The sequence below is a fragment of the Priestia sp. YIM B13490 genome (assembly GCF_042787735.1).
GTDB lineage: Bacteria > Bacillota > Bacilli > Bacillales > Bacillaceae_H > Priestia > Priestia megaterium.
In genome coordinates this window covers 56986-114656 of record NZ_JBHZOT010000005.1, presented here as the reverse complement: position 1 = coordinate 114656, position 57671 = coordinate 56986, and the positions used below count along the sequence as shown (strand labels likewise).

Here is a 57671-nt window from a genome sequence, read left to right as displayed (position 1 = left end):
AGTCCGCGCCGTTCTCTAACAAATGAGTAGCAAACGAATGCCGTAACGTATGTGGAGTTAATTCTTTTTCAATTTTTGCTTCAGAAGCTAACTTTTTTAATATTTTCCAAAACCCCTGCCTTGTTAAACGCCTTCCGTGATGATTAACAAAGAGTGCTTTGTCCTGTTCCTTTTGCTTTGTTAAAACACTCCGGCTATGCTGTAAATACTCTTCGATAGCCTCCGTTGCCAACCTTCCGATGGGGACAATTCTTTCTTTATTTCCTTTTCCGATACAACGAATAAATCCCATCGTCAAATGTGCATCATCAATATTTAAGTTAACGAGTTCAGACACACGAATTCCAGTAGCATAAAGCAACTCAAGCATCGCTTTGTCTCGTATGCCAAAAGGCGTCGAAGTATCAAACACATTTAACAGCGCCTCTACTTCTTCTGCATTTAGCACTTTTGGCAGCTTGCGCTCAAGCTGCGGGGTATCAATATGAACAGATGGATCTGTATCCGCTGCTTTTTCTCTTAGTAAGAATTGATGAAAAGATCTAGTTGAAGCCACATGTCTCGCAATCGTTTTAGATGACTTTTGCTGATCACTTAAATATTTCAGAAAATTAACGATGTGGAGTCTTGTTACTTCATTAAATGATTTGAGCTGCTCTACATGTTCTAAATATTGAGCATACTTTTTTAAATCTCGTTCATACGAATCAATTGTATTTTTCGCTAGTCCCCGCTCTACTACTAAATAATGAATAAAATCTTGAATTTGATCATTCAATAGCCTCTACTCCCCGTTTTGATAAAACATAAATAAACGCTCTAGCCACGTCTGATCTTTGTTCACACTTGCTTGCATGACCTTAACTGCTGAACCCGACGGCTCATCATAACGTTTATAATTTTGATACTCTTGAGATACCCATATCATTCCAAAATAAAACAAAAGAGTAAACCCGGTAAATAAGATAAATACTTTACATGTATTATATACCATTTCAGCCCATGATTTCATGAAACAATTCCTCCAATTTTTGATTCTATTAGAAGATATGCCAATTGGGACAGGTTTTATACATGTTTCTTGCCTTTATACACTGAGTTCTCTCCTGCTCATTTCCTTTCTTTCTATAAAACCATGTAGCTTATAAACTCGTTATTTTTTTATTTATGTACAACAAAAAACCTTCTCCATTAGGGAAAAGGCTTTTACTGCTTGTCTTCTTTATCCTGACAGCGATGGCAAATGCCATGAAATGTCAAGCGGTGATCTTTAATTTTAAAATTCCATTGCTTTTCCACAATTTCTTCAACGTCTTCAAGCAAATCTTCTTGAATTTCGTCCACAGATCCACATTCCATACACACAAGGTGATGATGAAAGTGTGCGGCTCCTTCTTGTCTTAAATCGTAGCGAGAAACGCCATCGCCAAAGTTTATTTTATCAACAATTTTAAGTTCAGTTAACAATTCTAACGTACGATAAACAGTTGCCAATCCAATTTCCGGAGACTTTTCCTTGACGAGGAGATATACATCTTCGGCACTTAAATGATCCTCTTCATGTTCAAGAAGTACTCTTACAGTCGCCTCACGTTGAGGTGTCAATTTATAGCTAGCTGAGTGCAACTGCTGCTTAATTCGCTCAATTCGACTTTCCATAATTATTCCCTCCCTCGCCATTCACTAATCCATTATATCAGATGTGTCGAGGGTGTCAAAATAAAGTTATTATTAATAAGAAAAAAGAATTCTTTTTACTTAATACTTATTCTTATTTATTTAATAGAGCCATTACACTTTTCATTAAAGTAGGTGATACGTAAGCTTCAATTGTAGCTGCACAGGCAACCAAACATATCATAGCAATCATGGTTCCGCTGTAGCGTAAAAATGAGGCGGAAATAGGCTCCGCTGCTTTTTTAAAAAACTGCTGCCGCACAAGCTTCAAAGAAAAGGCAACTGAAGCTGCAGACAAGATCAGAAATGCCGGTATGAGAAAGATATTTTGCGGCATAACAGATACAAAAGATAGCGCAAACCCAGAGAGTCCCATTTGATTGACTAAAAAGCCTACGGTAAAACCAATCACCATTCCTTTTAAAAACAGCAAAATTAACACTACAGGCAAACCAATAATGGCGATTCCTAATATCCAAATGAGCCCCAAGTATTTAACATTATGAAAAAAACTTTGCTGAAACATTTCAACGCTGCTTGCTACTTCTCCGCTCTTTACCTGTCCGAAAAACCGGTTTAAATAGAAGTACAGGTCTTCTTTTTGATCAAGCGTTAAACTATTTACAACAATAGCCCCAAAAATGATTCCCATTAAAAACAGCACGGTCACAAACAAATAAATAGAACTGTTTTCTTGAAAATGTCTTGCATACGATAATGGCAATTGTTTTTTTCTCATCGTCTTCCTCCTATTAATCGCTTAATAGAGTGTATGATAGAGTACAAAAACTATGCCAAGAATCTTTTGAATCTATCAAATAAAAAAAGAGAATGAAACATAATGAAATCTACATTCACCATCACCTTAAAAAAATCCGAACGAATTTGATTCCCTATCAAGAATCTCTATTCATCGTTCGGATGTTCCTTTAACTAAAATATGGTTGTCACACATTTTTTTTAGTTAGAGATACACGCATGCCTGTTTTTTCTCACACCAAATGACGTTTCAATGTAAACCTCTAATTGCTAGATTGCCGTTCGTATGTAAAAGAAAAAACTCTCTTACTCTCCTAACCCGCTTTTTAACTGTAAGTACTGCACAGCATAGGCTGTTTTTGCATCATAAATTTCCTTGTTTTGAATAAGAGTAAGGGCCTCATCTACCGTAACTTCCATCACTTCAACAAATTCATCTTCGTCTAATTCCGCTTTGGTGGTCATCACTTTTAAATCTTCCGCTAAATAAAGGTGCACCAACTCATCCGCAAAACCTGGTGATGTATAAAAAGAAATAATATGGCTAAGCGAATCTGTCGTATAGCCCGTTTCTTCTTCTAACTCACGTTTTGCCGTCACAATCGGCTCTTCTCCTTTTTCTAGCTTGCCGGCTGGAATTTCGACTAAAATACGATCCATCGGCCTGCGATACTGTTTGACCATAACCATTTTGTGGTCGCTTGTTAACGCAATGACAGCTACGGCTCCAGGGTGCTTAACTACTTCTCTTGTACTCGTTTTTCCGTTTGGAAGCTCTACTTCTTCTAAGTACAAATCAATCACTCTGCCTCCAAATAGCTTTTCAGAAGACAGCATTTTTTCTGTTAAATGATCCATTTTCTACACCTCGTTCTATTTTTTTGACTCTTACATATATTCTATCATACGAACCTTGGGAGGTAGAAAAAATGAAAGTTTATGTTCACGAGAAGCAAATCATTTTGGTCGGTAAAGCATGGGAAATCAAGCAAAAGTTAAAAGAATACGGCGAACAATTTCAGTATGTAGATGAATGGACGAACGCTATCTCTCAAAATTTTAATTCTTACAAACAAGCAGACTGCAGACACTAATTGTGCTGCAGTTTTCTAATCTTCTTATTTGAGTTTCCCTCTATCATAGCGCTACAATAGATAGAAACAAGTAAAAAATAAGGAGTGACATATATGGAAAAAAGACGCTTAGGTACTTCAGACTTGCTTGTCAGTACATTAGGTTTAGGATGCATGTCTCTTGGAACGGAACAAAAACACGCTGTCAATATGATTGATGAAGCTCTCGAATATGGCATTAATTATTTCGATACAGCAGATTTATATGATTTTGGCTTAAACGAGGAGTTTGTGGGACAAGCCCTAAAAAAACGCAGAAATGATATTATTTTAGCCACAAAAGTGGGGAATCGCTGGAATGATGCAAAAGACAGCTGGACATGGGATCCGTCTAAAGCTTACATAAAAGAAGAAGTAAAAGAAAGCCTGCGCCGTCTTCAAACAGATCACATCGATTTATATCAACTGCACGGAGGAACCATTGAAGACAATATTGAGGAAACGATTGAAGCATTTGAAGAATTAAAACAAGAAGGCGTCATTCGCTACTATGGCATTTCATCTATCCGCCCAAATGTGATTCGAGAGTATGTGCAAAATTCTTCTATTGTTAGCGTCATGATGCAATACAGCTTGTTAGACAGACGCCCTGAAGAAAGTACACTTCCTCTTTTACATGACAACGGCATTAGCGTTGTAGCGAGAGGTCCAGTAGCCAAAGGGCTGCTAACCGAAAAAGGGGAGCAAAAACTTGCTGCATTCGAGGGCAAGGGCTACTTAGATTATAGCGGTACGGAATTAGCAAAAACGATAGAAGAATTTCGTCACGTACGACCAACTCACTCTCTAAACTCAACGGCACTTCAATACTGTTTAGCTAATCCTACGGTAGCCTCGGTTGTAGCAGGAGCAAGCTCTTCTTCACAGCTTCGTGAAAACGTCAAAGCTGTCGAGGCTTCCCCGCTTCAGCCTACTGAAATTAGCAAGCTGCAATCAATCTTTAAAGCAAATCAATACGAAGCTCACCGTTAAAAAATAAAAGCGCCTTTACCGGCGCTTTTATTTTTTAAATTCAGACCAGTTCAAATCACTTTCATTTAACAGTTCTTCAAACGACTTATTTTTTTCTTTTTCTTTTCGAATTCGAGCAGCTTCTTTACGCTCTGTTTCTTTCTGCTCTTCTTCTTTTAAAGAAAGCGCCTGTTTTTTAGCTTGAAGCTGTTTTAATAAGCTATCATTTAGCTGATCTTTGATACTGAGCTGATCATTTTGTTTTTGTGCTGATTGTTTTTGCTTTTTTTTAGCCATCACAATTCCCCCGCTACTTTAATTGAGAGATATTGTATCATATTCTTGCTTTTGTTACCAAAAATCAAAATGCATCTAGTTTTACATGTTCATCAATAATTAAAGTTGGCTCTGTAGATTGTTGTATATCTTCTATCGTATAGCCTTTCGCTACTTCAACAAGCTTTAGACCTTCTGCCGTAATATCAATGACCGCTCGATCTGTAATAATGCGATCCACTACCTCTTTTCCTGTCAGAGGGAGGCTGCACTCATTTAAGATTTTAGGCTCATCTTTTCTCGTCACGTGTTCCATAATAACAATGATGCGCTGTGCTCCGTGAACTAAATCCATTGCACCGCCCATTCCTTTAATCATTTTTCCAGGAATCATCCAGTTTGCCAAGTCACCAGTTTTTGAGACTTCCATTCCTCCTAAAATCGCAATATTAATGTGCCCTCCGCGAATCATTCCAAACGATTCAGCACTATCGAAATAAGAAGCGCCTGTTGTCGCCGTGACGGTTTCTTTACCTGCATTAATTAAATCAGGATCTACTTCTCCTTCTTTCGGATATGGTCCAATGCCTAACAGACCGTTTTCGGACTGAAGCACCACCGTTTTATTATCTGAGATATGATTAGCCACAAGCGTTGGAATACCAATTCCAAGGTTTACATAAAATCCGTCCAAAATTTCTTTTTCAGCACGTTTTGCAATTCGCTCTCTCACGTTCACGCCGTTTTCAATCATGAAAAATCTCTCCCCTTTTGTTATTTTTGAACGGTTAAACGCTCAATACGTTTTTCTTGTTCACCAATAATTAACGATTGAACATATACACTAGGTGTGTGAATAATATTTGGATCAAGTGAGCCTGTTGGATGAAGTTCCTCCACTTCTGCTATCGTCACTTTTCCTGCTGCTGCAATCATTGGGCTGAAATTGCGCGCTGTCTTGTTATACACTAAGTTACCCATATGATCGGCTTTCCAAGCTCTAACCAAACTAAAATCAGCTTTTAACGCCTCTTCTAGTAAATATTCTTTTCCTTCAAACACGCGAACTTCTTTTCCTTCAGCAATGGGTGTTCCCACTCCCGCTGGTGTATAAAATGCAGGTATGCCCGCTCCGCCGGCGCGAATCTTTTCAGCTAGCGTGCCTTGAGGTAGCAATTCTACCTCAATTTCTCCTGACAATACTTGTCTTTCAAACTCTTTATTTTCTCCCACGTAAGAACCAATCATCTTTTTAATTTGTTTGTTTTTCAGAAGCAGTCCAAGTCCCCAGTCGTCTACGCCGCAGTTATTTGAAATTACGGTTAAATCTTTTACCCCTGTTTCAACTAACGCTAAAATCAAATTCTCCGGAATTCCACATAAACCAAAACCACCGACCATAATCGTAGCACCGTCGTGAATATCTTTCACCGCTTCTTTAAACGACGTATGTACTTGTTTCATACATAACCACCCCTTCGTTATTTTTGAAAACGCTTTCTAATCTATTATAAAAGATTTTTATTTCTTTTTAAATATATATATAACTGAAAATTATAATTTAATCATTTTTTTGTCAAAAAAGTTATATTACTAGACAAATTAAAGGAAAAACAAAAACGCCACGAGTTCCAAAGCTGTATGTTTGGAATCTGTGGCGTTGTGATATAGCTTTAATGTTTGTTAAAACTATATCAAATTAAGGACGTTCAACGATTGTTGCAACGCCTTGGCCTCCGCCAATACATAACGTTGCTAACCCAAGTTTTGCGTCGCGTTTTTGCATTTCATGAATAAGTGAAACTAGGACACGTGCACCACTTGCACCAATAGGATGTCCAAGCGCAATTGCTCCACCGTTTACATTTAAAATATCATGATTAAATTGAAGTTCACGATCCACAGCGATTGACTGTGCAGCGAATGCTTCGTTTGCTTCTACTAATTGAACATCTTCTAATGAAACAGCAGCTTTTTCCAGCGCCTTTTTCACTGCGCTTACAGGACCGATTCCCATAATGCTTGGGTCTACTCCCGCAGTTGCATTACCTTTAATTGACACTAATGGTGTTAGGCCTAACTCGTCTGCTTTTTTACGGCTCATTACCACTACTGCCGCTGCACCGTCATTGATACCAGATGCATTACCAGCTGTTACAGAACCGTCTTTTTTGAAGGCTGGACGTAGTTTCCCTAAGCTTTCAGCCGTTGTGCCTGCACGTGGGAACTCATCTTGTTCAAAAATAGTTACTTGACCTTTTCTTCCAGGCACTTCTACTGGCACGATTTCATCTTTGAAACGACCAGATTGAATAGCTGCTTCTGCTTTTTGCTGACTTGAAGCTGCAAACGCATCTTGTTCGTCACGAGTAATTTCATATTTATCACACAGATTTTCAGCTGTAACGCCCATATGGTAGTCGTTAAATGCACACCATAATCCATCTTGAATCATGCTGTCAACTACTTTTTGGTCGCCCATTTTAAACCCGTTGCGTGCATTTTTTAATAAGTATGGTGCTTGGCTCATGTTTTCCATTCCACCAGCAACAATCACATCAGCATCCCCAGCAAGAATCGCTTGTGTAGCGAGATGTACTGCTTTTAGTCCTGATCCGCATACTTTATTGATGGTTAATGCTGAAACAGTTTCAGGTAAACCTGCTGCTAAAGTTGCTTGTCGTGCTGGATTTTGTCCTAAACCTGCTTGTAGGACATTTCCCATAATAACTTCATCTACTTCGTTTGCTGATACCCCTACTTTGTTTAAAGCTTCTTTAATTACAGTACCACCTAAAGTTGTTGCGGATACATTTTGTAAGCTTCCCCCAAAGCTGCCGATTGCTGTACGTACAGCGCTTACAATGACTACTTCTGTTTGACCCATGTCGAAAACCTCTCCTTACTGTTTGATTACTGTGATTAACTGTCACCTGTATTAATTTCGACATCGCTTGCGAAATTCCTCTTTTTTTGTAAAAATTTATAATTTTTATTGAATTTTAATTTTTTAGAATTAAAATAAATATTAGTAAGCGTTTACAATGTAGGAGGAGAGCGGTTTATGGGATTTCCTGAAAAAGTAACAATTATAGAAGTTGGTCCACGAGATGGCCTTCAAAATGAAAAAAATTTTGTTCCAACTGAAAAAAAAATTAATTTTATCAAAAAATTAAAAGAAGCTGGACTATCCGAAATCGAAATTACATCCTTTGTTTCTCCAAAATGGGTTCCTCAAATGAAAGATGCTTCTACTGTTGCAGATACATTTCAGCCTGATACATGCCGAAACATTGTGCTTGTGCCGAACCAAAAAGGCTTGGAAAAAGCACTGCAAGCTAATTGCCGCTCCGTTGCGCTGTTTATTGGCGTAAGCAATACCTTTAATCAAAAAAATATTAACAAAAACACCAAAGAAGCTGTACAAACGCTGCTTCCTCTCATTCAGCAGCTCAAGCAGCAAGAATGTTTTATTCGAACTTGCATTTCCACCGCCTTTTATTGCCCGTATGAAGGAAAAATACACGAACGCGACGTGCTGGCCCTTTGCGAAAGCTTTGTGGAGGCTGGAGTGAATGAGCTAAGCGTTGCTGATACAATTGGTATGGCAAACCCTAAAGATGTATTTTCACTTTTCTCGAAATTAAAACAAAACTTTCCCCACACGCTACTTGCTGCGCACTTTCACGATACGAGAGGATTAGCCATTGCAAATATCTATGCAGCTCTGCAAGCCGGTATTAACAGGTTCGATTCATCCGCTGGGGGGTTAGGTGGATGTCCATTCGCTAAGGGAGCAACGGGAAACGTAGCTACGGAAGATCTCGTCTTTATGCTTCATGAAATGGGTATTTCCACTTCTATTAATGAAGAAAAGCTGCTCGAAGCGGTCGCTTTTATCGCTCCTCACATTTCAAGACCGATTGAAAGCAAGCAATACTCTTTATTTGCACAGCGTTAAAAATTAGGTTTTTATGAGAGCGATGCTATAATAAATAATAGCTATATTAACAAAAGGAGCCGCTAATCATGAAAAAATGGCTATTATTAATAGGAAGTGTTTTTGGAGCATTTGCCGCTCTTGGCATCTTTTTTACAAATCAAATGATGTACATCCGTAAAAAGACCGACAAAGTTATTATTGACCGCGATACGGAAGATGGCTTTTATGATGAGAAAGTCTATAGCACTCTTCCTAAAGAAGCATTTGTGCTTCCTTCTTCTTTAGGCTATAACATAGCTGGGACCGTTATTAAACAACACGAACACAACCGATTTATGATTCTTTCGCACGGAGTTACAGTGCATTCATTGAACTCTATGAAATATGCTCGGCTTTTTCTAAAGCTTGGATGGAACGTCGTTCTTTATGATCATCGCCGACACGGCAAGTCTGAAGGGAAAACAACGAGCTACGGCTATTATGAAAAACTGGACCTTCAATCCGTTGTTCATTGGGTAAAAGAACAATTCGGTTCAACTATTTCCCTTGGGATTCACGGGGAGTCTATGGGAGCTGCGACCACTCTTTTGTATGCTGGAATGGAAGACGGAGCTGATTTTTATATTGTCGACTGCCCTTTTTCTGACTTGGAAGAACTTCTTGCCTATCGCTTAAAACAAGATTTCCACCTGCCCAAACAGCTTGTCATGCCAGCAGCTAATATTATTTTAAAATGGCGAGAAGGTTACTCATTTAAAGACGTATCACCTATTTCAGTCGTAGATCAAATCAAACATCCTGTTCTGTTTATCCATAGTAAAGAAGATGACTATATTCTTCCTAAAATGACGGAGCAGCTGCATGCCAAAAAAATGGGAGCAAAACGGATGTATTTAGCACCTGTAGGCACTCATGCCCGCTCGTATGCTGATAATCCAGAGGAATATGAACAAGTTATTGAATCATTTTTAGAAAAAATACAAAAAGAAGCGCTTTAAAGCGCTTCTTTTGTTTTATCGATAAATGACATGCGCGGATTTAAAATTTGAGAAGGACATTTTAGCATAAACGCATAGGCACTTTCATTGTAGTCAATCGTCATATTATCATCTAAAAATACTTGCTTTGTTTTTTCGACAAGAACAGGAACAAAATTCGTCTCAATGGTTACATCATCGCTCTCTTTTTCATCAACAATCCATAGCGTCGTTACACCGCTCACAACACAGCCGCATCCATCCGTATCGTATTTTAATTTTAAATATAGTGAAGAATCTTTCCCGTACTTTTCTTGTACTTTTGCTATTGCTTTATCAGTAAAGGTAATATTCATTTTCCTTTAACTCCTTTTAAACTAATTGTATAAACAAACGAAAATTGCTTATATAATGAGTATAATACACATCTCGCTTTCATTAAACTCTGGCGCTTCATATAGATGTGTACAAAAAGGAGGTTTTTTTATGTCAAAAGTACAAATTAAAGTAATGGATAACGGCTCTTTCCGTGTCACTGGAGACGTTGAATTAATTGATGCAGACGGCAACAAATTTGAAACAAAGCCGACATTTTCACTATGCCGATGTGGCCAGTCGCAAAAGATGCCCTTTTGCGACGGAAATCATAAAGGAAAATTTGACTCTTGTGTGCGCGCTGCAAAAATTTTAGACGAGCAGTAGATTCATAGATATACAGCCTTACTGAACGAAACCATTAACGAAAAACATTGATAACCTGTGGTTAAAGCACAGGTTATTTTCTATTAAACGCATCCCCTGCCAATTTTTCTACGAGCCCCGGGGCAAGCTGATACATCTTCGAGCCTATATTCATCCACTTAGGCAAGTTGACTTCTCGTTTTGGTTTCCCAATAATATTGACCGTTTTTTCAGCTACGTATTGAGGGGTTAACATAAACTTTTCTACACTTTTTTCATAGTTTCCTGATTGGTCTGCTATTGAAAAGAAGTTGGTTTGAATAGGACCTGGATTCACTGCCGTTACATAGACATCTGTTTTCGCTAATTCCATTCGCAGGCTGTTGGTAAACCCTAGCACGGCATGTTTAGAAGCTGAATAGCCACTGGATTTAGGCGTCGCAAGTTTGCCTGCTTGAGAAGCAATGTTAATAATATGTCCTTTGTTTTCTTTTAGCATATAAGCTAAAATTTCTTGTGTACATGCAATTAATCCAATAACATTGACTTGAAACATTGAGGCAATTGTCTTAATCGATGCTTCTTTCACTTCTTCAAATACACCAAAGCCTGCATTATTAATCAGGACATCAACACGCTTAATTTCACTCATCATTTTCTGAACGACTCTTTTGACTTCCTCTACGTTCGCTACGTCAGCTTTGTATATGTAAGAGGTAATCCCATATTTTTGACTAATTTGCTCGGCTACTCGGTGCAGCTTTTCTTCTGTACGTGCAAGTAAAACGGGGACGCCCCCTCTTTTGGCCACTTCATAAGCTAAATGCTCTCCAAGACCTCCCGAAGCGCCTGTAATCACGACATGTTGGTTCTTTAACGAGGATTTCAAATATAACACACCTTTTTTATAAGTTAAGAGCACACAGAATAAATAAGCGTACTTTCTTTTTCATGTGTACTGATTTTATTTGCATCTTCTAAAAAATCGAGCTGACCAATTGTTTCAGAAAGAGTTAGCCCTAGTTCTTTTTCATAAATAGTAGGAAATAGCTGTTTGCAAATATCAAATGCTGTTTGAGGACGTTCTTTTATCATGCTAAGCACTTTATCCGCTCGGTCGCTCTGCTTTTGTAACCGCTCTTGTACAAGTTCGCGAACATGTAACACTTCATCTCCATGACCTGTATAGATACAGTTTATCTCTAAATCAAGCAGACGTCTTAATGAATGATTATATTGAAGAAGCGTTTTAGGTCGCTCGCCGCTTGGTTTCATAGGAGGTTCAATGAGCGGATTAGATGAAATATGCTTTAACAGTAAATCTCCTCCAATCATAACCGCTGTTCTTTCATTGTATAATGCAATATGGCTTTGAGCATGACCTGGTACTTCAAGTACTTTCCAACTCTCTAGGCCCGGAATGTAATCTCCTTCCTGCACAGAAGTTGTAAGAGAACGATGACATGAATACTTCATTGATGCTTTTAAACGTTTTAAATAAGAGCGAAACCTTTCATCTACGCCGGCTTTCATAAAGTGGTCTTCAAAAAACGCATCGTACCACTCAAAAAAATCTGGATTTTGGGAGATCCAAGGCTGATTTTTCGCATGACCGACTATGGCGATATCTTTATCAAAAAAATCAAGCATTCCTACGTGATCAGGATGGTGATGAGTTAGGACAACTTGCTTAATATCATCTGGTTTTAATCCTATTTCATTAAGCTTTTCTTTAAATACAGACCACGCCGCCTCCGTTTTAATACCAGCATCAATTAGCGTAACGGTCTGACCTTTTATAACAAAAACATTCACATCTCCTACCGCAAAAGGAGTAGGCAGCACAATTTTATATAATTGCTCATTCATCTGTATTTTTGCTCCTTTACCATCGCATTTTCTTTTAAGTTTACACGATTTTTCCTGTTATTTATACAATTGCATTCGTTTTCTGAAAATTACATTGACATCCTTCTCTTTTTCATTGCATAATGACAGAAATATAGTGAAGTTTTATTCATATCTTTAGATAACTATGCATTTTATAAAGAAGAGATACACAAACACAAACCTTTAACAGATACTGAAATCTCAGTATCTGTTTTCATTGGATAGCAAATGACTGGAGGAACTTTTAATGAAAACGGATTTAAACATCGCCTTTATTGGAGCTGGATCAATGGCTGAAGCTATGATCTCAGGGCTGCTGTCAGATAAAAAGCTTCGCCCCAATCAAATCACCGTAACAAATCATAGCAACGATAAAAGACTTCACGAACTTCGAAACGCATATGAAATTAACATTACGCGTAATCATGCCTTGTTAATCGAAAAAAGCGATATCGTCGTGCTTGCTATTAAACCAAAAGACGTAGCGGAAAGCATCGATACGATTAAGTCTTATATTCGTCCGCACCACCTCGTTCTCTCTGTTTTAGCAGGGGTATCGACTGCCACAATTGTAAACTTGTTTGACCAAGAAGTAGCGGTTGTAAGAGCTATGCCAAATACATCGGCCTCTATTGGATTATCGGCTACAGCCATTGCACCCGGCAAGTTTGCTACAGCAGAGCATATGAACGTTACTACTGCTTTATTTGAAACGATTGGTACGGTTACAACTGTAGAGGAAGAGCAGCTTCACGCTGTAACAGGACTATCTGGAAGCGGCCCAGCGTATGTCTACTATCTAGTAGAAGCAATGGAAAAAGCAGCTGAAAAACAAGGCTTGGATACGTCAGTGTCAAATGAACTAATTCTTCAAACTCTTATCGGTGCTGCAGAAATGCTGAAACAGTCACCTAAAACGCCAGCCGTACTTCGAAAAGAAGTGATGAGTCCGGGCGGCACAACGGAAGCAGGAATCGAACAGCTTATTTCTCATAACTTCCAAGAAGCCATGATGCAGTGTATTGAACAAGCTACAATTCGCTCCAAATATTTAGGAGATACGATTGACGAAAAAATCTCGAGTAAACGTTCGTAAAGGTTCACCTCTTTCTAAAAAAAGAAAGAGGTTTTTTTATGATTAAAAATGGATAAGCAGATTATGTGAAAGAAAATTCAATGCGGTGATATAATAACTTTTGTTTAGAGTATCGAAATAATTGGAGGTTAAACCGAATGACAACAAAACTATTTTCACCTTATACAGTGAAAGATGTAACATTAAAAAACCGAATTGTAATGTCACCAATGTGTATGTATTCATGCGAAAAGGAAGACGGCGTAATAACCGACTTTCATATGGTTCACTACACAACTCGTGCGGTTGGACAAGTAGGTCTCATTATGGTTGAAGCCTCAGCTGTCGTGCCACAGGGTCGTATTTCAGCTCAAGACTTGGGAATTTGGAATGATGAACAAAAAGATGGATTAACGAAACTTGTGACACAGCTAAAAGAAAACGGTGCAAAAACAGCTATTCAACTTGCACACGCAGGACGTAAAGCAACTGTTGAAGGCGATATTTATGCTCCTTCCGCTATTGCTTTTGATGATAAAAGTAAAAAACCTGTGGAAATGACCACAGAACAAATTCATGAAACGATTTCTGCCTTTAAAGAAAGCGCTCGACGCTCAAAAGAAGCTGGATTTGATATTATCGAACTTCACGCTGCACACGGTTATTTAGTACATCAATTTCTATCGCCGCTAAGCAATAAACGCAGCGACGAATATGGCGGCAGCGCAGAAAATCGCTATCGTTTCTTAAAGGAAATTATTGAAGCTGTGAAAACAGAGTGGGACGGCCCTTTATTTGTCCGTGTTTCTGCTTCTGACTATACAGAAGGCGGATTAACAGTCGATGATCACGTTGCATTTGCAAAATGGATGAAAGAACAAGGCGTCAACTTAATCGATGTTAGTTCCGGTGCTCTTGTACACGCTCCAATCAACGTATACCCTGGCTATCAAGTGCCGTTTGCAGATAAGATTAAGCAGCAGGCAAATATTGATACAGGCGCAGTTGGATTAATTACAACAGGACGACAAGCAGAAGAGATTCTGCAAAGCGAACGCGCTGATTTAATTTTTGTTGCGCGCGAACTTCTGCGCGATCCGTACTTCCCGCGCACGGCGGCAAAAGAACTAAATGAAACAATTTCAGCACCCGTTCAGTACGAACGCGGATGGTAAAAAAAAGACGAGGATATCCTCGTCTTTTTTTATGAAATCGTAAACCGTTTCAAATCTTCTGCTATGTCGGTATTTGGAAAAATTTCTTTTGCTCCTTCTGCTAGCCGGCTGACTGCGTCTCCTTGGTAACGCGAACTAATATGAGATAAAATAAGACGCTCGGCCGATGCTGTTTTAGCGATTTCAGCGGCTTCTTTTGCAGTAGAATGAAAATAGTTGTAAGCAAGCTCCTCGTCTCCCGCTGAAAAAGTAGCTTCATGGACTAAAACATTTACATGCATAGCAAGCTGAACACTTTGCATGCACTTTCTTGTATCTCCTAAAACCGTGATGACCTTCCCTTTTTTAGGCTCTCCTACAAATTCTTGACCATTGATTATACGCCCATCTTTTAATACTACTTCTTTCCCTTCCTTTAACTGCTGATAATGAGGCCCCGGGGGAATATTCATCTCTTTTAAACGCTGAACGTCCAGTGATCCTGGTAAATCTTTTTCGACAATTCGATATCCATAAGATAAAATGCCATGTTCAAGTTTGCCAAACTCCACTGAAAAAGTTTCATCTTCAAAAATCGTTCCACTTTCACTTTCCTCTTCTATTTCAACAATCTCTAGAGGATATTGCAGATGAGTTTGACTTACAGCCAGCGTGACTTCAATAAATTCTTTAATTCCTTTTGGCCCGTATACAGTAAGCAGCGATTCTCCGCCTTGAAACGAACGGCTTCCAAGGAGTCCAGGCAATCCGTAAATATGATCACCGTGAAGGTGCGTAATAAAAATTTTCTCAATTCGCCTCGGTTTAACGGTTGTATGTAAAATTTGATGCTGAGTTGCTTCTCCACAATCAAAAAGCCACACCGCCCCTCTTTCTTGCAAAAGTTCGAGCGCAAGAGATGAAACATTCCGCTGTTTCGCCGGTACTCCTGCACCCGTTCCTAAAAATAACAATTCCATTTTCTACTTCCTCCTTCACACGCACAAAAAGCCTGTAAGTATATTATACAGGCTTTTTGCAAACTTACCTATTTGATGCTGTCAAGCGCATACGTAATAGTAGCTAATAACAGCTCAATATCACTTTCCTCAATGTTGAGAGGCGGCGAGAGGGTGAGAACATTATTATAGCCGGCCACCGTTGCTCCATTTTTCCCAATAATGACTCCTTTGCTTTTGCATTTAGCAATCACTTCATTTACAAGATTAACGTCTAACGGTGCCTTCGTTTGTTTATCAGCTACAAGTTCAATTCCAATTAAAAGCCCTTTACCCCTTACGTCTCCAACGTATGGGTGGCTATCGATAAGCGGCTTTAGCTCACTTAATACGTAAGCTCCAAGCTGTTTAGAACGGTCAAAAAGATTTTCTCTCTCCATAATTTCTAAATTCTTTAATGCCAGGGCACACGCAGCTGGACTTCCTCCAAATGTATTAACATGGCGAAAATACTCGTACTGATCGTTATCTTTGAACGCTTCATAAATTTCTTTTTTAACAGCAGTTGCAGAGAGGGGAAGATATGCGCTTGTAATTCCTTTTGCCATGGTAATGATATCTGGTTTTACATCGTAATTCATAAAACCAAAGGCTTCTCCTGTACGTCCAAAGCCGCAAATAACTTCATCTGCAATTAAAAGTGCACCGTGTTTTTCACACGTTTCTTTTACGCCTTTCATATAATTTTGAGGCGGTAAAAGAATTCCTCCTCCTGTAATAATTGGCTCCATAATAACAGCGGCAATCGTTTCACTTAGCTCCCACGTCATAACATTGTCAATATCTTTTACAGATTGAAGCTGTTCTTTCGGTGCATCGTAGTCATCTTGCCCTCGGTACGAATCAGGCGGAGCAACGTGAATAAAGCCAGGGGCAAGCGGTTCATATTTATATTTACGCTGAGCTTGGCCCGTTGCTGCTAGTGCGCCCATTGAATTCCCATGATACCCTCGGTAACGCGAAATAAATTTGTAGCGAGAATGCTCTCCTTTTTGCTGATGGTACTGACGCACAATTTTAAAAGCCGTTTCATTTGCTTCAGATCCGCTGTTTGAAAAGAAGATAACATAGTCATCACCTAGCATTTCATTTAGCTTCTCTGCCAGTTTGATAGCAGGTACGTGAGATTGAGTGAGGGGAAAATAAGCCAGTTCTTTTAGCTGCTCATAGGCTGCGAGCGCTAACTCATCCCGTCCATACCCGGTATTTACACACCAAAGCCCTGCCATTGCATCTAAATAGCGATTTCCTTGCTCATCTGTAATCCAAGCACCTTTTGCTTTTGTAGCTACCATCGTTGCATCCGGACTGTATGGTTTCATTCCATGCCATACATACTGCTCATCTTTTGCACGCAGATCTTTTTCATTTTGACTGACCTGTACCATCTTATCCACTCCCAAATCGCTAGCGCGGTATTTTTTTTCTGTATGAAAAGACTTCGACAAAATGCCGAAGCCACTTGCTATATTCATCTATATGTTAAAAGTCAAAGCGTGATGTAACCATCTTTTTACGTGTAAAGAAGTTCAAACCGTCTTTGCCGTTGACATGCAAATCTCCGTAAAAAGAGTCTTTCCAACCGGAGAATGGGAAGAAGGCCATTGTAGCAGGTACTCCTACGTTAATACCGAGCATACCAGCATCTGCTTCTTCTCTAAATTGACGCACCGCTTTTGCATCTTTGGTATAAATCGTTGCTCCATTTCCAAAACGGGATTTTTCCATATAGCGAAGTGCTTCATCTAATGTGTCAGCACGAAGCAAGCTTAGTACAGGTGCAAAAATCTCTTCTTTAGCAATGGTCATATCAGGAGTTACGCGGTCAAAAATTGTTGCTCCTAAGAAATTGCCTTCCGTATGTTCATCCATTTCTTTACGTCCGTCACGAATGAGTTCCGCTCCTTCTTTCATGCCAAGTTCAATATAATCCAGCACCTTATCACGGTGCTCTTTTCGAATCACAGGCGTTAGAAGCACTTCATCATCAAAGCCGCTTCCCATAATTAATTCATCTGCTTTTTGCTTTAATTTTGCGACGAATTCATCGCCTTTTTCACCAACCACGACCACGGCGCTGCACGCCATGCATCGCTGGCCGGCACTTCCATAAGCGGAGCTGATAATATGTGATACCGCTTTATCCATATCGCAGTCTGGCATCACAACATGATGATTTTTAGCTCCAGATAAAGCCTGAACTCGTTTCCCTTGAGATGCAGCTTGTTCATAAACATATTTTGCTACCGGCTGCGATCCGACGAATGAAATCGCTTTAACTTTTTCATGCTCTATTAATCCGTTCACAACGTCGTGTGCCCCGTGCACAATATTTAATAATCCATCCGGTGCTCCTGCTTCTGTAAAAAGTTCAGCAAGTCGCGTTGCTAAAAGCGGCGTTCGCTCAGACGGTTTTAATACAAACGCATTTCCACATACAATGGCAAGAGGGAACATCCAAAGCGGTACCATCATCGGAAAGTTAAAAGGTGTGATGCCGCCAACGACACCCAGTGGAAAACGGAACATCTCAGAATCAATTTCTTCCGCTATGTTATTTAATGATTCCCCCATTAATAAAGTAGGAGCACCCGCGGCAAACTCCACGCATTCAATACCGCGCTGTACTTCACCGTAAGCTTCTTTAAAAGCCTTGCCGTTTTCTTGTACCACTAATTTAGCTAACTCTTCATGATGCTTAACTAGTAAATGCTGAAACGCAAACATTAATCTTGCTCGTTTTGGAGCAGGAACGTTACGCCATGTTTCAAATGTTTTTTGAGCTGTTTCCACCGCATTGGCTACGTCTTCTTTTGTAGAAAGCGGTACTTTTGCAATGACTTCGCCCGTCGATGGGTTAATTACCTCTCCAAATTTTCCCCCTGCCGTATCAACCCATTTTCCGCCCACGTAATTTTTTAAAACTTGCGTATCATTATTCACAACTGACATATCGCTTGGCCTCCTCAAAAAATAAGAAATGACAAATCTACCTTTATTATTGAATAAATAAATGGTGGTTGCATTAGACAAAATGTGAAACAACTCTAGATTCTCGTTTCACATTTTGCGCAGTGAACTAGGAGAAAGCATGAACTAAAATGAACATATAGTAAAATCAGCCTCAACATAAAAAAACAGCTGTTTCCAGCTGCTTACTTATCCGTTTATAAATTCCGCGCGCGACTTTTTCATCATAAACAAATATTCATATGCCATAATCATAAACTCAATTGCCAGTCGTTTTTCCGGCTCCATAAAGTCTTCACCCAGCAGCTTTTCTAGTTTTTCAATACGGTGATACAGCGTTTGCCGGACAATGTATAAACGCTTAGCCGTCTCTTGTTTAGATCCGTTGCATGCTAAATAAATTTTTAATGTTTCCATGAGTTTTGCATTATACGTTTCATCATATGTAATAACGGGCTGCAGATATTCAAACACCACTTCCTGTAAGTCTTCATGCTGATGTAAAAGCGAAATAATCCGGTACATATGCAAATCATCATAAAAATGAATAATGGTTTGTTTTTGCAGCATTTCTTGAATCGAAATTGTTTCTTTAGCCGTTTCATAGCTTTTATGCATGCAGTCAAGCTGTTCACAGTATTGGCCAATTCCGATAAAGCTAATGGCGTTCCTCTTTGAATTTTCATCCGATTCATATTGATTCATCCAGCGATGAAGGCTGTTTTCTAATCTCTCTCTCCACGTGCTAACCATTCGTTTGTTCAAAAGAATAAATAATACTTCGCGATTTCGCTCGGAGACTAATAAGTGAAAGCCTTCTTGTTCAAAAATGCTTCGCAAGATCAGCTTAAAATACGTTCGATCAAACTTCTCCCGCCTTTGCCACTTACAGCAAACAACGACACCTCCGCGAATAGGCGAATCTGAACACACTTCGTGCATAGAGTCTTTTATTTGTTCAAGAGTTAACTCTCCGTTCATCCATTTTGTCATCCATTCGGTTTCATCTACTCTTTTTTTCTCTTCGACATATAGGTCCTTCAAAAAATGCTGAGCAAGTGCAGTCGCCGTTCGGTCAACGGTGAGCACTTCAAGTTCTGTTAACGCTTCATTTATAGAAGCAACATATAGCTGAGCATAATCTTGTCCTAATAAATGAATAGGCTGCTCAGTAAAATGCGGACTTTCATTTTCCCTGCTTATATAATGAAGTAGAAGCTGCTGTTTGAGCAAGTCCATCTCAGGAGCAAAGGTAAGCAATTCATTTGAAACTTTAAGGCCGACAAGAAGCCCCGTAGATTCATATAAACACTGTAAGATGAGGGCCGGATCATTAACTGTTAACAGCAGCTGATTTAGCCTATGAGAATACTGTTCTAAATCGGAAATCATTTGATAGTGCTGATTAATTAAAAGCGAGTGAACATCTTGCGTAATTTCAACGAACGGAACTTCCTCGTGAAATAAAATAATCGGAAAATCATATTCGTTCGCTTTATCAATTACAATTTGCGGAATCTTAGAAGTATAAGTGCCAAGTTCAATACACAGTCCTGATGCCTTGCAAGAAATTAATTGCTGAAGAAATGATAAACAAGATTGAGAATCTTCTCCCCAGCCTACCCCTGTTGATAAAATGAGCTCGTTTCCTTTTAGCAGCTCATTAATGCGCGTCACTTCCATCACGTGCACCCACTTAACAGAATTAGTAAGCCCTTTCTCTCCAGCTATTACTTCACAGTTTACAAAATGTTTCCTTGTTAAAATCTCTGTTACTGTTAAATATGATTTCAAGTCAACACCGCCCCTAGCGAATTTCACATCATGTCTCCTGGATCATTAACGCGTATTTCGCACATGTGTAGAACAAAAGCTATATCTTCTTACATTATATTAAATATTTAGAAGAAATAAAATATTTAATGAAAGAAACGAAAAAAGCTGTAACGATAATGGATCGTTACAGCTTCTGAGCTGTTTGCTGTAATTTATTAAAAAAACCTTGGCGTTTAACCGCTTGTTCTTTAATTCGATGAATTTCTTTTTTATAAAAACGCAAATCTTGTAGTGACACTGCATTTAACATTTCCATTTTTAATTTATCAATAATTTTTGTTTCTTCCTGTGTCATACACTGCATAGCTTGATCCATCCGTGTCACACCCTTTTCGTATTTAATAGATTTAGTTTGAAAACGTTCTACTATAATATTTACTACAATTTACTAGATAACTAAACCTTTTCTCTTTCGATGTAAACGAAATGTAACAACTGTAATACAGTCAATGGATAATATCTAGTTATTTTGTTTCACATCCAAAACGAAAAAAACATAAAAACGGATCACTTTTGTCAGACAATATAGTAAAAAACTTATAGGGATTAGTAAACAAATAAAGAGATTGAAACATAATTAAAATTCCAATCAACAGCTAGAAGCACCTACGTACATGAAACCTACGTTCACCCTAGCAATAAAAAAATCCGAACGATTCATCGTTCGGATCTTCCTTCAGCTAAAATAATTTTGTCCCGGCCTCCGTTTTTATACTTGTTGAATCAGTACGGATGAAAAATATTTTCTAGCATCCGCCGTCAATATATGAAGGGTTTCTTGTTCGGTTTGGTTATTTTCGATGCGTTCAAACGTCACAAATGCCCCGCTTAGATTCTCCATTACGGCTGTTATTTTAAATCCTTTTTGCAGCAAAAAATCAATCTTTTCTCGCTCTGCCATATATTCATGGTAACTTGACATTTCCCTGCCCCCGATCTATTTCTTCATCTGTTTTTATAACATTAATTTTTCAGCTTCGTTAGCCGTGTTTAACTCATTAAACTTTGCTCGTTTTGTAAATTGTCCGTAGCCTTTTTGACCGACAAATTGCTTATCTTTTACGATAAATTCCCCGCGGCAAAGTACTGAAACCGGCTCACCCGTGACTTTCATTCCCTCAAATGCGCTATAATCGACTGCCATATGATGCGTATTTGCTGAAATCGTACGTTCAACAGAAGGGTCAAATATAAGCAGATCCGCGTCTGCGCCAACCGCTATTGTTCCTTTTTTCGGGTAAAGTCCGAACAGCTTAGCAATTTTTGTTGATGTTATATCTACAAACTGATTGATATTAATTCGTTTCTTCACTACTCCTTCTGAAAATAAAATACTCATGCGATCCTCGATAATAGGGCCTCCGTTTGGAATTTTCGTAAAATCTCCTTTTCCCAGATCTTTTTGACCGTTAAAATCAAACGAACACTGATCTGATCCAATCGTTTGCAAGTCGCCATTACGCAGAGCATTCCACAAAACATCTTGGTTCCATTTTTCACGTAAAGGCGGCGACCATACGTATTTTGCTCCTTCAAAATTCGGTTTTTCTAAATAGGTTTGGTCAAGCGTCAAATATTGCGGACACGTTTCGCCCCAGATATTTACGCCTTTTTCCCTTGCTTCAGCAATCTTTTTAACCGCTTCAGCGCACGACACGTGAACAACATAGAGCTGTGAGTCAGCCAGCTCCGTTAGCACCGCGGCTCTTCCCGTAGCTTCTCCTTCTATTTCTGGAGGACGAGTCAGTGCATGATAGATAGGATCGGTTTGTCCTTGTTCTAGTGCTTGTGCCGTTAAATACTCAATAACATCTCCATTTTCAGCATGTACCATCACAAGCGCCCCTAGTTTTTTAGCTTGCACTAGCGTTTGATAAAGGGTAGCATCGTCTGCTTGAAAAACATTTTTATAGGCCATGAACACTTTAAAAGAAGTAATTCCCTCTTTTTCAATAATCGTAGGAAGCTCATTTAATACATCTTCCGTGATTTCTCCAATCATTAGATGAAAGCTATAATCGATAGCCGCTTTTCCTGTCGATTTTTCATGCCATGTGCCGATCGCTTTTTGCAGCGGTTCGCCTTTATTGGTTAAGCAAAAATCAATAACAGTTGTCGTGCCTCCAAAAGCTGCTGCTCTTGTACCTGTTTCAAAGTCATCTTTTGTAACGGTGCCTCCAAACGGCATATCTAAATGAGTATGAGGATCGATGCCTCCTGGAAATATATAGTTACCTTTTGCATCAATCACTTCACAGCCCTGCTCTTCAAATGCCGAGCCAATTGCCGAAATAACTCCATTTTCAATTAAAATATCGGCTTTATACGTATCTGTTGCTGTGACTACCACACCATTTTTAACGATTTTCTTCATTTCTTCATCCCCTTTGTATTTATACGTCTAATCGCTGTGCAGCCGTCGCTTGTAAAGCAGCTTGGCGTTCATTCCACGTCATTGGAGGCTGTTCATTCGGTAATTCAACCATGGATATAGCCCCGTCCACCGGACATACAATCGAACATAAATTACAGCCTACACAATCTTCTTCTCTTACTTTTAAATAAGATTTCCCTGAAGGGTCTTTCAGCATATCAATACATTGGTGAGAAGTATCTTCACAAGAAATATGACATTTATTGCAGTTAATACACGTCTCCGGATCGATGCGAGCCACTACTTTATAATTGAGATCTAAGTTGCCCCAGTCGGAATATTTTGAAACGGCTTTCCCTACAATATCACTTACTTTTTCGATTCCTCTTTCATCCAAATAATAATTGAGACCTTGAATCATATCCTCTACAATGCGGAACCCGTGATGCATAGCAGCTGTACATACTTGCACACCTGTAGCACCCATGAGCATAAATTCGACGGCTTCTTGCCAGTTCGAAACGCCTCCCATACCTGATATTGGAACGTTAATAAACGGACTTCTCGCACATTCAGCAACCATGTTTAATGCAATCGGCTTAACAGCCGGGCCGCAATAACCTCCGTGAGCGCCTTTTCCTGCTACGTGTGGAATCGTATTCCATGAATGAATGTCTACTCCTGCTAAACTATTAATAGTGTTAATCATGCTCACAGCGTCAGCACCGCCTCGAACCGCTGCTTCTGCTGTAACGGTGATATCTGTGATATTTGGGGTTAATTTAACAATGACCGGCGTTTGGGCAACTTCTTTAGCCCAATACGTTTGTTTTTCAACCAAATCTGGGACTTGCCCAGAGGCAGCACCCATCCCTCGTTCTGCCATCCCATGCGGACACCCAAAGTTCAGCTCTAATCCATCCACTCCTACGTCTTCTACTTTTTTGACAATTTCATGCCATTTTTCTTGCTGAGGCTCTACCATAAGAGAGGCAATAATTGCGTGGTTAGGAAACTTCTTTTTCGTTTCATAGATTTCCTTCAAATTAACTTCAAGAGGACGATCGGTGATTAACTCAATATTATTGAAGCCGGCTACGCGCTGACCGTTGAAGCCAACGGCAGCAAATCGTGAGGAAACATTTAAAATCGGATCACCAAGCGTTTTCCAAACTGCGCCTCCCCATCCTGCTTCAAATGCACGCTGCACTTGATAACCTGAATTGGTTGGCGGTGCGGATGCCAGCCAAAACGGATTTGGTGATTGAATACCTGCTAAATTTGTTGTTAAATCTGCCATAGATTTCTCCTCCTCCTGATTTTAAGCTGTTTCCATTGTTTCTTTTGTTAACTGCATATGAATATTTAACGCCGTTTGTTTTCCTTGCTGAGCAGCGGTCACAACCATTGCTTCTCCTTGCCCTTTACCAAAAATAACGTCTCCGCAAGCAAATACTTTTGGATTGGATGTTTGAAACGTCTCTTGATTAATTAAGACAACTCCGTCTTCATGATGCAGCTGAAATTGTTGAATCAAAGACAGGTACCGTTCTTGACCAATTGCTTTAACAACAGCATCGACTGGAATGGTAAACGTTGAACCTTCAACAGGAACAGGCTTTCTTCGGCCGTCTGCATCTGGATCTGTTAACGTCATTTTTACACATTCAATCCCGCTCACCTTATCATTTTCATCTCCAATAATTCGTATAGGAGCCGTTAACCAGCGGAATTCAACACCATCTTGTTTCGCAAATTCAAATTCAAAATCATAAGCCGTCATTTCTTCTCGTGTACGACGGTATAAAATTTGAACATTTTCAGCCCCCAAGCGCACGGAACACGTAGCACCATCAATCGCAGTATTTCCCGCACCAATGACGGCAACACGCTTACCCACAAATTCTGTCGATAACGCTTCTGACTTCGTTTTTTTCACAAAATCAATCGCATCATACACACCGTCTAGCTCTTCACCTTCAACATGTAGAGAAGGCACCTTGCTCATACCAATAGCTAATACAACCGCGTCATACGACTGCAGCAATTCGCTTGGAAGAATATCTTCTCCAATTCTTACGTTTGTTTTAATTTTCACATCTAAATTTTTCACTTGTTCAACTTCCCAGAATGAAATCGCTTGAGGAAGACGAAACGACACGATTCCATATGTATTTAACCCTCCTGCTTGTTTTTCCGCTTCAAAAATGGTTACGTCATACCCAAATCGGGCCAGTTCTCTTGCTGCAGAGAGACCAGCCGGACCCCCCCCAACAATTGCTACCTTTTTGCCGTTTGCTCTTCCTTTCTCAAACAGCACCTGTTCATTTTGAATAGCCCAATCCGTTGCGTAGCGCTGCAAATCTCCAATCATAATTGGTTTGGTTGAATGGTTAAGCACACACGCTCCTTCACATAGTTCATCGGTTGGACAAACTCTCGAACAACTTGCTCCTACAGGATTAGAAGACATAATCGTTTCGGCAGACCCCTTTAAATTGCCCGATGCAATTTTTTTAATAAACGTCGGGATGTCAATTCCTGTAGGGCATGCCTGAATACAGGGTGCATCATAACAGTACAAACATCGATTAGATTCTTCGACCGCTTCTCTATTTGACAACCCTTTTTCTACTTCATTAAAGTTTTGAATGATGGACTGCAAACTTTCCTGTGATCGCATTGCATCAACCTCCCAAGGATATCTGTTGATAAAACTAAAATTGAAAGCGCTTACATATTTTTTATATACGTTATTCTCAACTTCTACTTTGGTAAAATGTATTACTAACTTTATTGTACAAAACGACCGTCTTTTCTTCATTATACATTATGTTAAAAAATTCAGACTATTTACTATTCACTATGTAAAAAGCCTTGCTTTTATATAAAAGCAAGGCTGCAACTATTATTTTGCTACTTCTTTAATAATCGACACTACTAGTTCAGATGTCTTCACCAGTTCTTCTACCGGAATTTTTTCATTTGTTGTATGAATGTCTTCATAACCAACTGCTAGATTTACTGTTGGGATATCAAAGCCTGCGATTACATTTGCATCGCTTCCGCCTCCGCTTTGAAGCAAGCGTGAAGGACGATCGATATTAGCCACGGCTTTTTTAGCAACTTCGACAACATGATCTCCATCGCCAAATTTAAAGCCTGGATACATCACTTTAATATCCACTTCCGCACGTCCGCCCATTTCTTGTGCAGCTGTTTCAAACGCTTCTTTCATTTTCGCTACTTGTGCTTCCATTTTTTCTGGAATTAATGAACGAGCTTCTGCTAAAATATCGACGCGGTCACATACGATATTCGTTTGCGTTCCACCTTCAAAACGTCCAATGTTCGCTGTAGTCTCTTTATCAATACGTCCAAGTGGCATTTTAGAAATGGCTCTTGAAGCAATCGTAATAGCAGAAACGCCTCGTTCAGGAGCTACACCTGCATGAGCTGTTTTTCCATAAATTGTTGCATTTACTTTCGCTTGCGTCGGCGCAGCAACGATAATGTCTCCCACTTTGCCATCGCTATCTAAAGCATAGCCGAATTTTGCCGTTACGAGGCTAGAATCAAGAGCTTTAGCGCCCACTAAGCCAGATTCTTCTCCTACTGTAATAATAAATTCAATTTTTCCGTGCGCGATGTTTTCTTCTTTTAATACGGTGATGGCTTCTAGCATTGCTGCTAAGCCTGCTTTATCATCCGCTCCAAGAATTGTCGTGCCGTCACTTTTAATATAGCCATCTTCAATAGATGGTTTAATACCGTTTCCAGGTACGACTGTATCCATATGAGAAGTAAAGTAGATTGTGTCTACGCCTTCTTTTGTAGCTGGCAGTGTGCAGATTAAGTTGTTGGCTCCGTGGCCCGTTTTTTCTTTGGCATTATCTTCTACTACTTCGACGCCTAATGCGGTAAATTTTTCTTTTAGTACAACAGCAATTTTTTCTTCATGCTTTGTTTCTGAGTCTACTTGTACTAATTCAATAAATAAATCAACGATTCGTTGTTCATTAATCATAATATGTAATCCCTCCAAAAATAACCTACAATGGTATGTTACCATGTTTCTTTGCTGGACGCTCTTCCTTTTTATTGTGCAACATTTCAAGCGCTTGTATTAATTTTATTCGCGTTTCCCGAGGATCAATAACATCATCCACCATTCCAGCGCTTGCCGCTACGTAAGGATTAGCAAATTTCTCGCGATACTGTTCAATTTTTTCATGTCTTGTTTCATCTGGGTTTTCGCTGCCTCGAATGTCGTTTGCAAAGATAATATTTGCAGCACCTTGAGGACCCATAACAGCGATTTCGGCATTGGGCCACGAATACACAAGGTCCGCTCCAATCGATTTACTATTTAAAGCTACGTATGCACCGCCGTACGCCTTTCGCAAAATCACCGTGATTTTCGGAACGGTAGCTTCGGAGTATGCATATAAAATTTTAGCACCATGACGTATAATTCCGCCATGTTCCTGCTTGATACCTGGGAAAAAACCTGTAACATCTTCAAATGTAATAAGTGGGATATTAAATGAATCGCAAAATCGAATAAACCTTGCTGCTTTGTCTGAGGAGTTAATATCTAAACTGCCTGCCATTACTTTAGGCTGGTTACACACAAGTCCGACAACTTTTCCATCTATGCGGGCAAAACCAATGACAATATTTCTTGCAAAGTCTTTTTGCACTTCAAAAAATGAGTGCTCGTCCACTACTTGGTGAATGACTTGACGCACATCGTAAGGGCGCACGGCATCAAACGGGACAACATCTAATAAATCCGGACGATAATGATCAGACTCTGCCTTTGAGGCTAAAGGAGGCTGCTCTTGGCTAGACTGAGGAAGATAGCTTAAGAGCGTTCGTACTTGTTCTAGCACCTCTTGTTCTGTTGCGCCTCTAAAATGGGCATTACCGCTAATTTCGTTATGAACAGCTGCTCCTCCAAGATTTTCAGAGGAAATGCTTTCTCCCGTTACCGTTTCAATTACTTTTGGTCCTGTAATGAACATTTGACTTGTTTCTTCTACCATAAAAACAAAGTCCGTAATCGCCGGTGAGTAAACGGCCCCGCCTGCACAAGGACCCATAATAACAGATATTTGAGGCATGACACCCGAATAAATGGCATTTCGATAAAAAATATGACCGTATCCATCGAGAGACATGACGCCCTCTTGAATACGAGCCCCGCCTGAATCATTTAACCCAATAAACGGTACGCCTGTTTTAGCCGCTAAGTCCATTACGTGCGCAATTTTTTTAGCATGCATTTCACCTAACGCGCCTCCAAATACTGTAAAATCTTGCGAAAACAAATAGACTGAGCGACCGTTTACCTTGCCGTAACCTGTTACTACCCCGTCTCCTGGTCCTACTTGATTATTCATACTGAAATCTGCACACCGATGTTCAATAAACGGATTTAATTCGACAAATGTATGTTCATCCAAAAGAATTTCAATTCGTTCGCGTGCCGTTAGTTTTCCTTTATGGTGCTGTTTTTCAATTTTTTCGTCTCCGCCGCCTAACTCGATCTTTCGGCGCTTATCGTACAATTCATTTAATTTATCATAAATGTCAACCATGTTTCTTCTCCTCCTCTAGTGTTTTTTCACAGAGCTCATAAAGAACACCGTTTGCTGACTTTGGATGCAAAAAAGCAATGGATGCTTCCCCTGCGCCTTTGCGCGGAACATCGTCAATCATTTGCACACCCTTTTCCTTTAACTCGTTAATCCGTTCTTCAATCGTGCGCACACCTAAAGCAACATGATGAAGACCTTCACCTCTCTTTTTGATAAACGCGCCGACCGCACTGTCTTCAAAGAGCGGCTCTAATAATTCAATTTTTACGTTGCCGCACTGAATAAAAGCAACTTTTACGCCTTGTTCTTCTACTTCTTCTACTTTTAATAGAGACAGTCCTAATACCTTTTCATAAAACGGGAGGCTGCCTTCAATTGATTTTACAGCTATTCCTATGTGATCAATTCCTTTTATCACTTTCTCACCTCTTTTAAAAAAGCGTTTTCATTTACACATATTCTTGAAAACAAAAGAAATCTCCTGCTCGCGTACCTACAGAAAGTTGCTTGTCTAAGCAGCGGAAGACATGTAAAATAGGAAAAAAACGTGTAGGAGGACTTTGGTTGTATGTCTAATAAGAAAATCCAAAAAACCATTGTGTTTTTAATGCTTCTTGTCATGTTAATATCTACGCTTTTAGCGGGACTTGCCATGTGGTTTTAATCGAGACTGATGACTAAAAACATAGATGCACTGCTGCTTCTTTGTGCAATGCAAACATATAAAAAAGACTGGTGACTAGTCACCAGTCTTTTGCTGTATATTCACAATGCCTTTTTGAGCGGCTAACTCTTCAAAAGATTGATCTGTAGATACAATCCATACTTTTGTACCTAACGGGACTTGATCATATAAATGGCTTACTTCACGATTTTCTACGCGAATACAGCCATTCGATACATATTTACCGATGGAATCCGGCTGATTTGTACCATGAATGCCATAAATACGTCCGTCAGTCTCTCTTGCATCAAACCCAATCCACCTTACACCTAGAGGATTTTGAGGAGCGCCTCCTTCAATATTACTTCTCCGATAATAAGGATTAACAGCTTTTACTGTTACCGTGAACTCCCCTTCCGGCGTCAGATTAACTGTTTTCCCCGTTGCTACTTTAATAATTTGTTTAATTTCTTTATTTTGAATATAAGCAAGCTCATTGCTTTGTTTATTAATAATAATATAAGGATCATTTGGCAACGGAGTTTCTCCTAATGGCCAAACCGGAGATAGTAGTAAAAGGATAAAAGCAAACACATGCACGTAATCCACCACCTTACGTTAGTCCTAAGTAGAAGACAAGAGAGATATCTCTTGTCTTGTTTAGTGTTCGTAAGCAAGATAAACAACATGCATACTGTTTAACTTATTTTTAAGGTTTGTTTAATAACCAAATATTGTTCAATTTCTTTGACTACGTGCAGTAAATCGGCACGCGCTTCAAACTCTTCCCGCGTTTTGGGAAGCGGCATCTCTGCAAACGCTTCTCGTAAATGCTGAAGTTTGGCTAAAAATAATTTTGCTGTATTACCGGGGTGGATGGATAGACTTAATTCTTCAATGAAATCGGCAATCATGTAGCGCTGTTCTACCACCAAGTCAATAGCGGTAATGAGAGGAAGCGTTCGCTCAATAATTTCAAGCTGTTTTTCACGAATTTTAAAATAGCGGTAATAATAGTTTTCCCCACGCACAAAATGATTTTCTACATCACGAAACGCAAGGCTTTTTGCTTTTTCTAAAATTTTTACCGTATCTGCAATTTCCTTACCGTCCCAACTGCTGTCATTGGTTCTGAGATACAGGGCAATTTCTTTTAACATCGACCGGAAATTCTCTTCAATTTCTTGCTGATACGTGCGAAGCTCTTGATCTAAACTTGGCATGTATAAATTCACAAGCAGGGCAACACCTATCCCAATTACAATTAAGCCAAGTTCATTAAAGACGATTCCCCATGTCATATTGCCTTTGGAGTAAATATGAAGCAAAATAACGGAGCTTGTAACAATGCCTGCATTAACTTTGAATATAACCGTAACCGGGATAAACAAAAGCAGCATCAGTCCTATAACAAGTGGATGATAAGCAATCCCTTCAAAGAATATAAACGAAAACAGAATGGATAAAGAACAAGCAATAAAACGATCGCTTGCACTTCGCAACGATTTTTTCTTTGAATTTTGAATGCACAAAATGGTGATAATTCCAGCTGATACAAAAAACTCGAGGTGAAAGAACTGAGCTATAATAATAGCCAGTGATGTACCGACGGCTGTTTTAATTGTCCGGTACCCAATTTTAAATTTCATTTTCTAGACTCCTACATGTTGGTTTCTTTTTAGTGTGATAAAATACTCTATTCTTTATTAACACGAATAGAAAAATAACACAACCTTAAATCTTGCTGTACCGTATAAATTCCAATAAAAAAAGTGCAGAAAAGATCGTACTCTTCCTGCACTTTTTTATTATAAAATCTTTTCTAAGAAATCTTTAGCACGCTTGCTTTTAGGCGCTGAGAAAAATTCAGCCGGAGGCGCATCTTCAACAAGAACACCGCCGTCTAAAAACAGCACACGATCCGCTACTTCTCGTGCAAATCCCATTTCATGCGTTACAATGACCATCGTCATTCCTGTTTCTGTTAGCGACTTCATTACATCTAGTACTTCTTTTACCATCTCTGGATCCAATGCTGATGTTGGTTCGTCAAACAGCATCACTTTCGGCTCCATTGCCAGTGCTCTCGCAATAGCTACACGCTGCTTTTGACCGCCCGATAAGCGATTTGGAAACTCGTTGGCTTTCTGAGCAAGTCCCACTTTTTGGAGTAATTCTTTGCCTTTAGCAACAGCCGTTTCTCTTGACACGCCTTTTACCGTCATCGGAGCATACGTCAAATTTTCAAGCACTGTCATATGTGGAAACAAGTGAAAATGCTGAAATACCATTCCTACGTTTTCACGCACACGCATAATGTTTGTTTTTTTATCTGTAATCACTTGACCGTTAATTGAAACGACTCCGCTCGTCGGTTCTTCAAGCAGGTTCATACAGCGTAAAAAAGTAGATTTACCAGAACCAGAAGGGCCAATAACAGCCACGACTTCTTTTTCTTTAATCGTAGTTGAAATACCTTTTAAAACTTCATTTTTACCAAATGATTTGTGTAGATTTTCAACATTAATCACCTTTTCTCATTCTCCTCTCGACTGCTTTACCAAGGAGCGTTAAGCCCATTACCATTACATAATAAATCAACCCTGCAAAAATTAACGGTTCAAGGTAGGCGAATTTTTCTCCACCTACAATGTAAGCACGTCGCATAATGTCGAGTGCTCCGATAACTGTAACGATAGCTGATTCCTTTGTTAATGTAATGAACTCATTCATTAAAGCAGGTAAAATATTTTTGAGTGCCTGTGGCAAAATAATTTGTCCCATCATGCGGCGATAAGGAATTCCTAACGCTAATGCCGCTTCACGCTGTCCTTTATCAACAGCTAAAATACCAGCGCGAATAATTTCAGATATATATGCTGCAGAGTTTAGCCCGAACGCAGCAACGGCCGCTGGAAACGGGGCAATATCAAACCCGAGCAGCTGAGGTAATCCAAAGTATATTAATAATAATTGCAGTACTAGCGGTGTTCCGCGAAACACGGACGTATATGCATCCGCAAACCATTGAAGAGGTTTATTGCGGCTGATTTTACATAAAGATAAAATAACTCCCAGCACAAACCCTAAAATTGCTGAAGCTAGGACTATCTGTATCGTTACCCCTATCCCTTTTAAAATATAAGGCATAGAAGGCACGATTTGCGAAAAATCCAAATTCATGCCTAGTTCCATTCCTCTCTAACTATCATTCTTATTTTTGGTTGTCAAACCACTTAACGATTAATTTATCTAATTCACCGTTTTCTTTCATTTTCTTTAATTCACGGTTAAAGTCATTCGTTAGCTTGCTGTCTTTAGGAAATGCGATTGCTGATCCTTTACTTGAATCTGGACGCCCTGTATCAGACATTTGCAAGCTTTTGTCTTTATTCACATATCCTTTAGCTACTGTATCTTCAATAATCGCTGCATCGATACGATTTGATTTCATTTCTTGAATTAGTTCTGGAATACGGTCACGCGTTGTTACATTTACTCCGTCAACTTCTTTTGCAATTTCTTTTGCTTCGTCTGCTTGAATAGAAGAAGTTTGTACACCGACTGTTTTTCCTTTTAGTTCTTCTGCATTTTTAATTGGGGCATCTTTCTTCGATACAATCATGTTTTTTGCTTCATAATATACGTCTGAGAAGTCCACGTTCTTTTTACGCTTTTCAGTTGGCGTCATACCAGCTAAAACTAAATCGACTTTATTAGATTGTAAAGCTGGAATTAATCCGCCAAATTCCATATCCTTCACCTGTACGTCATAGCCTAACTTTTTACCGATTGTTTTTGCTAAATCTACGTCAAATCCGATTGCTTCACTATCACCTTTTGCCGTATCAATATATTCAAATGGTGGGTAATCTGCTGATGTTCCCATTACTAGTACTTTTTTATCTTTGTCGTCGCTGCTTGCTCCGCCATTAGACGTTCCTTCTCCTGCTCCGCATGCAGCTAAAACGCCTGCTGTTAAAAGACCAATTGCCGTTACCGATAACCACTTCTTCAATTTCATCTTCGTTCCCCCTAGTTTATTCCTTACATTATTTTTTAAAAATTAATAATATTATGAAATAAGTTTTTTGCTATTGCAAGTAAATGTCGAAATTTAAATATATATTCATATAAATGTATTTTAACACAACATTATAAATATGCAATATCTTTTTTAAATATAAGTTTCACTATTTGAAAATACCTTTTCTCAACATTTTCCACTCGTTAGAAAGCCTGCATACAGATAGGTAAAAAAACGCATAAAAAAAGAAGCCGTTCAAAACGGCTTCTCTCTTACACTTCTTCACAGTGCTGTTCGAATGCTTCTTGCAGCTTCATCACAACTGACATTGGCTCATGGCCTTCAATTTCGTGACGCTCTACCATTGTGATAATTTTTCCGTCTTTTAATAAGGCGAAAGATGGAGATGAAGGCGGATAACCTTCAAAGTATTCGCGTGCACGTGCAGTTGCTTCTTTATCTTGCCCAGCAAATACTGTAACCAAGTTTGTTGGACGTTTATCATAATGTACAGCGTGCGCTGCAGCAGGTCTTGCAATACCTCCTGCACAACCACAGACTGAATTCACCATTACAAGCGTTGTACCAGGCTTTTTAAACGTTTCATCTACCGCTTCAGCCGTCGTTAATTCTGTATAACCAGCAGCTGTAATTTCTTTACGGGCTTGACGAACAACGTCGTTCATAAACAAGTTAAAATCGATATTCATTTTCATACCTCCCTTTTGCTATCTATTCTTTATCATAGCAAACGAAAACTAAAAAGGCGATTGCTTTGACTCATTTTTTCTTGGTAATCAAGATTAAACAAGAAAAGAAATGGTGATACTATTTTTACAGCTAGAAAACCATACTCTTAACTCCCTAGTGTAGAAGGATCCGCATAAAATACAGGATCCTTTTTTATATTTCCTTCATCGCCTGCTGGTAGGTTTTAATTAAGTGTTCGAGAGCTTCAGCCATTGTGACATCTCCCGTCATCATTTGTTTTTCAACATCCCCTAACGTTTGCTTAACTAAAGGATGTTCATAAAATGATTCTTGTAAATATTCATTAACACTTGCTTGTAACCATGCCTTCATTTGCTTTTGTCTTACTGTATAAAACAGATCATTTTTATTCATCCATTCCTTATAGTTACAAATTATCTTCCACAAGTCTTGAAATGATGCTTCTTCATAAGCAGAAGTTGTGATGACCTGTGGATTCCACCCTTCAGAATGATCGTGAAGGAAACCGATGATGCTTTCGTATTCTTTTGCAGTCACTTCTGCTTTTAGCCGGTTATCCCCGTCTGCTTTATTTACACAAATCAAATTAACCCATTCAAGCAGCCCTTTTTTAATTCCTTGCAAATCATCTCCTGCTCCGGTTAAAGCAAGCAGAACAAAGAAGTCTACCATCTCTTTTACAATCATTTCACCTTGGCCAACGCCCATCGTTTCGACAAATATGATGTTATACCCAGCCGCTTCACAAAGAAAAATGGCTTCTCTCGTTTTAAGATGAACACCTCCAAGCGTTCCTTGAGAAGGTGAAGGACGGACAAAAGCGTTCTCTTGTTTGGTAAGAAGCTCCATTCTCGTTTTATCTCCTAAAATACTTCCTCCAGACAAGGTACTGCTTGGATCGACTGCCAAAACTGCAACGGAATGGCCATTTTTGCATAGGTACGACCCAAATTTGTCAATCAGCGTACTTTTTCCTGCTCCGGGTACGCCTGTAAAACCGATGCGCACTGAATGCCCCGTATGAGGATAGATTTCTTTAATCAGCTGTTGTGCTATTACTTTATGCTTGGGCGCTTTACTTTCAATTAAAGTAATAGCTTGAGCTAACGCTGTTCTTTTTCCTTCAAGCAGCCCTTGTTTATAATCTTGTACCGTTTTTAATTTCACCAATTGTCTTCACCAACTATTCTTCTAACCGTTTCTTTATTTCATATAAAACGGAAACGGCCGCTTTTGGGATTACTGTTCCAGGTCCAAAGATTGCAGAAGCGCCGTGTTCTAAAAGAAATGAGTAGTCTTGTTTAGGAATAACGCCTCCGACAATAACAACGATATCGTCGCGCTCTAATTTCTTTAACTCATCAACAAGCTGCGGCAGCAACGTTTTATGCCCGGCTGCCAAAGAACTTATGCCAATCACATGTACGTCGTTTTCTACAGCTTGCCTTGCTGTTTCTTGAGGCGTTTGAAATAAAGGACCGATATCAACATCAAATCCAAGATCAGCAAAGGCTGTTGAAATGACTTTCGATCCTCTGTCATGCCCGTCTTGCCCCATTTTTGCGACTAAAATTCTTGGGCGTCTTCCTTCTTCCTCTAAAAATTCAGCCGTGAGCTTTCGAACTTCTTCGATTTGATCTCGATGCACAAACTCCGCACTGTATACCCCGCTGACTGACTTAGAAGTAGCCTGATGTCTTCCAGCCACTTTCTCAATAGCTTCTGAAATTTCACCTAGTGTAGCTCTAGCTCTCGCAGCTTCAACCGCAAAAGCAAGGAGATTCCCTTCACCTGTTTTGGCACAATTGGTCAGTCGATTAAGCGCTTCGATTACCGCTTGTTCGTTACGTTCACTGCGTATTTTCTTTAACTTTTCCAGCTGCTTCATTCGAACTGCTGTGTTATCAATATCAAGAATATCAAGCGGTTCTTCTTGCTCCGGCTGAAACTGATTCACACCTACAATAATTTCTGCCTGCGAGTCTATTCTTGCTTGTCTGCGCGCAGCGGCTTCTTCTATCTTCATTTTAGGTACGCCTGCTTCTATTGCTTTTGTCATTCCGCCGAGCTGCTCTATTTCTTCAAGGTGCTTCCACGCTTTTATCATTAATTCATTCGTTAATGATTCCACATAATAAGAGCCTCCCCAAGGATCAATAACGGAACAAATCTCCGTTTCATTTTGTAAATAAAGCTGCGTATTTCGGGCAATTCTAGCTGAAAAATCAGTTGGAAGAGCAATCGCTTCATCTAGTGCGTTTGTATGAAGCGACTGCGTATGTCCTGATACTGCAGCCAGAGCTTCGACGCATGTTCTAATAACATTATTAAATGGATCCTGCTCCGTTAAGCTCCATCCGGACGTTTGAGAATGCGTTCTAAGAGCTAGAGATTTAGGGTTATCCGGCTCAAACTGCTTCATTAACTTTGCCCACAGCAGCCTCCCTGCTCTCATTTTCGCTACTTCCATAAAATAGTTCATTCCAATTGCCCAGAAAAAGGATAGCCTCGGAGCAAATGCGTCAATTGTAATTCCCGCTTTCAAGCCGGTTCGTACATATTCAAGTCCATCTGCAAGCGTATAAGCAAGCTCTAAGTCTGCTGGAGCACCTGCTTCTTGCATATGATAGCCTGATATACTGATACTGTTAAATTTCGGCATGTACTCCGCTGTATATTTAAAAATATCCGCAATGATTCGCATTGACATCTCAGGAGGATAAATATACGTATTGCGCACCATATATTCTTTTAAAATATCATTTTGAATCGTTCCAGCCAGCTTTTCTTTTTTTACGCCTTGTTCTTCAGCTGTTACGATGTAGAAAGCTAAAATAGGAAGCACCGCCCCGTTCATTGTCATCGACACGGACATTTGATCAAGCGGAATCCCTTCAAACAGCTGCTTCATATCTATCATTGAATCAATTGCCACACCTGCTTTCCCTACATCTCCAACAACTCTTGGATGATCAGAGTCGTAGCCGCGGTGGGTAGCAAGATCAAAAGCAACAGACAGCCCTTTCTGTCCAGCAGCTAGGTTTCGGCGGTAAAAGGCATTGCTTTCCTCCGCCGTTGAGTATCCTGCATACTGCCTAATAGTCCAAGGCCGATTCACATACATCGTTGCATACGGTCCTCTCACAAACGGTGGGACACCAGGTGCAAAGTGAATAAAATCGAGGCTATCTCTATCTTTTTTTGTATATACTGATTTTAATTCAATTTGTTCATTTGTTTGAAAGGCAGTGAATGAACTTTGAGTCACGTCATCTTCCCTTTGCTGCTTTGAAAATGATAATGGAATATTAGAAAAAGAAGGCTTTTTATACATGAACTTCTACCTCCAAAGCACATAATAACTTCTTAACGCATTGAATAACATTCGTCTTAGGATGTATGACGCTCATTACACCTTTTTGCTGCCACTGCGTTTTGCGTGATACATGTTCTTCCCCTACTACGTACACATAAACGGAATCTTCCTCAAAATACGTCATCGCTTTTGTTAAGAGCTTTTCCACGAGTTCATCACTTCCACAGATCACATATGCTTCGTGCTTTTGTTCATTCATCCAATCTGCTATCTCGACATAGGAATCTATGTTTTTAATTGTTTCACACGCAAAGCCTGCACTTTCAAATAAAGACCGGGCAATCTCAGCTTTTTTACGGCTGTTAGGATCGGTGAGCTCCATAATGCCAATGCTCATTCCCTTTGTATAAACCCGTATTTTTTCAAACTTCTCTGCTGCTCTCCACTTAGTGAGCGGCACAACACTGTCAGGCTGTGTCTGCTTCGCCATTTGTTTTAGCATCCACCCTGCTGTTACCCCTTTAGATGCTAGCTTTGTATAATCCTCTAGGGAAAGATTTGATGAAAATTCCGAAGCGTTCTGATCACTGTATTTATCCATTTTTATTTCTTCTTTTCTAAACGGGGTGCTTTTTATCTCTTGAGATACATCCTGTTGCTTAGGAGCATAGTGTGTGACTCCGATCAAGCGCTCAATTCGGCACTCTATATTCTCTTGTCTTTTTACTTTCATTTGTTCAACTTCATCTTGAATTCGCCCTTGTTTTAAAGCTTCTTCCATTCCGCCGTGGTCTTCAATGTTGCCAAATAACTCCCAAGCTTTTGTCATTAATTCATGTGTGTAGGCTTCAACGTACCAAGAGCCTCCGGCAGGATCCGTTACTTTTGATATATGTGTTTCGTGCTGCAAAATTAAGTGAGTGTTACGGGCAAGGCGATGAGCGAACTGAGAAGATGAAGACGTGACAGAATCATATGGCTCAATATGCAGACTATCCGCTCCTCCTACAATAGAAGCAAATGCTTGAACCGTGCTCCTTAATGCATTTGTATACATGTCTTCTTTAGACTGTGTAAGATGTGACGTTTCTGTATGGATAAACGGCACTGAAACGGCCGTGTCATCAAAAGCACGAACCACATTTGCCCAAAGCATGCGAAAAGCACGAAGTTTGGATATTTCCATAAATAAATGTGAGCTAACTGAAAAAGAAAAGGTCATGTGAGGTAAAACTTGATGTAAGGACAAACCGCGTTTTATGCATTCATCAATATACTGCACCCCTGTAGCAAGCATATAAGCTAGTTCTTGAACAGCGTTTGCACCGCTGTTATGGTAAGGGATGCTTGATACAATGATCGTTTTGAGCTCTGGAACATTACTGTGAGCCAAACGCGTTGCGTAAGCTAAATGATCGTATAAATCTCGAGTAGAAAGTGGAACTCTTCCATATTCAGCAAGGGTGCCGAGCGGATCCATTCCAACCGTTCCTTTTAGCTGTCTCATATTAAAGTTATGATCAGCACAGTATGCTTTTAGAAACGAAAGAAGCGGAACGGATGTACATCCCGTATTTAAAAATAAAGGGACCGCTTCAAGAGCTACATGCTGAAACAAATGAGCAACATCCTCTAAAGTAGAAATTGTACCGCCTGATGCTACTTCAGCTTCAGTTGCTTCATCAACGTCTTTCCCTTGCCTCATTGCTTCACTGCACGTAAAAGCGGCCGTATTTTGTCCATTTCTCAAACTGTGTAAAAGAAGTTTATTGCTTTCTTTAATAGAAGGTAAGTCGATTTTTTGGGTGATTTCCCATTCCCCTAGTATGTATGATTCTTTACCGGCTCCGCTTAAACAATCTATTCCCGCCGGACTCTGCTGTAAGTAGTCTAAATGTGCCGTATCACTTTCGAAATAAAGCGGTTTCAAAAAGATGTTTTCCAACGTTTCTTTTGAAGAGATCGCGGTATTTTCGCTAACTTCCTGTGCCCAATCTTCTTTAGGTGTACGTGTAAATTCATGAAATGATAATGTATTTGTTTTCATTTCCATGCCCCTTTACAGTTAATAGCTGCCTGCTAAACCGAGATGATTACACTTTGAAGTTTGATGATTCTTCTTTTATTTTAATACATCTTTTACAAATTGTTCAATCATTGCTTCAAAATAAAAAGGGACCGGGACATAATTAACCTACGTTTACCATCACCATAAAAAAATCCGAACGAGTTGGATTCTCTTTCAAGAATCTAAATTCATCGTTCGGATCTTCCTTCAGCTAAAATATTTTTGTGTCAGCCTCTGTTTTAATAGACGGACGTATTCTCTTTAGAAGTAGATTCTAAAATCTCTTTAACTCTTGCCAAGAATCTGCCGCACACCAAGCCGTCTAACACGCGGTGATCAAGTGATAAACATAAGTTAACCATATCTCGAACAGCAATCATGTTATCAATAATAACCGGACGTTTTACAATAGATTCTACTTGTAAAATAGCCGCTTGCGGGTAATTAATAATCCCCATTGATTGAACGGAACCAAACGATCCTGTGTTGTTAACAGTAAACGTTCCGCCCTGCATGTCTTCAGACTTCAATGAACCCGTACGAACTTTTTGCGCGAGCTCTGTAATTTCACGCGCAATGCCTTTGATTGTCTTTTCATCGGCTTGTTTAATAACCGGCACAAATAAAGCATCGTCTGTTGCAACAGCAATCGATACATTAATGTCCTTTTTCTGAACAATACGGTCTCCTGCCCACATTGAATTCATTTGAGGGAATTCTTTTAAAGCTTGAGCCACTGCTTTTACGAAGAACGCAAAATACGTTAAGTTAAAACCTTCTTTTTGTTTGAAGTCCGTCTTTAATGCATCACGATAAGAAACTAAGTTCGTTACATCAACTTCAACCATTGTCCATGCATGCGGAATTTCGTGCTTGCTGCGAAGCATATTTGCTGCAATAGCTTTACGCACGCCTGTAACAGGGATTTCTTGATCTCCTGCTGCAGACACAACCGGCGCGGGCTGCTGCGTTTTTGGAGCAGCTGCCGCTACAGGTGCTTCTGGCTGAACTGTTGATGCAGGTGTTTCTTTCACTTCAGCAGCTCCGCCTTTTTCAATAACAGCTAAAATATCTTTTCTCGTAATGCGGCCGCCCGCCCCTGTCCCTGTCACGGTATCTAAATTAATATTATGCTCTTGTGACAGACGCATAACGGCTGGAGAGTATCGACTTTTATTGGATTGACTGTCCGCTGTTTTTGACGCTGATTCTTCTACAGTCTTATCAGACGTTTTCTGTTCTTTTTGAGGTACAGTTCCTTCTACTTCAATTAAACAAATCACTTCTCCTACAGGCAAAGTATCATCTTCACCTGCAATTAACTCTTTAATTGTTCCACTAAAAGAAGAAGGTACTTCAGCATTTACTTTATCCGTCATGACTTCAGCTAACGGGTCGTACTTATTTACGTGATCTCCAACAGAAACGAGCCATTTGCTAATTGTACCTTCTGTTACACTTTCACCGAGCTGCGGCATCGTAATTTTTTCAATAGCCAATTGATACAACTCCTTTTAAAATTGAGCTAATTCTCTCATTGCTTTTTCTACTTTATCTGGATTCACCATAAAATATTTTTCCATTGTTGGTGCATACGGCATAGCTGGAACATCAGGGCCAGCAAGGCGCTGAATTGGCGCATCTAAATCGAATAAGCAGTGTTCAGCAATAATAGCTGCTACTTCGCTCATGATGCTGCCTTCTTTGTTGTCTTCCGTTAAAAGCAGTACTTTACCTGTTTTAGATGCTGCTTCAATAATAGCTTCTTTATCAAGCGGATAGACCGTTCTTAAATCTAAGATGTGTGCTGAAATACCGTCTGCTTCCAGTTTTTCAGCAGCTTGAAGAGCAAAGTGTACACAAAGACCATATGTAATAACCGTGATGTCGTCTCCTTCTCTCTTTACATCTGCTTTGCCAATCGGAAGTACATAATCATCTTCAGGGACTTCTCCTTTAATCAAACGGTACGCACGCTTATGCTCAAAGAAAAGAACTGGATCATCATCACGAATAGCTGCTTTTAATAATCCCTTTACGTCATAAGGCGTAGAAGGCATCACAATCTTTAACCCTGGCGTATTGGCAAATAGTGCTTCAACAGATTGAGAATGATAAAGAGCACCGTGAACTCCGCCGCCGTAAGGAGCTCGAATTGTAATTGGACAACTCCAATCATTATTAGAACGATAGCGAATTTTCGCTGCTTCTGACACAATTTGATTGACTGCGGGCATAATAAAATCAGCAAATTGCATTTCAGCAATCGGACGCATGCCGTACATTGCCGCTCCGATTCCTACCCCTGCAATAGCAGACTCTGCAAGAGGCGTGTCAATGACTCTTTCTTCCCCGAACTGTTCGTATAGTCCGTTGGTTGCTTTAAATACGCCGCCTTTTTTCCCTACGTCTTCTCCTAATACAAACACGCGGGAATCTCTTTCCATTTCTTCACGAATGGCCATTGTTACTGCATCAATATATGAAATAACCGGCATATGTTCTCCTCCTTACTCACCGTACACGTATTTTAAAGCCGATTCCGCTTCTGCATAAGGAGCGTTTTCAGCATAATCTGTTGCATCATTAACGATGTTCATAATATCATCAAGCATTTGTTTTTCTCTTTCATCGGTTAACACGTTAACCTCTTTTAAATAAGTCGCAAAGTACGCAAGCGGATCGCTCTTTTTAGCTTCAGACAATTCTTCTGCTCCGCGATATGCACGATCATCGTCATCACTTGAATGGGCAGTCAAACGCTCTGAAACAGTTTCAATAAGAGTAGGTCCTTCTCCTCTGGATGCACGATCTCTTGCTTCTTTTACCACTCGGTATACTTCAAGGACATCGTTTCCATCAATTGTGTAGCCTGGCATACCATATCCAATTGCACGATCAGATACTTTTGCGCATCCTAGCTGCTTTTCAACCGGAACAGAAATCGCATACTTGTTATTTTCACACATAAAGATAACAGGAAGCTTATGAACACCTGCAAAGTTCGCGCCTTCATGGAAATCTCCTTGGTTAGAAGATCCTTCTCCAAACGTCACAAACGTTACTAAGTCTTTTTTCTCCAATCGTCCTGCTAAAGCGATTCCTACTGCATGAGGCACCTGTGTTGTAACTGGAGAAGATCCTGTTACAATTCGCTTTTCCTTATGGCCAAAGTGACCTGGCATTTGACGACCTCCTGAGTTTGGATCTTCTGCTTTAGCAAACCCAGAAAGCATTAAATCGCGCGCAGTCATTCCAAATGCTAGCACAACACCCAGATCGCGGTAATAAGGTAATATGTAATCATTCTCTCTATTTAAGGCAAAAGCTGCGCCAACTTGAGCGGCTTCCTGACCTTGACATGAAATAACAAAAGGCACCTTCCCTGCACGATTTAATAGCCACATACGCTCATCAATTTTTCGTGCAAGCAGCATAGTGCGGTACATTTCAAGTACTTGTTCATCAGTTAATCCTAATGATTCATGACGGTTTTTTGTCATGTTTAAACCTCCTTTAATCATCAAAAATGAATCGCTTTTCCATCTACAGCTAATGAAGCTTCTCCCATCGCTTCTGAAAGGCTAGGGTGAGGATGAATGGTATGAGCAATTTCCCATGGTGTAGCATCCAATACCTTTGCAAGACCTGCTTCAGAGATCATATCCGTCACGTGAGGTCCAATCATATGCACACCAAGGACATCATTTGTGTCGGCATCAGCAATAATTTTAACAAACCCCTCTGCCTCTCCATATACAAGAGCTTTTCCAACGGCCTTAAACGGAAACTTTCCAACCTTCAGCTGAAACCCTTGCTGTTTTGCTTCTTGTTCTGTTAATCCTACACTTGCTGCCTCCGGGCTGCTGTATACGCATTTAGAGATTGTTGTATAATCAATCTTCAAAGGCTTTTCACCATGTAAATGCTCCACAGCTACAATTCCTTCGTGAGAAGCTACATGTGCAAGCTGCAGTCCGCCAATCACATCTCCAATTGCGTAGATATGAGATTCTTTCGTTTGATAAAAATCATTTGTGGCAATCACACCGTTTTCTACTACAATATCGGTATTCTCGAGACCAATTCCTTCGACATTCGCTTGACGCCCTACAGATACAAGCAGCTTTTCTGCTTCATATTCTTGCATATCGTCTCCTACTTGAGTGGAAATTTTCACCTGACCATCAATAGACAGTGTATCAGCCATTACTTTAGCAGAAGTAATAATGTTAACTCCTTTTGCTTTTAAAAGCTTCGTCATTTCACGGGAGATATCTTGATCTTCTGTTGGTAAAATTCGATCGCTGTATTCCACAACCGTTACATCAACATCAAAATCTGTGAGCATTGACGCCCATTCAATTCCAATGACGCCGCCTCCCACAATAATAATAGAAGCAGGAAGTGTTTCCATCTTTAATGCTTCATCTGAAGTGATTACTTTCTCTCCGTCAATCGTTAGACCAGGTAATGTTCTAGGACGAGACCCGGTTGCGACAATTACATTCTTTGGAATAAGCATTTCGTTTTCTTCACCGCTTTTTAATTCGACGGAGATAGTTCCTGGCATAGGAGAAAAAATAGAAGGGCCTAAAATACGTCCAATTCCTTCATATACGTCAATTTTACCTTTTTTCATTAGCTGTTTAACACCATTATGTAACTGTGAAACAATTTCTGACTTTCGTTCTTGTACACGTGCATAGTTCAATAGCACATTGGACGTTTCTATGCCAAATTCACTGCTTTTCTTAGCTGTTTGGTAGACTTCTGCACTTCTTAGTAAAGCTTTGCTTGGGATACACCCTGCGTGCAGGCATGTGCCGCCTAACTTATTTTTTTCTACAACCGCTACCGATAGACCTAACTGAGAGGCACGAATAGCTGCTACGTACCCTCCGGTTCCACCGCCGAGAATGACCAAATCATATTCTTTTGCCACACTGCTTCACACCTTTCTGCAAACGCTATTAAGCGCCTTTATATTCCTTCACTTCTTCTTCACCTGTAAGCACTCGGAGAGCCCCTTCAGCTAGCGCTTGAAGCTCATTTTCTCCAGGATAAACAATGACATCTGCAATCCACTTTACATGATTAATAATCAGCTCAACAAACGCTTTTGAATAAGCAATGCCTCCCGTTAAAATAATGGCATCTACTTTTCCATGCAATACCGTACTGGCAGCTCCAATTTCCTTCGAAATTTGATAAGCCATTGCTTCGTAGATAAGCTTAGCTTTTTCGTTTCCATTTTTCACTAGCGCTTCGACTTTCTGCACGTCAGATGTGCCCAAATAACCGACAAGCCCGCCTTTCCCTACAAGCATTTTCATAATCTCCTCGCGGTAATACTGACCTGAAAAGCAAAGACGAACTAATTCACCAACCGGTACACCGCCAGCGCGCTCTGGACTAAAAGGACCGTCACCGTGCAGGCCATTGTTCACATCAATTACTTTTCCGCGTTGGTGAACTCCGACTGTAATGCCTCCACCCATATGGGTAACAATAACGTTCATTTGTTCATATGTGCTATTCATTTCTTTAGCCACTTTTCGAGCAACCGATTTTTGATTCAGCGCGTGAAAGATGCTTTTCCTTTCCATAAAAGGAGTTCCTGAGATACGAGCGATGTCACTTAGCTCATCTACCACCACTGGATCAACAATGTACGCTGGTATATTTAATCCAGATGCAATCTCAAAAGCTAAAATCCCGCCTAAATTTGAAGCATGATGGCCGGCATAACCGTCTTTTAAATCTTTGAGCATGGCTTGATTTACTTCGTATGTGCCGCCTTCAATCGGGCGTAAAAGCCCTCCTCTTCCACATACTGCACTTAATTTAGATAAATTAATCCCTTCTTCATCAAGTGCCTCTAAAATCGAGTTTTTACGGAACTCATACTGTGCATATATCGTCTCAAACTGATTCATTTGCTGTGAATCGTAGCGGATTGTTCGATCAAAAATTGGTTTATCGTTGTGAAATACGCCAATTTTTGTGGACGTTGAACCCGGATTTATTATCAGCATTCGATATTCGTGCATATCCAACACATGTCCTCCTACCTTATCATTCTCATAAACGAAGGCTAGGTCGAAAGGATTTCATTTATTCCTTTTGCCTAGCCTTCAGCTCAAACATTAGCGCGTATGACGTCTACTTAAAATATGCTGTCCATTTTGTAAAAATTGACTGCGTGAACGACGCAGCTTTTCAATTCTTTCTTCAGCTAAGCGATCTGCTGCTAGATAGGTTGGAATGCCATCTCGCTTTGAGATTTCAACTACCTTTTCAATATTATCATAAATACCTTCAACTTTTTTCAGGGCACGCTCACGGTTATATCCAACTAGCTCATCAGCTACGTTAATAACGCCTCCTGCGTTAATAACATAGTCGGGTGCATATACAATGCCTAATTCATGAATTAAATCACCATGACGCGTTTCTTTCAATTGATTATTAGCTGCCCCTGCAATAACTTTTGCTTTTATTTGAGGGATCGTTTCATCGTTAATCGTTGCTCCAAGTGCACAAGGAGCATAGATATCACATTCTACACCATAAATATCATTCGGGTCTACTGCTTGCGCACCAAATTCTTCTACCGCACGCTGAACAGCTTCTTTATTAATATCCGTTACAATAAGTTTTGCTCCTTCTTCGTGAAGGTGGCGGCATAAATTATACGCTACGTTTCCTACACCTTGGACAGCTACTACTTTTCCTTCAAGCATATCTGTTCCAAATGCTTCTTTTGCTGCTGCTTTAATTCCTCGGTATACGCCGTAGGCTGTGACTGGTGATGGATTGCCTGATGAACCAAAAGCAGGAGATACACCCGTTACATAATCCGTTTCCTCATATACAATATCCATATCCTCTACCGTTGTGCCCACATCTTCTGCTGTAATATATCGACCATTTAACCCTTGAATAAAGCGACCAAATGCACGGAACATTGCTTCATTTTTATCTTTGCGAGGATCTCCGATAATAACCGTTTTCCCTCCTCCTAAATTCAAGCCTGCTGCTGCATTTTTATAAGTCATTCCGCGTGATAGACGAAGCGCATCTTCAATTGCAGCCTCTTCTGATTCATATGTCCACATTCTTGTACCGCCTAGAGCTGGTCCAATTGTTGTATCGTGAATGGCAATAATGGCTTTTAAGCCTGAATCTTTATCTTGGCAAAATAATAACTGCTCGTAATCGTATGTTTCCATATAGTCAAAAATTTTCATTGTTAGTGCCTCCTAAGAATTCTGTTGAGCGACGCTGATAGCAAGCGCCAGTGAGTATAATTTACTTTCTGATGAATCTGCTCTGGATGTTAAGACGACCGGAGCTTTTGCTCCTGCTAGAATAGCTCCAACTTTTGCTTTAGCAAAATAAATAAGGGATTTATATAAGACGTTCCCTGTTTCAATTGCTGGAACGAGTAATATATCTGCTTGACCGGCAACTTCACTTTGAATGCCTTTTTGCTTGGCTGCTTCTATGTTAATGGCATTGTCGAGTGCTAAAGGTCCATCAATCACGCAGCCTTTAATTTGTCCTCTGCGGTTCATCTGTGTAAGAAGGGCAGCCTCTACTGTTGCAGGCATCAAAGAGTTCACAACTTCAACCGCTGCAATAGGAGCTACCTTTGGCATCTCGATCCCAATCGAGTGGGCAACGTTCACCGCATTTTGAATGATTTGAACTTTCTCTTCCAGAGACGGCGTAATATTCATAGCCGCATCTGTTACAAGAATCGGACGGTCATAGTGGGGAACGTCAAATACAGCTACATGTGATAAAACATTTCCCGTACGCAAACCATGCTCTTTATTTAACACAGCTTTTAAGATAAGCGATGTGGATAAATTCCCTTTCATTACGATATGAGCTTGACCTTGCTGAACTGAACGCACAGCCAATTGAGCCGCTTCTAAAACGGACTCCGTATGTACGACCGTCACAGCCTTATGAGTGAGTAAGGATGGGCGGTACAGCCTGAATAATTCATTAATTGTCGTTTCGTTGCCAAACAAAATAAATTCAGAAACTTCCCTTGACACAGCTTCATACACTGCCTCAATTGTTTCTAAGTCTTCAGCTGCTGCAACAGCAACAGTCAAAGAAGACTGCTTAGCAACCCGAGATAAGATGGTAGCAAGAGTCATGGAATGTTCGACCTCTCCTTTTTCATTCTTTCTTTTGCTCCGTTTTAAAGAGCATACTGCGCGTTTATGCAGTCACCTAAAATACATGCAAGATTTGTGCCATCCTCTGCATATATTACATAATATAGCTGCTTATATCCGTTCTTACGCACAAAAAAAATTTTTTATTGATTCTAACACCAAATAGAAAAAAAGAATACCTCTCTATTTATATGCAATAAATTGCACACCATGCATTTTATTGCATGCTGTTATTTGCAAGATTGTATTTTTCCAACTTATAATACAAAGAACGCAGGGAAATATTGAGCTGTTTTGCTGTTTTCGTTCGGTTATACTCGTTTGCAAGCAGCACTTTTTGAATAAGTTCCGCTTCGTAATTTTCCATCATGTGCGCTAAAGTCTTCCCTTCGAACATTACCTCTTCATTCACCTGATTTTTTTCTTTTTTGCCCTTGCCTTCAAGTGAAGGGAGATGAACAGAATCAATCATTGTTTCTGTATAGTGCATATAAATAATCGCTCTGCCTAATATGTTTTCAAGCTCTCTGACGTTTCCTGGCCAGTCGTATGATCTTAATGACTGTAAAGCCCGCTCTGTTACTCCTTCAACATGCCGGCCGTAATCTTGATTAATTTTTGTAATTAAGTGTGTAACAAGCGCACCAATATCCTCTTTTCTCTTCCGAAGAGGAGGTATGTGAATCGGAATTTTGTTTAGCCGATAATACAAGTCCTGTCTGATGCTTCCATCAGCCATTCCTTTTTCTAAATTCACATTCGTAGCTGCAATAACGCGAACATTCACCGGAATAGGAGTCGTTCCTCCAACGCGAATAAGCTCTTTTTCTTGAAGCACCCGAAGCAGCTTAGCCTGCATATGAGCTGAGAGCTCCCCGATTTCATCTAAAAAGATGCTACCGTTATTGGCTTCTTCAAAAACGCCGCGTTTCCCCCCTCTTTTTGCCCCGGAAAAAGCTCCTTCTTCGTACCCAAAAAGTTCACTTTCAAGCAAGGACTCAGAAAGCGCAGCACAGTTAATCCGGACAAATTTGTTAAACTTTCGGCTGCTCGCATTATGAATCGCATGTGCAAACAGCTCTTTACCCGTCCCAGATTCACCTCTAAGCAAAACAGTAGCTGGTGTTTTAGCAGCAAGTCTAGCCTGCTCAATTGCTAACTGAAACTCTTCAGATTGACCAATGATATCAGCAAATGAATATTTCGCTTCAAGCGTTCTGATAATTTGACGCGCTCTTTTGAGTTCATTTGTAAGCTCTTGAATTTCAGACATATCATGAATAACACCAACGCTGCCTTTTAATTTTCCATCAACAATAACGGGGGCAACATTGACAACCACGTCTCTTTTACTCGGACCGAGCCTCATTCTTACACCTCGGACAGGACGCCTTGTTTGCAGTACCTTCATGTGCATACTGTCTCCTTCAGAGATATCGGCAGTCGCGGGCTGACCAATAATATCCGTCTTTTTTAAACCCGTAATTCTTGTATAAGCAGGATTAATTAAAATCCCTCTTCCTTCTTCATCGACAACCGAAATAGCTTCTTCAGAAGATTGTATAATAGCTTGAAGCATAGTTTGTACTTCTTTTAAGTTCGTAACTTCTTCTGCCAATCCGACAACGTCCGTAATATCTTTAAAAATCGAAAAGGCCCCAAACAGCTCTCCATTCTCGTCGAGTATTGGTATTCTAGTCGTAATTACCTTCCGTCCGCTATCTAACACAAATTCACTATTTTGATCAATCGTTTTTGTATGAAGAACATCAACAAGTTTACTATTTGGAATGACTTCATGAAGATGCTTACCAATTACATCTCTGTGTGAAAAGTTCGTCAAACGCTCGGCACTTTGATTAAATAGCGTAATATATCCATTCCTATCAATCACGACCATCGCATCATGAGCTGCGTTAAAAATAAGATCATATTTATACGATTCTTGCTTTAACCTCTGAATTAACTCTTCTTTTTCCTCCATCAGATTTGCCATAATTTCAGCAACCAATCCCGGCACTACCAGTGCATCAGCGGGTTTGCTTCTTTGCAATTGTTGAAAGACGCCTTGTTTACCTGTTGTTTCAACAATGACATCGAGCTGCTTTGTCATATAAGGCTCCCAATTCATTCCGGTTGAAATATCTTGTTCTTGCGCATGCAAAACAGCCGGCGCGTTAGCTCGTACGTCTACTACACCAATCACTTTCATAAATTCTGTTTCCAACAAGATTTTCAGAATAGCTAATCCGCCTTTTCCTCCTCCAACGATCAACACATTTTGCATATTTTTCACCTTTTCTACTTAATATGTACATATCCCGTGCAAAATATTGCATATACCTATCATATAAAAAAAGAAACGCTCTTGACAATTTATTTAGTTCTTTTATGATTCAAGTATAACGGTTTCATAATGTAAACGCATTCATTTTAAAAAAGAGAAGCGAAAGGAGCAGTTATGGTTCGAATTATCGCACTGCTAATCTTACTTATTCCCGGTATACTCGCTGGCTATGGCATTAAACTTATGAGAGATATGATTTTTGGCATCCTGCAATCCCCGTTCCCTTCTTTATTTTTGCAATTTTCAGTCGGCCTTCTATTATTTTTAATCGGCCTTGGATTTGTTGCTGGCTTTATTCTGCACAGAGACCGCAAGCGAAACAAAGTTCAAAACAGATTTCAAAAAGATAAAAAAACATCGCATTAATGCGATGTTTTTTTACGAAAAGCGTCCTCCAAATTGCTTCACCATTTTTTCTGGATAATCGGTAATAACGGATTCACATCCATATTTTCGAAGCTGCTCAGCTACTTTTACATCATTTACTGTGTAAGGTCGCACTGGAATTTGACAATCTTTTGAAGCCGCTACATTTACTTCATTAACAGTACGCTGATTAGGGTGAAGAGCTTTTGCGCCAAGATGCTGCGCATATACCCAAGGCTCATACATCGGATAAGAATATAAAATAGCTGTTTCAATCGTAGAATCCAGAGAACCAATTCGGGCTAAGCTGTTATGATTAAAAGATGAAATCATCGTTCGATCCTTCATCTTGTATAAATAAATTAAATCCAAGACTTTCATTTCCAAGTATGGATAGTCAAATATATTGTTTTTCAGCTCAATATTTACGCTAATTCCTTCACTTGAAGCCCACTCCATTACTTCATTTAACGTGGGGATTTTACATACTCCATACTTTTTTTTGAACTTATAGCTCGCATCTAATTTTTTTAAATCTTGATACGTAAAATCTTTTACATACCCTTTTCCATTCGTCGTTCGATCTACTTTTTCATCATGAATTACAGCAAGTTCTCCATCCTTTGTCATATGCACATCAAGTTCAATTCCGTGTGCTCCAACTCTCGCTGCTTCTTTGAAGGAAATCATCGTATTTTCAGGAAACGTTCCAGCTGCGCCGCGATGACCTATTACAAACATACTTGCTCAACTCCTCTATTATCACTTATTATTAACTTTAGCATTACTTAATAGTGAAAGCACGAATTTACTGTTTATACTTTTTTACTTTCATTACTTTATATGCAAAAGGAGGTTGTTGTGTATGAGACCACTGCAAATTTCACCGGATACAGCCGTAAAATTAGCGGAACAATTAAATATCCCCCTCGAGCAATTAATGCATATGCCTCAGCATATTTTGCTGCAGAAACTTGCTGAATTAAATGCGAGCGAAGATAAAAAAGGATCTGAATAACAGATCCTTTTTTCTTTTGAATTTCCATTTCCAAAAATAGTATTACCTTCTCATTTCATTCCCTATAACATATATTAGAATATTTAATAATATAAATGTATTTTTAAAAATGCTTTTAAATAAGTAATTTAATACTTTTTTGTGTATATTTAATTATTTTTTGATTTTTCCATATAATTTCATTGACGAAATTATTGTTTTTCTACTAAAATAAAAAGACATTATATTTATTCCAGTACTTATATTCTGATTTTTTGATTAATTCAAACAAAAGAATTAAATAGTATGAGAAAAATTTAGGGGGACTTCATTATGCAAGCAGCTGTACAACACGAAAATCAGCAGCCAAATGGGTCTAGGAAAAAACACCCTCCTGGACTGTACTTATTATTCGCTACTGAGGCATGGGAAAGATTTAGTTATTATGGAATGAGAGCCATTCTGGTTCTTTATTTAACTGCTACCGCTGCTCAAGGTGGACTAGGGGTAGATAAAGCAACTGCACTGAGCTTATATGGAACATTCACTAGTGCTGTTTACATTACGCCGATGATTGGCGGATATTTAACAGACCGCTTCCTCGGAAGAAGGCTAGCCATCACTATCGGCGGTGTGATTATGGCACTCGGGAATTTTTCCATCTTCATTCATCAAAGTGTAGCCGCTTTGTATATCGGACTTGCTTTATTAATTATCGGAAACGGATTTTTCAAACCAAATATCTCCACATTGGTCGGAGATCTCTATGAAGAAAATGATCCTCGCCGTGACGGTGCTTTTACCATTTTTTATATGGGTATTAACTTTGGTGCATTTTTCGCACCGTTAGTTGTTGGATTAATGAGTTACAAATACGGATTTTTAACAGCAGCTATCGGAATGGTTGTTGGACAAATTTTATTTAACCTACTGGCTAATCGCTACTTAGGTGATATCGGGAAAGAGCCTACAGGAAAAGTTCACGCAGCGGCATCTCAAACATCAACTGCTCCGCTGTCAGCACGAGAAAAGAAAAGAACGGTTGCTATCGTTATTCTAGCCTTCGTTGTTATTGCTTTCTGGACAGCTTTTGAACAGGCCGGAAGTTCTTTAACGCTATATGCTCAAGATCAAATTAATCGTCAAATAGGTAGTTTCACGGTTCCAACAGAGTGGTTCCAATCATTGAATCCGCTGTTTATCATGATTTTAGCACCAATTATGTCACTAGTTTGGTACAAGCTCGGAAATTCAAAACGCGGTGATTTCAAAACGCCAACAAAAATGGGTATGGGACTTGTGACAGTGGGATTAGGATTCTTAATTTTAATTCCAGCCGTTATGTATACTGGTAATGACCCAGCTTTAAAAGTAAATATCCTGTTCATGATTTTCACTTACTTCCTGCACACGCTAGCTGAGCTTATGATTTCGCCAGTAGGGCTGTCTATGGTAAGTAGACTGGCTCCATTAAAGCTTGCTTCTCTTTTAATGGGCGTATGGATGGCAAGCTCTGCTGTCGCTAATAAGCTAGCGGGTGTTCTTGCATCTTATACACAGTCTTTAGGTTATTTCGATATCTTCAGCTTAATCGGAGCTGTAACAATTGTACTTGGAATTATTGTTCTGTTCCTTTCAAAACCGATTGCTAAATTAATGGATTAAAAAAAGCAGCCTTTTCTGAAGGCTGCTTTTTTATAATTTACTTATCTATATCCCATTTAAAATATGGACATGAATTTTTCAATACATCTTCTAAATCTTCTTTCAAACACAAAACCCTCATAACAATTAAATAAATTATTTCAATAAAATACTCCACTATGGATATGAAGAAAAACAAGATGCACGTTCCATTAACCTCAATATTTTCACCTCTTAAAACAAAATAAAAAGACCAATGAATGAGTAAAATTCATCGGCCCTGCAGTAAAAAGTTTATTGGTTTTTAGTTTACTATCTAGTGTAAATTCCAAAGATTTATCGGCATGTACTCTGTATTACAAAAGGTATAAACTCACTCAAAACCCCGTAATTCCAGCAGTCCTATCCCTTTCAACTCGCTTTATGTTCAAGACGTAATTTATCCGCAACCATAGCGATAAATTCACTATTTGTCGGCTTCGCTTTTGACATGCTGACAGTATACCCGAATAATGAAGAAATGGAATCAATGTTTCCTCGGCTCCATGCTACTTCAATGGCATGACGAATGGCGCGCTCAACGCGGCTTGCCGTTGTATTATATTTTTTTGCAATATCAGGATACAGTACTTTTGTAATCGACCCAAGCAGCTCAATATCCTTATATACCATTGAAATGGCTTCTCTCAAATACAAATAGCCTTTGATATGAGCAGGTACACCAATTTCGTGAATAATGCTCGTAATGCTTGCATCTAAATTTGCTGGTTTGCTGTCGCGATGTGAACGCATGGAAGAAGATGAACGTTGCATGAATGAAGATGTTTGTCCGCTAACTTGACGAATATGATTCACTAAGTTTTCCATATCAAACGGCTTTAGAATAAAATAAGCAGCTCCTAAATCAACCGCTTTTTTCGTTACGTCTTCTTGCCCAAATGCTGTTAGCATAATGACATTTGGATAATTTTCTTTTTTCATTTCTTTTAACTGACCTAAAACTGCTAATCCATCTAGATGCGGCATAATAATGTCTAATACAAGAACATCCGGATCTTTATCTTTTAAAATGGATAAACACTCTTGTCCATTGTAAGCTACTCCGATTACTTCCATGTCTTCTTGCTCTGAAATATAATCTTCAAGCAAACCAATTAGTTCCCGATTATCATCAACCAAGCATACTTTAATTTTTTTCAATGCAGCTTCCTCCTCAGTCCTTTATGTTATACGTCGTTTCCTACGTGTCTCTATTCTTTATTCTAAAGGACAAATTCGACAATGCAACATTATTTCCTTTATTTTTTTAGAAAAAAGTCTTTTAAATGGAATTTATTCGATTTTCTCTTATTTTCTTTGTTTTTCGACGTTTTTCTCTTACATTTACGACAATAATTTTTATCAAAAAAAGCGAACTAATGACAACATTAGCTCGCTTTTTTTCGATTATTTTTATAAATATCGATTCCTGCTTCGTTAAGCATCCATTCAATATGGACACCGTAACCCGAGGTAGGATCATTTACAAAAACATGGGTAACCGCTCCAACGACTTTACCGTTTTGAATAATCGGGCTCCCGCTCATTCCTTGAACAATTCCACCTGTTTTCTTTAGCAATTTAGGATCTGTAATTTTAATAACCATTCCTTTAGTAGCCGGAAACTTTTGAGGTATAGTACTCATAATTTCAATATCAAATTCTTCTACTTGATCATCATCTACTACCGTTAGAATTTTAGCCGGTCCTTCTTTTACTTGATGAGATAGGGCAATTGGCATTGCTTTATCCATTATTCCATTTTCCATCGTTGAAGACAATTTTCCAAAAATACCAAAAGGACTATTTCGTGTAATATTTCCAATGATTTGTCTATCTTCAGAAAACCTTGCTAGCTTTTCGCCGGGAACGCCGTTAGAACCTTTTTCAATTGATGTAACGGTCGAACGGACAATTTGTCCATCTTCTACTACGATTGGCTTTTTTGTATCCATATCCGAAATAACATGACCTAAAGCGCCGTATTTTTTAGATTTTGGATCATAAAAAGTCATTGTGCCAATTCCTGCAGCTGAATCACGGATATATAAACCGATTCTGTAAGCATAATCTTGCTTATCTTTTAACGGATATAGCTTAGTGTCAAACTGCTTTTTTTCTCTTAAAATATGCAGATTTAATGGTTCACCCGTTTTTCCTGCCTGCTGAATAAACGGTGTAATATCACTCATTTTTTCAATGGTTTTACCATTAATCTTCGTAATCATATCTCCAACTTGAATACCCGCAATTTCGCCAGGAGATCTTTTACCTTTTGCTGTATCTACTTGATGATAGCCTACAACAAGAACACCTTTTGAATTTAATTTCACACCGATTGATTGTCCACCTGGAATGACTTTAAAATCAGATAATACCTGCACGTCTACACGCTTTACAGGAATACCGGCCAAATGAAGCATCAACTCTTCTTTGCCTACTTGTTTGCCTGCTACGGTCAGCTTCGCCTTGTTACTTGTTACATCGTAAACAGGTGATGAAGCTTCTACGCTAAGCGGTAATGTCGTATTAATTTTTTCTTTTTGCTGTTCAAATAAGACGATTTGTTTTGGAATGTGTATATATTGTTGCACAACTGGAATAAATCCTACAAAAATGAACGAAACAAGGAGAATCGCACCAATTATATGTCTGTATCGATTTTGCATGTTTTCACTCTCCTCGCTTCCTCGCCTAAATGGCTACACATTTAATTTAGCCTTCTTAGAGCGCATTTATAACAGAAGTTCAGAGAAAAATGAAAAGAAGTGCAAGGAAACATTTTCAGTTCCTCCATTTTGTATAAAAAAACACCTTTAACACATACTGTTACGTGTTAAAAGGTGTTTTTTTAAATGGTGTGCTTCATCTTATCCGCTAAATCTAAAAGCTCTTTGGCATGTTCCTTCGTTAAGCTTGTAATTTCAGCTCCTGCAATCATTCGACCAATTTCTTTTACTTTTTCATCAACAGTTAACGGAAGAACAGACGTCGTTGTACGATCACCTTTTATCTCTTTAGCAATAAAGAGATGAGTATCTGCCATCGCTGCTACCTGAGGCAGATGAGATATACAGAGAACTTGTGAATCAACAGAAATAGCATGTATTTTTTCACCGATCGATTGAGCTACTCTTCCACTTACGCCTGTATCAACTTCGTCAAAGATAATGGACGTCACGCCTTGATGCTTAGAGAAGATGCTTTTTAACGCCAGCATAATTCTTGACAGTTCTCCTCCTGATGCTACTTTTGCAAGAGGCTTTAAAGGTTCACCAGGATTGGTAGAAATATAAAATTCTACGTTGTCAATACCGTCTTTGGTGAATTTTATTCTTTCTCCATTTACTTCAACGTCATTTTTACCTGCATTTACAACAGAGAATTTAATTTGAAATACGGTCTTAGCCATATACAGTTCTTGAAGCTCATGATGGATACTGTCCGTTAACTCCTGAGCAAGTTTTTTTCGAATAGCTGAAACGTTATTAGCTTCTACTAATAAATCCTGTGCTACACTGTTTAACTCTTCTTTGATCTTGCTCACATGCGTATCTCGATTTTCAATACGATCAATTTCATCTTCAATTTGCGCTGCATATTCTAGAATTTCATCTACACTTTGACCGTATTTACGCTTTAAGTGATTAATTTCATTTAAACGCGCTTCAATAAAGTCTAAGCGTTTGGGATCAAATTCTAATAAATCAAGCTGCTGACGAATTTTATAAGATGCGTCTTCTAGCTGATAGAAGCTCGATGAAATGATCTCAGAAATTTCGGCATAGTTTTTTTCCAGTGACGAAATATCCTCCGTATGATTCATTGCTACACCGACCCAATCTAAACCTTGGTGTTCACCGTGCAGGGCATTGTACGCATCGTTTAGCGACGTATAGATCTTTTCAAAGTTAGAAATCTTCAAACGCTCTTCATTTAGTTCCTCGTCTTCGTTCAGCTGCAAATTTGCCGCTTTGATTTCATCTAATTGAAATTGAATAAGATCGAGGCGATGTGCCATCTGCTGTTCATTTTCAGTTAATTGATCAAGCTGCTTTTTTAGCGATGTATACCTAGAAAATACCTCTCGATACTCCGTCAAAGCCTCTTCTACTTTTTCTCCTCCATATTGATCAAGAAGAGTTAAGTGACGATCTTGATTCATTAAATCTTGGTGCTCGTGCTGTCCATGTATATCAATTAACGTCTGTCCAACTTCACGTAGGATAGCTAATGTTACGAGCTTACCGTTGATGCGGCAAATACTTTTCCCATTTGTAGTGATATCTCGGCGAAGCACAATCATTCCATCTTCCACTTCCAAACCGACTTGTTTGGCTTTTTCGTGACTCGGGTGCTGTTCTTCATCAAATAAGAAAAGTCCTTCAATTTCGGCTCTGTCTGTTCCGTGGCGTACAAACTCCGAAGAGCCTCTTCCACCTACTAACAATGAAATGGCATCAATAATAATCGATTTCCCCGCTCCTGTTTCGCCTGTTAATACCGTTAAGCCTTTTTCAAATGAAACAGAAAGTTCATCAATAATCGCAAAGTTTTTAATGGATAATTCAGCTAACAACCTGCTTCACTCACCTTTATAACATTTCTAAGAATCGGTCTGATATAATTTGCGTATCTTCAGGAGTACGGCAAATAATCAAACATGTATCGTCTCCACAAATTGTTCCTAATATTTCATCCCAATCCAAATGATCAATTAATGCGCCAATCGCATTTGCATTTCCCGGTAATGTTTTCATCACCAACATATGCCCCGCTGAATCAATTTTTACAAATGCGTCCATAAGAGAGCGCTTTAACTTTTGTAAGGGATTAAAACGCTGATCTGCAGGCAAGCTGTATTTGTATCGACCGTCCATCAAAGGCACTTTGACTAAGTGCAGTTCTTTAATATCACGAGAGATTGTTGCCTGTGTTACATTAAAACCTTGGTT

57 protein-coding genes (2 of these 57 only partly in view) are annotated in these 57671 nt (G+C 39.4%); 11 read left to right on the top strand and 46 right to left on the bottom strand.

Annotated features, from left to right (window positions below):
- The 5 genes from xerD to ACFX4R_RS16835 form a co-directional block, all read right to left on the bottom strand.
- On the bottom strand, positions 1-778 hold the 5' portion of the coding sequence (xerD, locus tag ACFX4R_RS16855; protein WP_013059080.1) for a site-specific tyrosine recombinase XerD. The gene continues 116 nt to the left of window position 1, outside the view; 778 of the gene's 894 nt are visible here — the first part of the coding sequence; the start codon lies at positions 776-778; the stop codon falls past the left edge of the window.
- A 6-nt stretch (positions 779-784) separates the two neighbouring features.
- On the bottom strand, positions 785-1012 hold the full coding sequence (locus ACFX4R_RS16850; RefSeq protein ID WP_013059081.1) for a YqzK family protein: 228 nt from the start codon (positions 1010-1012) through the stop codon (positions 785-787).
- 194 nt (positions 1013-1206) lie between these two features.
- Positions 1207-1659 (bottom strand): ferric iron uptake transcriptional regulator, encoded by a 453-nt coding sequence (fur, locus tag ACFX4R_RS16845; protein WP_013059082.1) that lies wholly within the window; start codon positions 1657-1659, stop codon positions 1207-1209.
- 112 nt (positions 1660-1771) lie between these two features.
- Complete coding sequence (gene spoIIM, locus ACFX4R_RS16840) at positions 1772-2416, bottom strand: stage II sporulation protein M (protein ID WP_013084941.1); 645 nt, start codon at positions 2414-2416, stop codon at positions 1772-1774.
- A gap of 326 nt (positions 2417-2742) precedes the next feature.
- The gene (locus ACFX4R_RS16835) at positions 2743-3294 is read right to left on the bottom strand and encodes an NUDIX hydrolase (RefSeq protein WP_013059084.1); all 552 of its coding nucleotides are present in this window, start codon (positions 3292-3294) and stop codon (positions 2743-2745) included.
- Between the two features lie 71 nt (positions 3295-3365).
- Here ACFX4R_RS16835 and mciZ point away from each other — a divergent pair, with 71 nt between their 5' ends.
- Both mciZ and ACFX4R_RS16825 read left to right on the top strand, forming a co-directional pair.
- Complete coding sequence (gene mciZ, locus ACFX4R_RS16830) at positions 3366-3530, top strand: Z-ring formation inhibitor MciZ (RefSeq protein WP_013059085.1); 165 nt, start codon at positions 3366-3368, stop codon at positions 3528-3530.
- A gap of 93 nt (positions 3531-3623) precedes the next feature.
- The gene (locus ACFX4R_RS16825) at positions 3624-4541 is read left to right on the top strand and encodes an aldo/keto reductase (protein ID WP_377569981.1); all 918 of its coding nucleotides are present in this window, start codon (positions 3624-3626) and stop codon (positions 4539-4541) included.
- Between the two features lie 27 nt (positions 4542-4568).
- Here ACFX4R_RS16825 and ACFX4R_RS16820 read toward each other — a convergent pair whose 3' ends face one another.
- The 4 genes from ACFX4R_RS16820 to ACFX4R_RS16805 form a co-directional block, all read right to left on the bottom strand.
- Positions 4569-4817 (bottom strand): YqkE family protein, encoded by a 249-nt coding sequence (locus tag ACFX4R_RS16820; protein ID WP_016765509.1) that lies wholly within the window; start codon positions 4815-4817, stop codon positions 4569-4571.
- 64 nt (positions 4818-4881) lie between these two features.
- Positions 4882-5550 (bottom strand): 3-oxoacid CoA-transferase subunit B, encoded by a 669-nt coding sequence (locus tag ACFX4R_RS16815; protein WP_043976312.1) that lies wholly within the window; start codon positions 5548-5550, stop codon positions 4882-4884.
- A 20-nt stretch (positions 5551-5570) separates the two neighbouring features.
- The gene (locus tag ACFX4R_RS16810) at positions 5571-6260 is read right to left on the bottom strand and encodes a CoA transferase subunit A (protein ID WP_025750456.1); all 690 of its coding nucleotides are present in this window, start codon (positions 6258-6260) and stop codon (positions 5571-5573) included.
- Between the two features lie 235 nt (positions 6261-6495).
- Positions 6496-7683 (bottom strand): acetyl-CoA C-acetyltransferase, encoded by a 1188-nt coding sequence (locus ACFX4R_RS16805; RefSeq protein WP_043976310.1) that lies wholly within the window; start codon positions 7681-7683, stop codon positions 6496-6498.
- 177 nt (positions 7684-7860) lie between these two features.
- On the opposite strand from ACFX4R_RS16805, the gene ACFX4R_RS16800 reads away from it, so the two are divergent.
- Positions 7861-8757, top strand: a complete 897-nt coding sequence (locus tag ACFX4R_RS16800; protein ID WP_043976308.1) for a hydroxymethylglutaryl-CoA lyase — start codon at positions 7861-7863, stop codon at positions 8755-8757.
- 68 nt (positions 8758-8825) lie between these two features.
- Entirely contained in the window at positions 8826-9737 is a 912-nt protein-coding gene (locus ACFX4R_RS16795) for an alpha/beta hydrolase (RefSeq protein WP_043976305.1), read from the top strand.
- Here ACFX4R_RS16795 and ACFX4R_RS16790 read toward each other — a convergent pair.
- Positions 9734-10072, bottom strand: a complete 339-nt coding sequence (locus tag ACFX4R_RS16790; RefSeq protein ID WP_028410692.1) for an iron-sulfur cluster biosynthesis family protein — start codon at positions 10070-10072, stop codon at positions 9734-9736. The two genes, ACFX4R_RS16795 and ACFX4R_RS16790, sit on opposite strands and share 4 nt — an antisense overlap.
- Before the next feature lie 130 nt (positions 10073-10202).
- Here ACFX4R_RS16790 and ACFX4R_RS16785 point away from each other — a divergent pair, with 130 nt between their 5' ends.
- Positions 10203-10418 (top strand): CDGSH iron-sulfur domain-containing protein, encoded by a 216-nt coding sequence (locus tag ACFX4R_RS16785; RefSeq protein ID WP_013059094.1) that lies wholly within the window; start codon positions 10203-10205, stop codon positions 10416-10418.
- A gap of 73 nt (positions 10419-10491) precedes the next feature.
- Here ACFX4R_RS16785 and ACFX4R_RS16780 read toward each other — a convergent pair whose 3' ends face one another.
- Together ACFX4R_RS16780 and ACFX4R_RS16775 are read right to left on the bottom strand one after the other, a co-directional pair.
- Positions 10492-11286, bottom strand: coding sequence for an SDR family NAD(P)-dependent oxidoreductase (locus tag ACFX4R_RS16780; protein ID WP_043976303.1), 795 nt, complete (start codon positions 11284-11286; stop codon positions 10492-10494).
- Positions 11287-11309: 23 nt separating this feature from the next.
- A complete protein-coding gene (locus ACFX4R_RS16775) occupies positions 11310-12266 on the bottom strand; it encodes an MBL fold metallo-hydrolase (protein WP_043976301.1) in 957 nt (318 codons plus the stop codon).
- A 268-nt stretch (positions 12267-12534) separates the two neighbouring features.
- Between ACFX4R_RS16775 and proI the strand changes: the two genes are divergently transcribed.
- Entirely contained in the window at positions 12535-13383 is an 849-nt protein-coding gene (gene proI / locus ACFX4R_RS16770; protein WP_013059097.1) for a pyrroline-5-carboxylate reductase ProI, read from the top strand.
- A 137-nt stretch (positions 13384-13520) separates the two neighbouring features.
- On the top strand, positions 13521-14537 hold the full coding sequence (gene namA, locus ACFX4R_RS16765) for an NADPH dehydrogenase NamA (protein ID WP_043976298.1): 1017 nt from the start codon (positions 13521-13523) through the stop codon (positions 14535-14537).
- Between the two features lie 29 nt (positions 14538-14566).
- Here namA and rnz read toward each other — a convergent pair whose 3' ends face one another.
- From rnz to mce, 12 genes are all read right to left on the bottom strand, one after another.
- A complete protein-coding gene (rnz, locus tag ACFX4R_RS16760; RefSeq protein ID WP_377569979.1) occupies positions 14567-15496 on the bottom strand; it encodes a ribonuclease Z in 930 nt (309 codons plus the stop codon).
- 68 nt (positions 15497-15564) lie between these two features.
- The gene (locus ACFX4R_RS16755; protein WP_377569976.1) at positions 15565-16923 is read right to left on the bottom strand and encodes an aspartate aminotransferase family protein; all 1359 of its coding nucleotides are present in this window, start codon (positions 16921-16923) and stop codon (positions 15565-15567) included.
- Positions 16924-17017: 94 nt separating this feature from the next.
- Positions 17018-18487, bottom strand: coding sequence for a CoA-acylating methylmalonate-semialdehyde dehydrogenase (locus tag ACFX4R_RS16750; RefSeq protein WP_043976292.1), 1470 nt, complete (start codon positions 18485-18487; stop codon positions 17018-17020).
- Between the two features lie 207 nt (positions 18488-18694).
- The gene (locus tag ACFX4R_RS16745; protein WP_162214940.1) at positions 18695-20326 is read right to left on the bottom strand and encodes a PucR family transcriptional regulator; all 1632 of its coding nucleotides are present in this window, start codon (positions 20324-20326) and stop codon (positions 18695-18697) included.
- 139 nt (positions 20327-20465) lie between these two features.
- Entirely contained in the window at positions 20466-20657 is a 192-nt protein-coding gene (locus ACFX4R_RS16740) for a hypothetical protein (protein ID WP_013084957.1), read from the bottom strand.
- 393 nt (positions 20658-21050) lie between these two features.
- Entirely contained in the window at positions 21051-21263 is a 213-nt protein-coding gene (locus tag ACFX4R_RS16735; RefSeq protein WP_097824572.1) for a hypothetical protein, read from the bottom strand.
- A gap of 33 nt (positions 21264-21296) precedes the next feature.
- Entirely contained in the window at positions 21297-22715 is a 1419-nt protein-coding gene (gene hydA / locus ACFX4R_RS16730; protein WP_165575812.1) for a dihydropyrimidinase, read from the bottom strand.
- Positions 22716-22734: 19 nt separating this feature from the next.
- Entirely contained in the window at positions 22735-24015 is a 1281-nt protein-coding gene (gene preA, locus ACFX4R_RS16725; RefSeq protein WP_097824574.1) for an NAD-dependent dihydropyrimidine dehydrogenase subunit PreA, read from the bottom strand.
- Between the two features lie 21 nt (positions 24016-24036).
- The gene (locus tag ACFX4R_RS16720) at positions 24037-25398 is read right to left on the bottom strand and encodes an NAD(P)-dependent oxidoreductase (RefSeq protein WP_043976281.1); all 1362 of its coding nucleotides are present in this window, start codon (positions 25396-25398) and stop codon (positions 24037-24039) included.
- 225 nt (positions 25399-25623) lie between these two features.
- Complete coding sequence (locus ACFX4R_RS16715) at positions 25624-26742, bottom strand: tripeptidase T (RefSeq protein WP_377569972.1); 1119 nt, start codon at positions 26740-26742, stop codon at positions 25624-25626.
- 25 nt (positions 26743-26767) lie between these two features.
- Entirely contained in the window at positions 26768-28318 is a 1551-nt protein-coding gene (locus ACFX4R_RS16710) for an acyl-CoA carboxylase subunit beta (protein WP_043976280.1), read from the bottom strand.
- Positions 28311-28736: a methylmalonyl-CoA epimerase gene (mce, locus tag ACFX4R_RS16705; protein WP_028411573.1), complete on the bottom strand. Its 426-nt coding sequence runs from the start codon at positions 28734-28736 to the stop codon at positions 28311-28313. Before mce ends, ACFX4R_RS16710 begins: the two co-directional genes overlap by 8 nt.
- Positions 28737-28886: 150 nt before the next feature.
- On the opposite strand from mce, the gene prli42 reads away from it, so the two are divergent.
- Positions 28887-28982 carry a stressosome-associated protein Prli42 gene (gene prli42 / locus ACFX4R_RS16700; protein ID WP_149917156.1) on the top strand — a complete coding sequence of 32 codons (96 nt, stop codon included), beginning with the start codon at positions 28887-28889 and terminating at the stop codon, positions 28980-28982.
- Between the two features lie 75 nt (positions 28983-29057).
- Here the strand turns inward: prli42 and ACFX4R_RS16695 are convergent, their stop codons facing one another.
- The 17 genes from ACFX4R_RS16695 to ACFX4R_RS16615 all read right to left on the bottom strand — a co-directional run bounded on the left by ACFX4R_RS16695 (position 29058) and on the right by ACFX4R_RS16615 (position 49610).
- Positions 29058-29582: a L,D-transpeptidase gene (locus ACFX4R_RS16695; RefSeq protein WP_043976277.1), complete on the bottom strand. Its 525-nt coding sequence runs from the start codon at positions 29580-29582 to the stop codon at positions 29058-29060.
- Between the two features lie 98 nt (positions 29583-29680).
- Complete coding sequence (locus ACFX4R_RS16690; protein WP_013059112.1) at positions 29681-30631, bottom strand: aromatic acid exporter family protein; 951 nt, start codon at positions 30629-30631, stop codon at positions 29681-29683.
- Between the two features lie 159 nt (positions 30632-30790).
- Positions 30791-31513, bottom strand: a complete 723-nt coding sequence (locus ACFX4R_RS16685) for an amino acid ABC transporter ATP-binding protein (RefSeq protein ID WP_013059113.1) — start codon at positions 31511-31513, stop codon at positions 30791-30793.
- Positions 31506-32165, bottom strand: coding sequence for an amino acid ABC transporter permease (locus ACFX4R_RS16680; protein ID WP_013059114.1), 660 nt, complete (start codon positions 32163-32165; stop codon positions 31506-31508). Before ACFX4R_RS16680 ends, ACFX4R_RS16685 begins: the two co-directional genes overlap by 8 nt.
- Positions 32166-32196: 31 nt before the next feature.
- Positions 32197-33000 (bottom strand): transporter substrate-binding domain-containing protein, encoded by an 804-nt coding sequence (locus ACFX4R_RS16675; protein WP_370506066.1) that lies wholly within the window; start codon positions 32998-33000, stop codon positions 32197-32199.
- A 281-nt stretch (positions 33001-33281) separates the two neighbouring features.
- Positions 33282-33719, bottom strand: coding sequence for a BrxA/BrxB family bacilliredoxin (locus ACFX4R_RS16670; protein WP_013059116.1), 438 nt, complete (start codon positions 33717-33719; stop codon positions 33282-33284).
- A 193-nt stretch (positions 33720-33912) separates the two neighbouring features.
- On the bottom strand, positions 33913-34908 hold the full coding sequence (meaB, locus tag ACFX4R_RS16665; RefSeq protein WP_165575811.1) for a methylmalonyl Co-A mutase-associated GTPase MeaB: 996 nt from the start codon (positions 34906-34908) through the stop codon (positions 33913-33915).
- Positions 34909-34924: 16 nt separating this feature from the next.
- Positions 34925-37075, bottom strand: a complete 2151-nt coding sequence (gene scpA / locus ACFX4R_RS16660) for a methylmalonyl-CoA mutase (protein ID WP_025750479.1) — start codon at positions 37073-37075, stop codon at positions 34925-34927.
- Complete coding sequence (locus ACFX4R_RS16655) at positions 37068-39104, bottom strand: methylmalonyl-CoA mutase family protein (RefSeq protein WP_377569970.1); 2037 nt, start codon at positions 39102-39104, stop codon at positions 37068-37070. Before ACFX4R_RS16655 ends, scpA begins: the two co-directional genes overlap by 8 nt.
- Before the next feature lie 260 nt (positions 39105-39364).
- Entirely contained in the window at positions 39365-40624 is a 1260-nt protein-coding gene (locus tag ACFX4R_RS16650) for a dihydrolipoamide acetyltransferase family protein (protein ID WP_162214946.1), read from the bottom strand.
- Between the two features lie 15 nt (positions 40625-40639).
- A complete protein-coding gene (locus ACFX4R_RS16645; RefSeq protein WP_013084975.1) occupies positions 40640-41623 on the bottom strand; it encodes an alpha-ketoacid dehydrogenase subunit beta in 984 nt (327 codons plus the stop codon).
- 12 nt (positions 41624-41635) lie between these two features.
- Positions 41636-42628, bottom strand: coding sequence for a thiamine pyrophosphate-dependent dehydrogenase E1 component subunit alpha (locus ACFX4R_RS16640; protein WP_013084976.1), 993 nt, complete (start codon positions 42626-42628; stop codon positions 41636-41638).
- Between the two features lie 20 nt (positions 42629-42648).
- Positions 42649-44070, bottom strand: a complete 1422-nt coding sequence (lpdA, locus tag ACFX4R_RS16635; RefSeq protein WP_377569967.1) for a dihydrolipoyl dehydrogenase — start codon at positions 44068-44070, stop codon at positions 42649-42651.
- A 28-nt stretch (positions 44071-44098) separates the two neighbouring features.
- On the bottom strand, positions 44099-45178 hold the full coding sequence (gene buk / locus ACFX4R_RS16630; protein ID WP_370511583.1) for a butyrate kinase: 1080 nt from the start codon (positions 45176-45178) through the stop codon (positions 44099-44101).
- Between the two features lie 96 nt (positions 45179-45274).
- Positions 45275-46378, bottom strand: coding sequence for a branched-chain amino acid dehydrogenase (gene bcd / locus ACFX4R_RS16625; RefSeq protein ID WP_013059125.1), 1104 nt, complete (start codon positions 46376-46378; stop codon positions 45275-45277).
- A 12-nt stretch (positions 46379-46390) separates the two neighbouring features.
- Positions 46391-47302: a phosphate butyryltransferase gene (gene yqiS, locus ACFX4R_RS16620; protein ID WP_043976264.1), complete on the bottom strand. Its 912-nt coding sequence runs from the start codon at positions 47300-47302 to the stop codon at positions 46391-46393.
- A gap of 238 nt (positions 47303-47540) precedes the next feature.
- Positions 47541-49610, bottom strand: a complete 2070-nt coding sequence (locus ACFX4R_RS16615) for a sigma-54 interaction domain-containing protein (RefSeq protein WP_043976261.1) — start codon at positions 49608-49610, stop codon at positions 47541-47543.
- A 174-nt stretch (positions 49611-49784) separates the two neighbouring features.
- Here ACFX4R_RS16615 and ACFX4R_RS16610 point away from each other — a divergent pair, with 174 nt between their 5' ends.
- Entirely contained in the window at positions 49785-50036 is a 252-nt protein-coding gene (locus tag ACFX4R_RS16610) for a DUF2627 domain-containing protein (protein ID WP_013059128.1), read from the top strand.
- Between the two features lie 12 nt (positions 50037-50048).
- Here ACFX4R_RS16610 and ACFX4R_RS16605 read toward each other — a convergent pair whose 3' ends face one another.
- Positions 50049-50777 carry a glycerophosphodiester phosphodiesterase gene (locus ACFX4R_RS16605; RefSeq protein WP_028410665.1) on the bottom strand — a complete coding sequence of 243 codons (729 nt, stop codon included), beginning with the start codon at positions 50775-50777 and terminating at the stop codon, positions 50049-50051.
- A 124-nt stretch (positions 50778-50901) separates the two neighbouring features.
- Here ACFX4R_RS16605 and ACFX4R_RS16600 point away from each other — a divergent pair, with 124 nt between their 5' ends.
- Both ACFX4R_RS16600 and ACFX4R_RS16595 read left to right on the top strand, forming a co-directional pair.
- On the top strand, positions 50902-51054 hold the full coding sequence (locus ACFX4R_RS16600; RefSeq protein ID WP_013059130.1) for a YycC family protein: 153 nt from the start codon (positions 50902-50904) through the stop codon (positions 51052-51054).
- A 312-nt stretch (positions 51055-51366) separates the two neighbouring features.
- Complete coding sequence (locus ACFX4R_RS16595; RefSeq protein WP_013084983.1) at positions 51367-52698, top strand: peptide MFS transporter; 1332 nt, start codon at positions 51367-51369, stop codon at positions 52696-52698.
- 390 nt (positions 52699-53088) lie between these two features.
- On the opposite strand, the gene spo0A is transcribed toward ACFX4R_RS16595, so the two are convergent.
- From spo0A to ahrC, 4 genes are all read right to left on the bottom strand, one after another.
- A complete protein-coding gene (gene spo0A / locus ACFX4R_RS16590) occupies positions 53089-53877 on the bottom strand; it encodes a sporulation transcription factor Spo0A (protein ID WP_013084985.1) in 789 nt (262 codons plus the stop codon).
- 227 nt (positions 53878-54104) lie between these two features.
- Entirely contained in the window at positions 54105-55385 is a 1281-nt protein-coding gene (gene spoIVB, locus ACFX4R_RS16585) for a SpoIVB peptidase (protein WP_016765539.1), read from the bottom strand.
- 182 nt (positions 55386-55567) lie between these two features.
- A complete protein-coding gene (gene recN / locus ACFX4R_RS16580; RefSeq protein ID WP_028410663.1) occupies positions 55568-57295 on the bottom strand; it encodes a DNA repair protein RecN in 1728 nt (575 codons plus the stop codon).
- 16 nt (positions 57296-57311) lie between these two features.
- Positions 57312-57671, bottom strand: the 3' portion of a protein-coding gene (ahrC, locus tag ACFX4R_RS16575) for a transcriptional regulator AhrC/ArgR (RefSeq protein ID WP_013059136.1). Its footprint extends 90 nt past the window's final position; the window shows 360 of its 450 coding nt (coding positions 91-450); its start codon lies beyond the right edge, outside the window; its stop codon occupies positions 57312-57314.

Coding starts and splice junctions, on each gene's coding strand:
- ACFX4R_RS16610 (WP_013059128.1), top strand. CDS start 49,785: ATGGTTCGAATTATCGCACTGCTAATCTTACTTATTCCCGGTATACTC.
- ACFX4R_RS16640 (WP_013084976.1), bottom strand. CDS start 42,628: ATGACAAAAAACCGTCATGAATCATTAGGATTAACTGATGAACAAGTA.
- fur (WP_013059082.1), bottom strand. CDS start 1,659: ATGGAAAGTCGAATTGAGCGAATTAAGCAGCAGTTGCACTCAGCTAGC.
- ACFX4R_RS16850 (WP_013059081.1), bottom strand. CDS start 1,012: ATGAAATCATGGGCTGAAATGGTATATAATACATGTAAAGTATTTATC.
- ACFX4R_RS16750 (WP_043976292.1), bottom strand. CDS start 18,487: ATGTCAGTTGTGAATAATGATACGCAAGTTTTAAAAAATTACGTGGGC.
- yqiS (WP_043976264.1), bottom strand. CDS start 47,302: ATGACTCTTGCTACCATCTTATCTCGGGTTGCTAAGCAGTCTTCTTTG.
- bcd (WP_013059125.1), bottom strand. CDS start 46,378: ATGAAAATTTTTGACTATATGGAAACATACGATTACGAGCAGTTATTA.
- ACFX4R_RS16615 (WP_043976261.1), bottom strand. CDS start 49,610: ATGCAAAATGTGTTGATCGTTGGAGGAGGAAAAGGCGGATTAGCTATT.
- ACFX4R_RS16835 (WP_013059084.1), bottom strand. CDS start 3,294: ATGGATCATTTAACAGAAAAAATGCTGTCTTCTGAAAAGCTATTTGGA.
- preA (WP_097824574.1), bottom strand. CDS start 24,015: ATGGCAGATTTAACAACAAATTTAGCAGGTATTCAATCACCAAATCCG.
- ACFX4R_RS16600 (WP_013059130.1), top strand. CDS start 50,902: ATGAGACCACTGCAAATTTCACCGGATACAGCCGTAAAATTAGCGGAA.
- ACFX4R_RS16755 (WP_377569976.1), bottom strand. CDS start 16,923: ATGGTACAGGTCAGTCAAAATGAAAAAGATCTGCGTGCAAAAGATGAG.
- buk (WP_370511583.1), bottom strand. CDS start 45,178: ATGCACGAATATCGAATGCTGATAATAAATCCGGGTTCAACGTCCACA.
- mciZ (WP_013059085.1), top strand. CDS start 3,366: ATGAAAGTTTATGTTCACGAGAAGCAAATCATTTTGGTCGGTAAAGCA.
- ACFX4R_RS16800 (WP_043976308.1), top strand. CDS start 7,861: ATGGGATTTCCTGAAAAAGTAACAATTATAGAAGTTGGTCCACGAGAT.
- ACFX4R_RS16655 (WP_377569970.1), bottom strand. CDS start 39,104: ATGAAAACAAATACATTATCATTTCATGAATTTACACGTACACCTAAA.
- ACFX4R_RS16820 (WP_016765509.1), bottom strand. CDS start 4,817: ATGGCTAAAAAAAAGCAAAAACAATCAGCACAAAAACAAAATGATCAG.
- ACFX4R_RS16710 (WP_043976280.1), bottom strand. CDS start 28,318: ATGGTTGACATTTATGATAAATTAAATGAATTGTACGATAAGCGCCGA.
- ACFX4R_RS16785 (WP_013059094.1), top strand. CDS start 10,203: ATGTCAAAAGTACAAATTAAAGTAATGGATAACGGCTCTTTCCGTGTC.
- ACFX4R_RS16670 (WP_013059116.1), bottom strand. CDS start 33,719: ATGAATATCGATTTTAACTTGTTTATGAACGACGTTGTTCGTCAAGCC.
- ACFX4R_RS16735 (WP_097824572.1), bottom strand. CDS start 21,263: ATGTCAAGTTACCATGAATATATGGCAGAGCGAGAAAAGATTGATTTT.
- ACFX4R_RS16715 (WP_377569972.1), bottom strand. CDS start 26,742: ATGATTAATGAACAACGAATCGTTGATTTATTTATTGAATTAGTACAA.
- spoIIM (WP_013084941.1), bottom strand. CDS start 2,416: ATGAGAAAAAAACAATTGCCATTATCGTATGCAAGACATTTTCAAGAA.
- ACFX4R_RS16810 (WP_025750456.1), bottom strand. CDS start 6,260: ATGAAACAAGTACATACGTCGTTTAAAGAAGCGGTGAAAGATATTCAC.
- prli42 (WP_149917156.1), top strand. CDS start 28,887: ATGTCTAATAAGAAAATCCAAAAAACCATTGTGTTTTTAATGCTTCTT.
- rnz (WP_377569979.1), bottom strand. CDS start 15,496: ATGGAATTGTTATTTTTAGGAACGGGTGCAGGAGTACCGGCGAAACAG.
- ACFX4R_RS16795 (WP_043976305.1), top strand. CDS start 8,826: ATGAAAAAATGGCTATTATTAATAGGAAGTGTTTTTGGAGCATTTGCC.
- ACFX4R_RS16645 (WP_013084975.1), bottom strand. CDS start 41,623: ATGCCGGTTATTTCATATATTGATGCAGTAACAATGGCCATTCGTGAA.
- proI (WP_013059097.1), top strand. CDS start 12,535: ATGAAAACGGATTTAAACATCGCCTTTATTGGAGCTGGATCAATGGCT.
- ACFX4R_RS16815 (WP_043976312.1), bottom strand. CDS start 5,550: ATGATTGAAAACGGCGTGAACGTGAGAGAGCGAATTGCAAAACGTGCT.
- ACFX4R_RS16825 (WP_377569981.1), top strand. CDS start 3,624: ATGGAAAAAAGACGCTTAGGTACTTCAGACTTGCTTGTCAGTACATTA.
- ACFX4R_RS16595 (WP_013084983.1), top strand. CDS start 51,367: ATGCAAGCAGCTGTACAACACGAAAATCAGCAGCCAAATGGGTCTAGG.
- ACFX4R_RS16775 (WP_043976301.1), bottom strand. CDS start 12,266: ATGAATGAGCAATTATATAAAATTGTGCTGCCTACTCCTTTTGCGGTA.
- ACFX4R_RS16690 (WP_013059112.1), bottom strand. CDS start 30,631: ATGAAATTTAAAATTGGGTACCGGACAATTAAAACAGCCGTCGGTACA.
- ACFX4R_RS16740 (WP_013084957.1), bottom strand. CDS start 20,657: ATGGATCAAGCTATGCAGTGTATGACACAGGAAGAAACAAAAATTATT.
- ACFX4R_RS16720 (WP_043976281.1), bottom strand. CDS start 25,398: ATGCGATCACAGGAAAGTTTGCAGTCCATCATTCAAAACTTTAATGAA.
- scpA (WP_025750479.1), bottom strand. CDS start 37,075: ATGTATAAAAAGCCTTCTTTTTCTAATATTCCATTATCATTTTCAAAG.
- ACFX4R_RS16805 (WP_043976310.1), bottom strand. CDS start 7,683: ATGGGTCAAACAGAAGTAGTCATTGTAAGCGCTGTACGTACAGCAATC.
- namA (WP_043976298.1), top strand. CDS start 13,521: ATGACAACAAAACTATTTTCACCTTATACAGTGAAAGATGTAACATTA.
- ACFX4R_RS16680 (WP_013059114.1), bottom strand. CDS start 32,165: ATGAATTTGGATTTTTCGCAAATCGTGCCTTCTATGCCTTATATTTTA.
- hydA (WP_165575812.1), bottom strand. CDS start 22,715: ATGAAGAAAATCGTTAAAAATGGTGTGGTAGTCACAGCAACAGATACG.
- ACFX4R_RS16790 (WP_028410692.1), bottom strand. CDS start 10,072: ATGAATATTACCTTTACTGATAAAGCAATAGCAAAAGTACAAGAAAAG.
- ACFX4R_RS16605 (WP_028410665.1), bottom strand. CDS start 50,777: ATGTTTGTAATAGGTCATCGCGGCGCAGCTGGAACGTTTCCTGAAAAT.
- spoIVB (WP_016765539.1), bottom strand. CDS start 55,385: ATGCAAAATCGATACAGACATATAATTGGTGCGATTCTCCTTGTTTCG.